51 protein-coding genes (1 of these 51 cut by a window edge) are annotated in these 57,547 nt (G+C 60.7%); 41 read left to right on the top strand and 10 right to left on the bottom strand.

Annotated elements, in window-relative coordinates; all coding sequences use genetic code 11:
* The 8 genes from BUB04_RS12085 to BUB04_RS12050 all read left to right on the top strand — a co-directional run.
* Positions 1-833, top strand: the 3' portion of a protein-coding gene (locus BUB04_RS12085; RefSeq protein WP_073039842.1) for an electron transfer flavoprotein subunit alpha/FixB family protein. The gene continues 154 nt to the left of window position 1, outside the view; only the last 833 of its 987 coding nucleotides appear in the window; its start codon lies beyond the left edge, outside the window; its stop codon occupies positions 831-833.
* Between the two features lie 777 nt (positions 834-1,610).
* Positions 1,611-3,302 carry a long-chain-fatty-acid--CoA ligase gene (locus BUB04_RS12080; RefSeq protein ID WP_073039840.1) on the top strand — a complete coding sequence of 564 codons (1,692 nt, stop codon included), beginning with the start codon at positions 1,611-1,613 and terminating at the stop codon, positions 3,300-3,302.
* A gap of 165 nt (positions 3,303-3,467) precedes the next feature.
* The gene (locus BUB04_RS12075; protein ID WP_073039838.1) at positions 3,468-4,133 is read left to right on the top strand and encodes a J domain-containing protein; all 666 of its coding nucleotides are present in this window, start codon (positions 3,468-3,470) and stop codon (positions 4,131-4,133) included.
* On the top strand, positions 4,130-4,834 hold the full coding sequence (locus tag BUB04_RS12070) for a DUF434 domain-containing protein (protein WP_178371979.1): 705 nt from the start codon (positions 4,130-4,132) through the stop codon (positions 4,832-4,834). The genes BUB04_RS12075 and BUB04_RS12070 overlap by 4 nt, the downstream gene beginning before the upstream one ends.
* A 99-nt stretch (positions 4,835-4,933) precedes the next feature.
* A complete protein-coding gene (locus BUB04_RS12065; protein WP_073039834.1) occupies positions 4,934-6,274 on the top strand; it encodes a DUF1015 domain-containing protein in 1,341 nt (446 codons plus the stop codon).
* 6 nt (positions 6,275-6,280) lie between these two features.
* Positions 6,281-7,084 (top strand): tRNA1(Val) (adenine(37)-N6)-methyltransferase, encoded by an 804-nt coding sequence (locus tag BUB04_RS12060; RefSeq protein ID WP_073039832.1) that lies wholly within the window; start codon positions 6,281-6,283, stop codon positions 7,082-7,084.
* A complete protein-coding gene (locus tag BUB04_RS12055; RefSeq protein ID WP_073039830.1) occupies positions 7,062-7,853 on the top strand; it encodes an SDR family oxidoreductase in 792 nt (263 codons plus the stop codon). The genes BUB04_RS12060 and BUB04_RS12055 overlap by 23 nt, the downstream gene beginning before the upstream one ends.
* Positions 7,854-7,866: 13 nt before the next feature.
* Complete coding sequence (locus BUB04_RS12050) at positions 7,867-8,862, top strand: beta-ketoacyl-ACP synthase III (protein ID WP_073039828.1); 996 nt, start codon at positions 7,867-7,869, stop codon at positions 8,860-8,862.
* 213 nt (positions 8,863-9,075) lie between these two features.
* Here the strand turns inward: BUB04_RS12050 and BUB04_RS12045 are convergent, their stop codons facing one another.
* From BUB04_RS12045 to BUB04_RS12035, 3 genes are all read right to left on the bottom strand, one after another.
* Positions 9,076-9,975 (bottom strand): thiamine pyrophosphate-dependent enzyme, encoded by a 900-nt coding sequence (locus BUB04_RS12045; protein ID WP_073039827.1) that lies wholly within the window; start codon positions 9,973-9,975, stop codon positions 9,076-9,078.
* A gap of 133 nt (positions 9,976-10,108) precedes the next feature.
* The gene (locus BUB04_RS12040) at positions 10,109-11,317 is read right to left on the bottom strand and encodes a transketolase C-terminal domain-containing protein (protein ID WP_073039825.1); all 1,209 of its coding nucleotides are present in this window, start codon (positions 11,315-11,317) and stop codon (positions 10,109-10,111) included.
* 249 nt (positions 11,318-11,566) lie between these two features.
* The gene (locus BUB04_RS12035; RefSeq protein ID WP_073039875.1) at positions 11,567-11,851 is read right to left on the bottom strand and encodes a PxxKW family cysteine-rich protein; all 285 of its coding nucleotides are present in this window, start codon (positions 11,849-11,851) and stop codon (positions 11,567-11,569) included.
* A gap of 212 nt (positions 11,852-12,063) precedes the next feature.
* Here BUB04_RS12035 and pilB point away from each other — a divergent pair, with 212 nt between their 5' ends.
* From pilB to lspA, 7 genes are all read left to right on the top strand, one after another.
* Positions 12,064-13,806, top strand: a complete 1,743-nt coding sequence (gene pilB, locus BUB04_RS12030; RefSeq protein ID WP_245795185.1) for a type IV-A pilus assembly ATPase PilB — start codon at positions 12,064-12,066, stop codon at positions 13,804-13,806.
* A gap of 10 nt (positions 13,807-13,816) precedes the next feature.
* Positions 13,817-15,034 carry a type II secretion system F family protein gene (locus BUB04_RS12025; protein WP_073039823.1) on the top strand — a complete coding sequence of 406 codons (1,218 nt, stop codon included), beginning with the start codon at positions 13,817-13,819 and terminating at the stop codon, positions 15,032-15,034.
* A gap of 197 nt (positions 15,035-15,231) precedes the next feature.
* Positions 15,232-16,953 carry an ATP-binding protein gene (locus tag BUB04_RS12020; RefSeq protein WP_073039821.1) on the top strand — a complete coding sequence of 574 codons (1,722 nt, stop codon included), beginning with the start codon at positions 15,232-15,234 and terminating at the stop codon, positions 16,951-16,953.
* A gap of 97 nt (positions 16,954-17,050) precedes the next feature.
* The gene (gene groES / locus BUB04_RS12015; protein WP_281246594.1) at positions 17,051-17,368 is read left to right on the top strand and encodes a co-chaperone GroES; all 318 of its coding nucleotides are present in this window, start codon (positions 17,051-17,053) and stop codon (positions 17,366-17,368) included.
* A gap of 44 nt (positions 17,369-17,412) precedes the next feature.
* The gene (gene groL / locus BUB04_RS12010; protein ID WP_073039817.1) at positions 17,413-19,044 is read left to right on the top strand and encodes a chaperonin GroEL; all 1,632 of its coding nucleotides are present in this window, start codon (positions 17,413-17,415) and stop codon (positions 19,042-19,044) included.
* 201 nt (positions 19,045-19,245) lie between these two features.
* Positions 19,246-22,038, top strand: a complete 2,793-nt coding sequence (ileS, locus tag BUB04_RS12005) for an isoleucine--tRNA ligase (RefSeq protein ID WP_073039815.1) — start codon at positions 19,246-19,248, stop codon at positions 22,036-22,038.
* 376 nt (positions 22,039-22,414) lie between these two features.
* Positions 22,415-22,942, top strand: coding sequence for a signal peptidase II (gene lspA / locus BUB04_RS12000; RefSeq protein ID WP_218588442.1), 528 nt, complete (start codon positions 22,415-22,417; stop codon positions 22,940-22,942).
* A gap of 99 nt (positions 22,943-23,041) precedes the next feature.
* On the opposite strand, the gene BUB04_RS11995 is transcribed toward lspA, so the two are convergent.
* Positions 23,042-23,740, bottom strand: a complete 699-nt coding sequence (locus BUB04_RS11995) for a hypothetical protein (RefSeq protein WP_073039813.1) — start codon at positions 23,738-23,740, stop codon at positions 23,042-23,044.
* Between the two features lie 458 nt (positions 23,741-24,198).
* Between BUB04_RS11995 and BUB04_RS20110 the strand changes: the two genes are divergently transcribed.
* The 8 genes from BUB04_RS20110 (at position 24,199) to BUB04_RS11955 (ending at position 31,233) form a co-directional block, all read left to right on the top strand.
* Positions 24,199-24,657 carry a type IV pilin protein gene (locus BUB04_RS20110; RefSeq protein ID WP_281246592.1) on the top strand — a complete coding sequence of 153 codons (459 nt, stop codon included), beginning with the start codon at positions 24,199-24,201 and terminating at the stop codon, positions 24,655-24,657.
* A 111-nt stretch (positions 24,658-24,768) separates the two neighbouring features.
* A complete protein-coding gene (locus BUB04_RS18800) occupies positions 24,769-27,165 on the top strand; it encodes a tetratricopeptide repeat protein (protein ID WP_178371978.1) in 2,397 nt (798 codons plus the stop codon).
* Between the two features lie 206 nt (positions 27,166-27,371).
* Positions 27,372-27,860 (top strand): type IV pilin protein, encoded by a 489-nt coding sequence (locus BUB04_RS20105; RefSeq protein ID WP_084076449.1) that lies wholly within the window; start codon positions 27,372-27,374, stop codon positions 27,858-27,860.
* Complete coding sequence (locus tag BUB04_RS11975) at positions 27,857-28,630, top strand: Ig-like domain-containing protein (protein ID WP_073039808.1); 774 nt, start codon at positions 27,857-27,859, stop codon at positions 28,628-28,630. The genes BUB04_RS20105 and BUB04_RS11975 overlap by 4 nt, the downstream gene beginning before the upstream one ends.
* The gene (locus tag BUB04_RS11970) at positions 28,627-29,112 is read left to right on the top strand and encodes a GspH/FimT family pseudopilin (RefSeq protein WP_073039806.1); all 486 of its coding nucleotides are present in this window, start codon (positions 28,627-28,629) and stop codon (positions 29,110-29,112) included. The genes BUB04_RS11975 and BUB04_RS11970 overlap by 4 nt, the downstream gene beginning before the upstream one ends.
* On the top strand, positions 29,060-29,527 hold the full coding sequence (locus BUB04_RS19370) for a prepilin-type N-terminal cleavage/methylation domain-containing protein (RefSeq protein WP_353743181.1): 468 nt from the start codon (positions 29,060-29,062) through the stop codon (positions 29,525-29,527). The genes BUB04_RS11970 and BUB04_RS19370 overlap by 53 nt, the downstream gene beginning before the upstream one ends.
* Positions 29,484-30,680, top strand: a complete 1,197-nt coding sequence (locus BUB04_RS11960) for a PilW family protein (RefSeq protein WP_492215218.1) — start codon at positions 29,484-29,486, stop codon at positions 30,678-30,680. Before BUB04_RS19370 ends, BUB04_RS11960 begins: the two co-directional genes overlap by 44 nt.
* 22 nt (positions 30,681-30,702) lie before the next feature.
* Entirely contained in the window at positions 30,703-31,233 is a 531-nt protein-coding gene (locus BUB04_RS11955; protein WP_143156464.1) for a hypothetical protein, read from the top strand.
* A gap of 393 nt (positions 31,234-31,626) precedes the next feature.
* Here the strand turns inward: BUB04_RS11955 and BUB04_RS11950 are convergent, their stop codons facing one another.
* The 3 genes from BUB04_RS11950 to BUB04_RS11940 all read right to left on the bottom strand — a co-directional run bounded on the left by BUB04_RS11950 (position 31,627) and on the right by BUB04_RS11940 (position 38,027).
* Entirely contained in the window at positions 31,627-32,409 is a 783-nt protein-coding gene (locus BUB04_RS11950; RefSeq protein ID WP_073039797.1) for a DsbC family protein, read from the bottom strand.
* Positions 32,410-32,528: 119 nt separating this feature from the next.
* Positions 32,529-37,655, bottom strand: coding sequence for a pilus assembly protein (locus BUB04_RS11945; RefSeq protein WP_073039795.1), 5,127 nt, complete (start codon positions 37,653-37,655; stop codon positions 32,529-32,531).
* A gap of 45 nt (positions 37,656-37,700) precedes the next feature.
* A complete protein-coding gene (locus BUB04_RS11940) occupies positions 37,701-38,027 on the bottom strand; it encodes a hypothetical protein (RefSeq protein WP_073039793.1) in 327 nt (108 codons plus the stop codon).
* A gap of 373 nt (positions 38,028-38,400) precedes the next feature.
* Between BUB04_RS11940 and BUB04_RS11935 the strand changes: the two genes are divergently transcribed.
* The 16 genes from BUB04_RS11935 to BUB04_RS11850 all read left to right on the top strand — a co-directional run bounded on the left by BUB04_RS11935 (position 38,401) and on the right by BUB04_RS11850 (position 54,248).
* Complete coding sequence (locus BUB04_RS11935) at positions 38,401-40,524, top strand: PAS domain-containing hybrid sensor histidine kinase/response regulator (protein WP_073039791.1); 2,124 nt, start codon at positions 38,401-38,403, stop codon at positions 40,522-40,524.
* A 531-nt stretch (positions 40,525-41,055) separates the two neighbouring features.
* Positions 41,056-41,505: a hypothetical protein gene (locus tag BUB04_RS11930; protein WP_143156463.1), complete on the top strand. Its 450-nt coding sequence runs from the start codon at positions 41,056-41,058 to the stop codon at positions 41,503-41,505.
* A gap of 15 nt (positions 41,506-41,520) precedes the next feature.
* Complete coding sequence (locus BUB04_RS11925; protein WP_073039787.1) at positions 41,521-41,919, top strand: flagellar protein FlaG; 399 nt, start codon at positions 41,521-41,523, stop codon at positions 41,917-41,919.
* 23 nt (positions 41,920-41,942) lie between these two features.
* Complete coding sequence (locus tag BUB04_RS11920) at positions 41,943-42,656, top strand: response regulator (protein WP_073039785.1); 714 nt, start codon at positions 41,943-41,945, stop codon at positions 42,654-42,656.
* A complete protein-coding gene (locus BUB04_RS11915; RefSeq protein WP_073039783.1) occupies positions 42,653-44,242 on the top strand; it encodes an HD domain-containing phosphohydrolase in 1,590 nt (529 codons plus the stop codon). The genes BUB04_RS11920 and BUB04_RS11915 overlap by 4 nt, the downstream gene beginning before the upstream one ends.
* The gene (locus BUB04_RS11910) at positions 44,230-44,844 is read left to right on the top strand and encodes a PilZ domain-containing protein (RefSeq protein ID WP_073039781.1); all 615 of its coding nucleotides are present in this window, start codon (positions 44,230-44,232) and stop codon (positions 44,842-44,844) included. The genes BUB04_RS11915 and BUB04_RS11910 overlap by 13 nt, the downstream gene beginning before the upstream one ends.
* 3 nt (positions 44,845-44,847) lie before the next feature.
* Entirely contained in the window at positions 44,848-45,672 is an 825-nt protein-coding gene (locus BUB04_RS11905) for a sensor histidine kinase (protein ID WP_073039779.1), read from the top strand.
* A 126-nt stretch (positions 45,673-45,798) separates the two neighbouring features.
* Positions 45,799-46,266: a hypothetical protein gene (locus BUB04_RS11900; RefSeq protein WP_073039777.1), complete on the top strand. Its 468-nt coding sequence runs from the start codon at positions 45,799-45,801 to the stop codon at positions 46,264-46,266.
* Positions 46,267-46,793: 527 nt separating this feature from the next.
* Positions 46,794-47,621, top strand: a complete 828-nt coding sequence (locus BUB04_RS11890) for a CheR family methyltransferase (RefSeq protein ID WP_073039773.1) — start codon at positions 46,794-46,796, stop codon at positions 47,619-47,621.
* A 38-nt stretch (positions 47,622-47,659) separates the two neighbouring features.
* Positions 47,660-48,142 (top strand): chemotaxis protein CheD, encoded by a 483-nt coding sequence (locus BUB04_RS11885; RefSeq protein ID WP_073039771.1) that lies wholly within the window; start codon positions 47,660-47,662, stop codon positions 48,140-48,142.
* A 20-nt stretch (positions 48,143-48,162) separates the two neighbouring features.
* Complete coding sequence (locus BUB04_RS11880; RefSeq protein ID WP_073039769.1) at positions 48,163-48,585, top strand: response regulator; 423 nt, start codon at positions 48,163-48,165, stop codon at positions 48,583-48,585.
* Positions 48,542-48,994 (top strand): chemotaxis protein CheX, encoded by a 453-nt coding sequence (locus BUB04_RS11875; RefSeq protein ID WP_084076446.1) that lies wholly within the window; start codon positions 48,542-48,544, stop codon positions 48,992-48,994. Before BUB04_RS11880 ends, BUB04_RS11875 begins: the two co-directional genes overlap by 44 nt.
* A gap of 116 nt (positions 48,995-49,110) precedes the next feature.
* A complete protein-coding gene (locus BUB04_RS11870) occupies positions 49,111-50,184 on the top strand; it encodes a protein-glutamate methylesterase/protein-glutamine glutaminase (RefSeq protein WP_073039765.1) in 1,074 nt (357 codons plus the stop codon).
* A gap of 89 nt (positions 50,185-50,273) precedes the next feature.
* A complete protein-coding gene (locus tag BUB04_RS11865; protein WP_073039871.1) occupies positions 50,274-50,642 on the top strand; it encodes a response regulator in 369 nt (122 codons plus the stop codon).
* 14 nt (positions 50,643-50,656) lie between these two features.
* Positions 50,657-52,873, top strand: coding sequence for a chemotaxis protein CheA (locus BUB04_RS11855; RefSeq protein ID WP_084076445.1), 2,217 nt, complete (start codon positions 50,657-50,659; stop codon positions 52,871-52,873).
* Positions 52,874-52,907: 34 nt separating this feature from the next.
* On the top strand, positions 52,908-54,248 hold the full coding sequence (locus BUB04_RS11850) for a protein phosphatase CheZ (protein WP_073039759.1): 1,341 nt from the start codon (positions 52,908-52,910) through the stop codon (positions 54,246-54,248).
* 149 nt (positions 54,249-54,397) lie between these two features.
* Here the strand turns inward: BUB04_RS11850 and BUB04_RS11845 are convergent, their stop codons facing one another.
* Both BUB04_RS11845 and BUB04_RS11840 read right to left on the bottom strand, forming a co-directional pair.
* On the bottom strand, positions 54,398-55,972 hold the full coding sequence (locus BUB04_RS11845) for a sensor domain-containing diguanylate cyclase (RefSeq protein WP_073039757.1): 1,575 nt from the start codon (positions 55,970-55,972) through the stop codon (positions 54,398-54,400).
* Positions 55,973-56,012: 40 nt separating this feature from the next.
* A complete protein-coding gene (locus tag BUB04_RS11840; protein WP_218588441.1) occupies positions 56,013-56,252 on the bottom strand; it encodes a hypothetical protein in 240 nt (79 codons plus the stop codon).
* Between the two features lie 219 nt (positions 56,253-56,471).
* On the opposite strand from BUB04_RS11840, the gene BUB04_RS11835 reads away from it, so the two are divergent.
* Both BUB04_RS11835 and flgM read left to right on the top strand, forming a co-directional pair.
* Positions 56,472-56,702, top strand: a complete 231-nt coding sequence (locus BUB04_RS11835; RefSeq protein ID WP_073039754.1) for a DVU0524 family FlgM-associated protein — start codon at positions 56,472-56,474, stop codon at positions 56,700-56,702.
* Positions 56,703-56,757: 55 nt separating this feature from the next.
* Complete coding sequence (gene flgM, locus BUB04_RS11830) at positions 56,758-57,057, top strand: flagellar biosynthesis anti-sigma factor FlgM (RefSeq protein WP_073039752.1); 300 nt, start codon at positions 56,758-56,760, stop codon at positions 57,055-57,057.
* Between the two features lie 301 nt (positions 57,058-57,358).
* Here the strand turns inward: flgM and BUB04_RS19365 are convergent.
* On the bottom strand, positions 57,359-57,547 hold a 189-nt coding region (locus tag BUB04_RS19365; protein WP_218588440.1), incomplete at its 5' end, for a hypothetical protein.

The following is a 57,547-nucleotide window of genomic DNA, read 5'->3' as shown; positions in this document are numbered from 1 at the left end:
CCCAACTGGGCTTCTACGGGGTGGACAAGGTCTTCGTGGCCGATGACCCGGCCCTGGAAAGCTACGTGGCGGAGACCTACGTGCCCGTCATCGCTTCCATCATTGAACAGGCCGATCCGGCGGCCGTGCTGCTCCCGGCGTCCGTGGACGGAAAGGACCTGAGCGCCCGCCTGGCGGCCCGCCTGGAAGCCGGCCTGGCGCAGGACTGCACGGAAGTGGTGGTGGAAGACGGAGCGCTCAAGGCCAAGCGGCCCATCTTCGCCGGCAAGTGCCTGGCCTGGTGCGAATGGGCGGAAGGGGCGTTGCCCATGATTTCGTGCCGTCCCAATGTGATGGACTGCCGCGATGCGGACGCCACCCGGCAGGCCGAAGTGGAAACGGTGCCCGTGGAGATTCCCGAGGCCAGATCCCGGGCCACCGGCGTGGACCTGGATACGTCCGGCAAAGTGGAGCTGACCGAGGCGGAAATCATCGTTTCCGGCGGTCGCGGCATGAAGGCGGCGGAAAATTTCGCTATTCTGGAGGAACTGGCCAAGGAACTGGGAGCGGCGGTGGGTGCGTCCCGCGCCGCGGTGGATGCCGGCTGGCGCCCCCATTCGGACCAGGTGGGCCAGACGGGCAAGGTGGTGAACCCCAACCTCTACATCGCCGTGGGCATTTCCGGGGCCATCCAGCACCTGGCCGGCATGGGATCTTCCAAGTACATCGTGGCCGTGAACAAGGATCCGGAAGCGCCCATCTTCACCAAGGCCGACTACGGCGTGGTGGAGGATCTCTTCAAGTTTGTCCCGGCCTTCACGGAAGAGGTCCGGAAGATGAAGAGCACCTGCTGAGAGCGGCCTGTTGCTGAAGGCCGCCCTCGTTCTCGATGAGGAGCTTGTTTGAAAGCGGGTTTCCTTTGGCCGCTGGCAGGAGGTTCGTATTCTGCCGGTTCCGTGGGACTTCCGTCCCGCGGAACCGGGTCTCTCGGGCCCATGAACTCCATCACGGGAATCCGTGACACGTTTCATTCCCAAACGAACACGCTCCTGCTTCCGACAGATTCGAGCCTAAACTGAGCGATTTTTTCTTCGAGTGTCTCTTGCACCGCGTGATTAGCGGGCGGGGATAAACCCCACCCCTACCCAAGGGGTCCGTGCCTTTTTGCAGGGGCGGGATTTACGCCCGCCCTTCAGGACCTGCCCATGAGAAAGAACCGTGCTCTCGGGTTGTTGCGCTGCCAGCATGATTTCGAAACAACATTTGCAGGAGGGGCGCAAGCCGCGATGAGGGTGGGCGGCCATTCAAGAGCCGCGCGGTCACGCAAAGAAAATCGCGCCTTCTGGCGCTCCCACAAAAGGCCCTTGCGCCGCCCCACTCTTTCATCCATGTGGGATGGCGCAAGGGGCGTCATGACTGTTAGGTAGAGAACACCGCGGATGCCTCCAAGCGATAACTGAAGTACCGTCTCATCCCGCTCCCACTCCCGCTCTTCCCGCCGGTGTTGCCCCATCCTTTTTCGCTTTACGTCGCTTTAAGTCTGGTTTTCTATATGTCGAGGGGTTGCGTGGTTCGCAACGAGGAGAAGGTGACAGAATCAACGCCTATGGAGCATGGCAAAGGAGGGAAGGATGGATCGCCCGTGGTACCGCCACTATCACCCCAAGGTTCCCCGCCAACTGGACTATCCGGATAAGCCGCTTCCGGTTCTTCTGGAACAGACCGTCGCCAAGTATCCCGGCAACGTGGCCACCTACTTCATGGGTGCCAAATTGACCTACAAGGCCCTCTGGGACCAGATCCTCCGCATGGCTTCCGCTCTGAGCGAGCTGGGCGTGAAAAAGGGGGACCGGGTGGCCATCATGCTTCCCAACTGCCCGCAGACGGTGGTGGCCTACTACGCCACCTTACATGTGGGCGCCGTGGCGGTGATGACCAATCCCATGTACGTGGAACGGGAGATGGAGCATCAATGGAACGACGCCGGAGCGGAGGTGGTGATCACCCTGGATCACCTCTACCCGAAGGTGGACAAGGCCGCGGCGGCCACCCGGGTGCGCAAGATCGTGGTGACCAGCCTGAGGGAATGCCTGCCGTTCCCGCTCAAGTGGCTCTATCCCCTCAAGGCCCGCAAGGATAAGCTCTTTACCGCGGTGCCCTACGACGACCGCCGGGTCTACAACTTCACCCGGATCCTTCGGGCGAGCGCCCCGTCCACCAGCCCTTGCCCGGCCACCCTGGAAGATCTGGCCCTGCTGCAGTACACCGGGGGTACCACGGGGGTCTCCAAGGGCGTGATGCTGACCCATGCCAATATCCTGGCCAACGTGATTCAGATCTGCGGCTGGCTTCCCGATCTGCAGTGGGGGAAGGAACGCGTGCTGGGCATTCTGCCCTTCTTTCACGTGTTCGGGATGACGGTGGCCATGAACCAACCCCTCTACAGCGGGGCCACCCTCATTCTGTTGCCCCGCTTCGAAATCGAAAGCCTGCTCAAGACGCTCCACAAGACCAAGCCCACGCTGTTTCCCGGCGTCCCCACCATCTACGTGGCCATCGTGAACCACCCCAAGATCAAGGAATACGATCTGTCTTCCATCCGCTACTGCGTCACGGGTTCGGCGCCCATGCCGGTGGAGATCCTCAAGAAATTTGAGGAGATCACGGGCGGGGTGATCATCGAGGGCTATGGTCTTTCGGAAGCGAGCCCGGTGACCCATGTGAATCCCATCGGCGGCCTGCGCAAGACGGGATCCATCGGAGTCCCGGTGTCCGATACGGACTGTCGCATCATCAGCCTGGAAGACGGCGTGAGCGAAGTGCCCATGGGCGAAGTGGGGGAACTGACGGTCAAGGGACCCCAGGTCATGCCGGGCTACTGGAACATGCCCGAGGAGACGGCCCAGACGCTCAGGGATGGATGGCTCTATACGGGCGACATCGCCAAGATGGACGAGGACGGCTTCGTCTTCATCGTGGACCGCAAGAAGGACATGATCATCGCGGGCGGCTACAACATCTATCCCCGGGAGATCGACGAGGTGCTCTACGCCCATCCCAAGGTCCTGGACGCGGTCACCGTGGGGGTTCCCGATCCGTACCGCGGGGAGACGGTGAAGGCGTTCGTGGTGCCCAAACCTGGCGAGACGGTGACCCCGGAGGAGATCATCGCGTTTTGCAAGTCGAAGCTGGCCGCCTACAAGGTTCCCAAGGCGGTGGAGATTCGCGAGTCTCTGCCCAAGACCATGGTGGGCAAGATCTTGCGAAAGGAATTGCGCGAAGAGGAGCTGAAAAAGTACCAGCAGTCCAAGGCTTCGTCCTGACGGCGTGGGGCTTTTTCGCGGGGTTTCTAGTCGTTCTCGAGCCGCGCTATAATAACAATACAAATCCATGACACCCCTTTTCTCGGGCGAGAGAAGGGGTGACGATTTTTGGACGCCCGGAAAAACGGGTGGTCGGCAGCACAAGTCAGAGACGAGGTGGCACGGATGGGACACAAGGATTATTACCGCATCCTCGGGGTCCCTCGGAGCGCCTCCGGTGAGGATATACGGCGGGCCTATCGTCGGCTTGCCCGCGAGCACCATCCGGACAGGAACGAGGGAAGCCCGGAATCGGAAGAACGACTGAAGGAAATCAACGAAGCCTACCGGGTGCTGGGAGATCCAGACCGCAAGAAGGACTACGACCGGTCCGTGGGCCGCAGCGTTCCCGTTCGCGTGGAAAGGGCGGAGGATGTTCCTTCCCGTGGAGCGGATCGGAAAGGGGTGGTCCGTCGGTCCGTCGACCCGTTCGACATCCTTTTCGAGATGCTGGGAGGGCGCTCCGCCGGCAGGGAGCAAGGGAACCGTCCGTGGGAGATTTCCCTTGGAAGAACCGTACCGGGAAAGCGTTCGGCGGGCAGGAAGGGGCCCCCCGTCGTGGTCGAGCTGGCACTCACGGAACGGGAAAGGCGGGAAGGCGTCGAAAGAGAGATCCGCTACCGGATCGGCGGACGTATGGAAAGGCTCATGATCAGAATTCCCCCCGGCCTACCGGTGGGTGGTACGATACGGATGGCCGGCCGCGGTGAGGATTCCCCTTGGGGCGGCCCGCCGGGGGATCTGGTCCTGGTGGTTGCCGATGCGGAGTCCGCACCTGAGAGGTGCCCGTGAACGAAGATTTTCGGGTCATCTATGAGGCGGCCGAGGATCTTTTTGCGCTCTTGAACAGGGGTTATCCCAGATCCTCGGCGATCACCTGGGTGGGAAACCGCTACGATCTGCCCCGGGCCGGCCGTGAACTCCTCGGCCGGGGCGTCTTTTCCCAGGAAGCCGCGCTTCGGCGCCGGGCCAAGAAGGTCCGGGGCGCCACATGGAGAAGCCGCCGGCTGGCGGTCGACGGCCACAACGTCCACATCACCGTGGAAAGCGCCCTGCTGGGCCGCCCTCTTGTGGCGGCCAACGACGGGGCCCTGCGCGATATCGCCGCGGTGTCCGCCCGTTTTCGCCCCGGGCCTGCGACGCAAAGGGCCGTGGAGGTCATCTGCCGAACCCTGCGGGATTTTCCGCCCCGCGAGATCGCCTTCTATTTCGATTCCCCCATGAGCCGCAGCGGCGAATTGGCCGGCATGTACGAAAGGCGACTCCAGGAAATGGGCTTGAACGGCTCGGCGCGGGCGGTGCCCGTACCGGAAAGGCACCTTTGTGGCCGGGATTGCGTGGCGGCATCCAGCGACCGCGCCGTCCTCGACGGCTGCGAGGCCTGGTTGGACCTGGGACGATGGGTGATCGACTACCATGGCCTCGCCTCTCCCGCCTTCGACTTTTCTCACCTGATCCACGGCCGCCACGGTCCTTTCTTGCCTCCGCCCTGAGCCTATGGTAGGGAGTCCCCTACCAATGCGGAAAACCTTATTCGACGAATATTAAACAAGTTTTGCTGTCGCGAATCCGTGTGAAAGGATGTTGCCTCCATGGCCGTTATCGCTCCATTTCGCGCGCTGCGCTACAATACCCGGCTCATTGCGGACCTGGGACAGGTGGTCATCCCGCCCTACGACGTGATCGGCGTCGAGGAACAGAAGCGTTTTCACCAGAAGCATCCCTTCAACATGATTCGGCTCGATTTGGGGGAGACCCTTCCTGGGGACGACGAGCACGAGAACGCCCATTCCCGGGCCGCCGCCTACCTGAAGGAATGGCTGGCCCAAGGGGTGTTGATCCGGGAAGCCGATCCGTGCATCTATCCCCACGAACTCGACTATGAGGTCTCGGGAGAGCGGAGAACCCGGAAGGGTTTTTTCGCCCTTCTGAGGCTGGAAGAGTTGTGCGGTGGCTGCGTCCGACCCCACGAGAAGACCTTCCAGGGGGTGAAGGACGAACGTCTCCGGCTCATGAAGGCCTGTAGCGCCCAGTTGAGTCCCATCTTTGCCCTTTACGCCGATCCGGAGGGGAGTCTGGATGAGATCACGGGCTCCGAGGCCCATCGTGTTCCGTGTGCTTCCTTTTCGGATCACAACGGCATGGGCCATCGGCTTTACAGGATCTCGGATGCCGACCGGGTTCGCCGGATAAAGGATTTCCTGGCCGACAAGGACATCTTCATCGCCGACGGACACCATCGCTACGAAACCGCCCTGACCTATAGGGACTGGATGAGGGCCCGTCACCCGGAGGCCCCTACCGATGCGTCCTTCCATTATGTACTGGTCTACCTCTCCTCCATGGACGACCCGGGGCTGACCATCCTGCCCACCCATCGGCTTCTTCCCCATGTGGACCCGGCGCTGGGAACGCGCCTGCTGGACAACCCGGCTCCCTACTTCCGGGTGGAGGCCTTCGATGGGACCGATGCGGGCGTGGAGCGCTGGCGCGGGGCCTTGGAGGATGCGGGCGCGCGACGGGAAACGGCCGTGGGCCTGGCCATACGCGGCCACGATCGCTTCTATCTCCTGCGCGGAAGGAAACAGGCGCTCCGGGATTTCCTGGCTCGGAAGGGATTTCCGGAGGTGCTTTGGGATCTGGACGTGATGGCGGTGGATCATGTCCTCCTTCGGGGCCTTCTGGGCCTGGACGAAGGATACCTGCACGATGCCGGCAACATCCGCTTCAGCCACGATGTGCAGGCTGCCCTGCAGGACGTGGCGGACGGCCGGGTGTCCCTGGCCTTCTTCCTCAATCCCACCCGCATCGACCAGGTCCGGGATGTGGCTAGTTCGGGAAACACCATGCCCCACAAAGCCACCTATTTCCACCCCAAGGTGATCAGCGGTCTGCTGATTCATCCCATCGACCCCGGCGAGGCCGTGGGGTGAGGTGCCATGGAACCGGACAAGGGATGGACCCGGGACAGCCTGTTCGACGGAAGGCTGATCCTGTGCCAGCCCCGGGAGGGCTACCGCTTTTCCATCGACGCCGTCCTCCTGGCGGGGCTGACTTCCGCACAGCCGCAGGAACGGGTTCTCGACCTGGGAACCGGCTGCGGCGTGGTGCTGCTCATCCTGGCGGTCCAGGGGAAGGGGTGCGCCTGGGAGGGCGTGGAGGTGCAGTCGGATCTGGCGGAACTTGCCAAGGCGAACGCGGAGCTCAACGGCCTAAAAGGGAAGGTGGTGATTCACCCCATGGACGTGCGTCACGTGCCGACCGCGTTCCCCGGGGGAACCTTCGATCTGGTGGTATCCAATCCCCCATACCGGAGGGCGCGTTCCGGGCGCGTCAACCCGAACCGTCAAAAGGCGGTCGCCCGTCATGAAGTGCTGGGAAAACTGGACGATTTCTGCCGCGGGGCTTCTCATGCGTTGCGGGACGGGGGCCGCCTGGCGATCATCTACCCGGCCGCACGGCTGGATGATCTGGTGGCGGCCGTGGTCCGGCACGGTTTTCGCCCGAAGAAGCTCACCATGATCCATTCCTGCGAGGGGGAACCGGCGCGCCTCGTCCACATGGAGTGCCGAAAGGGGGGCGGGCCGGAAGTGCTCGTGACGCCCCCGTTCTACATCTACGATTCGAAGGGCGGCTACACGGAGCAGATGGAGCGTCTGTACCGGTGGCCGCCGCAAGAGGAAACGGGTTTGAACCCCCTAGAGAAAAAGGAGCGCGTCTATGGACTTGGGACTCAAGGGTAAGGTGGCTTTTGTGGCCGGGGCCAGCCAGGGCCTGGGCAAGGCCGTTGCCATGGAGCTTTGCCGCGAAGGCGCCCGGGTGGCCATCTGCGGCCTGGACGATCCGGAGCTGCCCAAGGCGGTGGAGGAGATCCGTAAAGCCACGGGAGCCGAGGTCATCGGAGTTCCGGCGGACGTGACCGATTCTGACCAGGCCAAGGGGTTTGTCCGCAAGGGCCTGGAACACTTCGGTACGGTGGACATCCTGGTGAACAACGCCGGCGGGCCGCCCTCGCGCACCTTCCTGGAGGTGGATGACGATATGTGGTATTTCGGCATCCGCCTGAACCTCATGAGCACCATCCTGATGACCCGCGAAGCGGTGCCCGTCATGATGGAAAAGAAATGGGGGCGGATCATCAACATGACCTCCATCTCCGTCAAGCAGCCCATCGACGGCCTGATCTTGTCCAACACCGTACGGTCCGGCGTGGTGGGGCTGGCCAAGACGCTCTCCAACGAACTGGCTCCCTACAACATCACGGTGAACAACGTCTGCCCCGGCTACACCATGACGGAGCGGGTGCGGAGCCTGGCCGTGGCCACGGCTGAGAAGGAAGGAACCACGCCCGAGCAGATCATCGCCCGCTGGCAGTCCACGATTCCCATGGGGCGCCTGGGAACCCCCGAAGAATTCGCCGCCCTGGTCACCTTCCTGGCGTCCGAAAGGGCGGGTTACATCACGGGAGCCAGCATCCAGATAGACGGCGGCTGGTACAAGGGCGTCATGTGAAAGGAAGATCGAGATGAGACCACGACGAGCCAGAATCCGTTCCGTGGGGCGCTTTCTCCCGGAACGGAGGCTGACAAACCGGGATTTGGAAAAGATGGTGGACACGTCCGACGAATGGATCATGACCCGGACGGGAATCCGCGAACGGCGCATCCTGGACCCTGGGCTGGGCTGTTCCTATATGGCCATCCGGGCCGCCCGGGAGTGCCTGGACCGGGCCGGGGTCGAAGCCTCGGAAGTGGACGCCATCATCGTCGGGACGGTGACTCCGGACATGTTCTTCCCGTCCACCGCTTGCCTGGTGCAGAAGGGCATCGGGGCGGACAGGGCCTGGGGATTCGATCTCTCCGCGGGATGCTCCGGATTCGTCTTTTCGCTCACCACCGGCGTGCAGATGATCGAGTCCGGGCGCTACGACAAGGTCCTTGTGATCGGCGCGGATGTGATGAGCAGCATCATCGACTACACGGACCGGAACACCTGCGTGTTGTTCGGAGACGCCGCGGGGGCCGTGCTCCTGGAGCCCTGCGAAGAGGAGGGGTACGGGGTTCTGGACTTCATTCAGCGGGTGGACGGTGCCGGCGAGCCCTACCTGCACATGAAGGCGGGAGGGAGTCGCAAGCCGGCCAGTCACGAGACGGTGGAGGCCCGGGAACACTTCGTCTATCAGGAGGGCAAACGCGTCTTCAAGTTCGCCGTGACGGAAATGGCCGATGTTTCCGTAAAGATCTTGGAAAGAAACGGCCTGGAGGGAAAGGATGTGAAGCTTTTCATCCCCCACCAGGCGAACCTTCGGATCATCGAGGCCTGCGCTCAACGTATGGGAATGGAGATGGACCGTGTGGTGGTCAATATCGAGCGCTACGCCAACACCACGGGAGCCACCATTCCGCTGTGCCTCTATGAGGCGGTGGTGGAAAAAAACGCGCTGGAAAAGGGCGATTATCTGGTGATGTCGGCCTTCGGAGCGGGATTCACGTGGGGGAGTGTTCTGGTCCGCTGGATCTGACGGTGCTGTGTCGAACCGGGAATAATGCCTCCGTGAGGAAGGCCGGGACGGCGCTCGACAAGGCAAGAAGTGGGGAATCAGGGAGCTGTAGGGGCGAAGGATATTTCGCCCCTACAGCTCATGTGACCCTCAGAGTGCCATCGTGGTGTTCGAGGGCTTTTGTTTGAGGTACCCGGCACGGAGAGCCGGGGCCGATGGCCCAGCGCAGGAGATTCAAAGACCCGCCCGCTCCAGGAGCTGTTCCCAGCGCCGATCCACCCACTCTTGGAAGGCTTCCACCTGCTCCGGTGTCATCTTCTTGAACCGGGCCTGCCCCTCCAGGTACTCACTCACCGGGCGCTTTCTGCCCGTCTTGGCCATGTTCAGGCTCTTTCCCGTCAGCCGGAACCGGCCTTCTTCCACCTCGTAGAGAACCACTACGGCCGTTTCCACCGCCAGTCGCCCCATCTTCACGGTGTGGCGTGTGGGAAATCCCCAGCCGGCCGGGCAGGGCACCGCCAGATGGATGAATCGGGTGCCGCGGATGTCCTTGGCCTTAACGAACTTGTTGTAAAGATCCGCCGGGTACGAAGAGCACGTGGTGGCCAGATAGGCCGGATGGTGCGCCTCCATGATCTGGATGAAGTCCTTTTTGGGCTGTTCCTTGGGCCGCACCGGCGTGGTGGTGGTGACGGCGCCGGCCGGGGTGGCGCTGGATCGCTGAACCCCGGTGTTCATGTAGGCCTCGTTGTCGTAGCAGACGTAGATGAAATTGGTCTGGCGCTCGGCGGCGCCGCTGAGAGCTTGGATGCCCATGTCGAACGTGCCCCCGTCGCCGGCCATGGCGAGAACGGTGTAGTCTTCCCGGCCGGTGACCTTGAGGCCCGCCACGAGCCCGGAGGCGGAAGCGGCCGTGCTGCCGAAGGTGTTGTTCACGGAATTGATGGCCACCGGCGTCTTGGGATACATGCCGTGCAAGATGGTCAGGCAGCACGCCGGCAGGGTGACCACGGTCTTGGGGCCAAGCGCCTTCAGGATGTGGCGGTAGGCGATGGGCAGGCCGCAGCCGGCGCAAGTCCTCGTTCCGGGAAGGATGTATTCTCTATCGGGAAGGTCCATGATTGCCGTTGCCATGCGTCCATCCTTTTAAAATTTCGGCGGGTGCGACTTCCTTACACCTGAATAAGTGCCTTCTTTCTTAAGCCATCCCCTTGTTGGTTGCCGCCGGATCTGGAACAGCGCGGCCGGTCTTTCCGGGACCGTTCCGTCAGATCTCGTTGGAGAGCCAGATGGGGCTTTCGGGAACCTCTCCGGGGCCCGAAAAGGACAAGGCCCTGCGAGCCGCTTCGCACACGTCCGCGGGTTTCACGTCCTTGCCTCCCAGGCCGAGGATGAAGTTGACCGCCAGGGGCTGGGCCCCGTTGAGTCCGTAGAGGGCGGCTTTGACTTCCGAGGCCAGAGCTCCTTCGTGGCCGTAGCTCACGGCCTTTTCCAGAACCGCCATGATCTGCACGCCGGCCAACGCCTCCCTCAAGGCCCTCCTGGGAAACGGGCGAAAGATCCGGATTCCAACGACACCGGCGGGAATGCCTTCTTCGCGGAGCATGTCCACGGCTTCCGTGGCTTCACTGGCGAGAGATCCCATGGCGACGAAGACCAGCCGCGCATCTTCCGTTCGGTACCGGTAGAGGGGATCATCGTAGCTCCGCCCGAAGTGCTCCCCGAAGATCCGGCCCTCTTCCAGGAGGACGTCCAATGCGGATTCCAGGGCCTCCTGGAGCCGCCGCCTGAAGCCCATGTACCCGGGGCAGGGTCGGCCGTCCGCTCCCGGCAGCGGGTCCGTCAGCACCACCGGGTTGATATTCACCGGATTTTCGGGATCCAGAAGATAGGGGGGCTCAAACGGAGGGAGATAGGCGTCCACCTTCTCTTGGTCGGGGATCTCCACGGGCATCATGGTGTGGGACAACCGAAAGCCGTCGAAACAGACCATGACCGGCACCAGGACGCGTTCGGCCACCTTGTAGGCCAGGATGATCTGGTCCAGGACCTCCTGGTTGTTCATGCAGTAGAGCTGGATCCAGCCCGTATCGCGCTGGCTGATGGTGTCCTGCATGTCGTTCAGGATGGTCCAGGGAGCCCCCAGGCCACGGTTGGTCACGGGCATCACGATGGGCACCCGGGCTCCGGCCGCCCAGTGGAGCTGTTCATGCATGTAGGCCAACCCGTTGGCCGCCGTGGCCGTAAAGGCGCGGGCCCCTACCAGGGAGGCCGAGATGCACACACCCATGGCGCTGTGCTCGCTTTCCACCCGTACGAACTCGGCGTCCAGCTCGCCCCGTTCCACGTATTCCGAAAGCACTTCCGGAATCTTGGACTGGGGGGTGATGGGATAGGCCGCCACCACCTGGACCCGACACATCTTGGCGGCCAGGGCCGCCGTCTCGTTGCCTGTCAAGATCTTCGTCCGTGCCACGATGTCCGCTGTCCTTTCCGTTTCCGTGAGGCGTAAAACCGTGTTTGAGATGGACAAACCGCTGCCGAGGAAGCGTTTTACTCACATATCGACGAAGGCCCCTGAAGTCAATGGATTTGGGCGTTCCATCGGGGATGGATGGCGGGGGAGGGAGGCTTGAGGTCAAAAAAAAGTGAGAGCTTCCTCGCGGTGGGTTCCAGGAGGGGGGCTCTCACCTTGTGGCGCGTCGACCAAAAGCCAAATATGTCGCTATTTGCGCTTCGTGGCTCGCTTGGATGCCTTCAGCGGGTTGATCTTCGCCTGAGCGGTTGTGACCGGAGCCTTCACATGCGTTGCGAAGTTGCAGTGCCCCGTTTTCCACTTGATGCTCGGATTGGGATAGCTCATGCAAAAGCGACCTGCGGGAAACTCCACGATCCGCGCGCAACCTTCGCACTGCTCCACCACCTGGTGGCATTGACCCCCATTGTACCCACATCCGGACTTCGTCATGAAGGCGCAGTCGGCACCCGCCTTCAGCGTTTGGCAAACCATGATGACCACCTCCCATTTCTTTCTAGGTTCTCCAGTGAAAATCGCGGTAATACTACTCACGAAAAAGCCCATGTCAAGCGGTTTAAAACCTTGTTCGACGAAAAAAACCTCGTAAAGAGACTAAAGTTTTCCGGGATTTTGGCGATTCTCTTAAAGGGAGTTGCAATACCCCGAGCGGTGATGATGCCATTTGCCCTCTAAACGGATGCTCTATGACGACCATGAAGGAAACGGCGAGGGAACGCACCACGTCTTTGCGCAACAAGATCGGACAGTTGCTGGTGGATGGCGGTCTCATTCGGCCGGAGGATCTGGAATCGGCCCTCCAGGAGCAGAGCCGCAACGGCGAACGGCTGGGGGCCATTTTGATCCGGCAGGGTCTGATCGATGAAAGGATCCTTGCGGAATTTCTGGCCAAGCAATTCCGGGTCCCGGTGGTCAATCCCGCCGCGAAGCACATACCCAAGAAGGTCCTGGAGCTGGTTCCTCCCCAGGTGATCCACAAGTACCAGGTGGTGCCGCTGGGGTTGGTGGGCAACACCCTTCACCTGGCCACTTCCGATCCCGGAAATCTTTTCGTGATCGACGACGTTCGCTTCATCACCCAGAAAAACGTCCGGGTGCATGTGGCGCCGGAGGGTCTGATCCGACAGACCATCGAGCATCTCAACGCCGGCTCCCAGGAAAGCCTGGAAGAAGTCATGGGCATGATCCGGGAGGAGGCCGACGATGTGGATCTGGTTGAATCCTCGGATGAAATCGACCTGGGCAACCTGGAAAATGCCGCCGGAGAGGCCCCGGTGGTCAAACTGGTCAACCTGATCTTGTTGGACGCCATCCGCAAGAAGGCCAGTGATATTCATGTGGAATGTTACGAGAAAAAGATGCGGGTGCGCTACCGCATCGACGGGGTGCTCTACGAAGTGATGCACCCGCCTTTTCAGTTGCGAAACGCCATTATTTCAAGGCTCAAGATCATGAGCCGCCTGGATATCGCGGAAAGACGCCTTCCCCAGGACGGGCGCATCAAGCTGAAGGCCAAGGGCGGGGAGATGGAGTTTCGCGTTTCCGTCCTGCCCACCCTTTTCGGCGAGAAGGTGGTGCTGCGTCTTCTGGACAAGTCCAACCTCCAGCTGGACATGACCAAGCTGGGTTTCGAGCCCAAGCAATTGGACGCCTTCCGGGAGGCCATCTACCGGCCTTACGGCATGGTGCTGGTCACCGGGCCCACGGGAAGCGGCAAGACCACCACGCTCTACAGCGCGCTTTCGGAACTGAACAAGATCAGCCACAACATCTCCACGGCGGAAGACCCCGTGGAGTTCAGCCTTCCGGGCATCAACCAGGTGCAGGTCCATGAAGCCATCGGCCTCAACTTCGCTGCGGCGCTCCGGTCGTTCCTGCGCCAGGATCCGGACATCATCATGGTGGGCGAGATCCGCGATTTCGAAACGGCGGAGGTGGCCATCAAGGCCGCTCTCACGGGCCATTTGGTGCTGAGCACCCTGCACACCAACGACGCCCCCAGCACGGTCAACCGGCTGCTCAACATGGGCGTGGAACCGTTCCTGGTGGCTTCCGCCGTCAACCTGGTCCTGGCCCAGCGCCTGGCCCGAAAGGTGTGTCCGGAGTGCAAAGTGGAGGAGGAAATCCCGCCGGAGGCCCTCCTGGAGCTGGGGGTGAATGAAGAGGACGTGGGAACCTTCAAATGCTACCGGGGGCGGGGCTGCATGGCCTGCAGCAACACGGGCTACCGGGGCCGAATCGCCCTCTACGAGGTGATGACCATGACCGATGCCATCCGGGAGCTGGTTCTCGTGGGAGCGTCCGCGTCGGAGATCAAGGCGGAAGCCATGCGGGAGGGGATGCTGACCCTGCGCCAGAGCGGCATCAACAAACTCAAGGAAGGCATTACCTCCGTGGAAGAGGTCATTCGCGCAACCGTCAAGGACTAGGGAGAAGCTCATGCCCGAATTCATCTGGAAAGGCGTCAACCGAAAAGGGCTGAAGGTGAAGGGGGAGCTGGAGGCGGACAACATCACCATCGCCCGCCAGATCCTGGAACGCCAAGGGGTCACCCTCAAATCCCTCAAACCGAAGCCCAAGGACCTGCTGGAATACATCCCGGCGCTGCAGGAAAAGGTCGGGGAAAAGGATTTGGTCCTCTTCACCCGCCAGTTTTCCACCATGATCGATGCCGGTCTTCCCATCATTCAATGTCTGGAGATCCTGCGGGACCAGACGGAAAACAAGGCCTTCCGGAAGGTCTTGAAAGAAATCAAAAAAGATGTGGAAGAGGGGGCCACCTTCTCGGAGTCCTTGAGGAAACACCCCAAGGTCTTCGACCAGCTGTTCGTCAACCTGGTGGCCGCCGGCGAAGCGGGCGGCATCCTGGACGTGACGCTGACCCGCCTGGCCGCCTACTTGGAAAAGGTGGCGGCCCTGAAAAAGAAGGTCAAGGGGGCCATGACCTATCCGGCGATCGTCGTCTCCATCGCCGTCATCGTCATCGCCGTCATCCTTATTTACGTCATACCCGTCTTCGCCGGTCTGTTCCGGGATGCCGGTGCGGCGCTTCCGACCATGACCCAGGTGGTGATCAACATGAGCGACTTTACGAAGAGTTACTTCCATTGGATGATCCTCGGCGGAATCCTCCTAGCCGTCCTTTTCTCCCGATTCCGAAAGACCAAGAGGGGGCGTGACCTCACGGATCGCCTGGCGCTCCGGATTCCCGTCTTCGGCCTTTTGCTGAAAAAGGTGGCTCTGGCCCGTGTCACGCGAACCCTCGGAACCATGCTGGGTAGCGGTGTGCCCATCCTGGAGAGCATGGAGCTGGTGGCGGCCACGGCGGGCAACACGGTCATCGAGCGCGCCATCCGGGACGCTCAGAAGGCGGTGTCGGAAGGAAAGACGCTGGCAGAACCCCTGCAGGACTCCGGCATCTTCCCGCCCATGGTGATCCACATGGTGTCCGTGGGCGAGGCCACCGGAGCCCTGGACGCCATGCTGGCCAAGGTGGCGGACTTCTACGACGAGGAAGTGGATGCCACCGTGGAGGCCCTCACGTCCCTTCTGGAACCCATGCTCATCGTCTTTTTGGGCGTGACCATCGGCGGGTTGCTGGTGGCCATGTACATGCCCATCTTCCAACTGGCCGACGTGGTGTCCCGGGGGTCCTGAGCGCGGTCGGTCCCGTTTCCCGACGATCACGGCACTCCATCCGCCGCCGCAGGCACCATGAAAAAGAGGATCTTCCGGAAACAGGGAACAAGGCAGGGGTGAGAAATCTTTCGCCCTGCAGATCCCGTTTCTTGGATGGGTCATGTCTCATACAGGCTGGAAATTTTCTGAGCAGCCAGGGGGGCACCACAGGATCCATGACAAAGAATTCTTCCCAGGCCGGAGAACCTTCCGACGAAGTCCGGGAAAACGGGATCTTTCGTAAGGTCCAGGCGCACCTGGTCTTTCGTCTCCTGGCTGCGGTGTTCTTCCTTGTGGTCACCTTCCTTTTCCAGTTTCGTCTTCGGGGAAACCTGCTGGCGCCGCCCCTCACCCCCCTCTACCTCTTTTCAGCGATCCTCTTCCTGGTGACCGTCGTGGCGGCCGGGATCCTCCGGTTCATCAGGGCCGTGCGGCTCTTCGCCGCCGGACAGTTCCTCATCGATATCCTCGCCGTGACGATCCTGATCTTCCTTTCGGGAGGGGTGGAAAGCCCGTTCGGTTTCCTCTACATCCCCATCATCATCGCTGCCGCCGTCTTCTTCTACCAGCGGGGGGCCTTTCTGGCGGCGGCCGCCTCCAGCATGGCCTACGGGGCGCTTCTGGACCTCCAATACTTCGGCTGGATCCGCCCGCTTCATTTCCTTCCGGGAGGTTCAGTCCCCAGGGGCAGCGATCACTACTTCTACATCCTCATTGTTTCCATGGCGGCCTTCTTTCTGGTCGCCTTCTTGAGCGGACACCTGGCGTCCCAGTTCCGCCGATCCCTCCAAGAGGCCCGAGCGAGCAAAGAGGAGCTGGAATGGGTGGAAGACTCCTACCGGAACATGGTGGAGCGCATGGGGGCCGGGCTGCTGATCCTGGATGAAGCCGGCCTGGTGCAATTTGCCAACCCGACGGCCCACCTGCTCCTGGAAGCGGACCCCGGAGCCTTGGTCGGAAAGCCCCTCGAGCGGGTGGAGCCGCGGCTGCACGAGATTGTCCAGCGAGCACCCAAATCCCGCGCCGAGACTCGGGGGCGGACAACGGAAATGCCGCTCCCGCAGGAAGTGACGGTCCGCGACTCCGGCACCATCCGGCGCTCGCTTCTGGTGAGCCTCACCCGGTTCAAAGAAAAGCCCGAAACAGCACCCGGTGACAGAAGGATCGTGCTCCTCATGGACCAGACCCGCCTCAAAGCCATGGAAGAGCACGTTCGGCGCCTGGAACAACTGGCCTTTGCCGGAAAAATGGCCGGAGAGATCATCCACGAAATCAAGAACCCGCTGGCGGCGATAAGCGGCGTGGTGCAGATCCTGGAAAACGACGGGCCGGTGGACGAGTCGGCCCGGAGACTCAACCGGATTCTTCAAAGAGAAGTGGAGCGGATCAATAACTTGTTGACCCGCTACTTGTGGCTCGCCCGGGAGGCCCGTCAGGGGGAGAGTCCGCAGCCGGTTCTCCTTCGCGAGGCCGTCCAACAGGCCGTGGAAGCCTTGCAAGATTCCAAGCACCTGGGCGCTTCCCACCAGATCCACACGGAAGTAGATCCGGGAGCCGTCGCCAAGATGCCGCCCCGCCACCTGCACCAGATCCTGTGGCACCTGCTGGCCAACGCCGCCGAAGCCCTGCCTCAGGGAGGAAGCATTGGAATTCGGGCTTTCCCGGAGACCGCCACCGACGGCCGGAGGATCGTGGTGAACGTCTCGGACACCGGACCCGGAATCGATCCGGCCCATCGCTCCCGCATCTTTGAGCCCCATTTTACGACCAAGGACGGCCACATGGGGCTGGGCCTGAGCATCGTCTACCGGTTGGTGGAAGAGGCGGGAGGTCGCATCCGCTTGGATTCCGATCCCGACTTTTCCACCTCCTTCACCCTGATTCTGCCCGCCTTCTGAGTTTTCCCTCTTGCCAACGGGGTCCCACATGATTATATAGCACTCGTCTTGAGTGAGTGCTAATAGGGGTGCGCATGTTTTCTTCCGTTGCGCAACAATCCAATCGAAGAAAGGAGTCGAATCCATGAAACTCAAGCCCCTCAATGATCGTGTTGTGGTCAAGCGTCTGGAAGAGGAAGAACGGACCGCCGGCGGTATCATCATTCCCGACACGGCCAAGGAAAAGCCCATCCAGGGTGAAATCATCGCCGTCGGAAGCGGCAAGCTCATGGAAGACGGCACGCGCCGCCCGCTGGACGTGAAGGAAGGCGACCGGGTGTTGTTCAGCAAGTACGCCGGAACGGATGTGAAGGTGGAAGGCGAAGAGCTCCTCATCATGCGCGAAGACGACATCCTGGCCATTATCGAAAAGTAAACCGGTCCGAGCGAATCACCCAACCCTGAAGGAGGTTGTACCCCATGGCAAAGCAGCTGATCTACGACGTGAAGGCGCGCGAAGCCCTGTTGAAGGGCGTCAACACCCTGGCCGACGCGGTCAAGGTGACCCTGGGTCCCAAGGGTCGCAACGTGGTCATCGAAAAGGCCTTCGGCGGCCCCACCGTGACCAAGGACGGCGTGACCGTGGCCAAGGAAATCGAAGTGGAAGACAAATTCCAAAACATGGGCGCCCAGATGGTCAAGGAAGTGGCCAGCAAGACCAGCGACGTGGCCGGCGACGGCACCACCACGGCCACCATCCTGGCCCAGTCCATCTACTATGAGGGCTCCAAGCTGGTCACCGCCGGTGCCAACCCCATGGCCCTGAAGCGCGGCATCGAGAAGGCCGTGAAGGTGGTGGTGGATGAGCTGAAGAAGATCAGCAAGCCCACCAAGGATCAGAAGGAAATCGCCCAGGTCGGCACCATCTCCGCCAACAACGATGCCACCATCGGCAACATCATAGCTGAAGCCATGAACAAGGTGGGCAAGGAAGGCGTGATCACGGTGGAAGAGGCCAAGGGCATGGAGACCACCCTGGAAGTGGTGGAAGGCATGCAGTTCGACCGCGGCTACATCTCCCCTTACTTCGTCACCGACCCGGAAAAGATGGAAGTGGTCCTCAATGAACCCCTGATCCTGGTGCACGAAAAGAAGATCAGCGGCATGAAGGACCTTCTGCCCGTTCTGGAGCAGGTGGCCCGGATGAACCGTCCGCTCCTCATCATCGCCGAAGACGTGGAAGGCGAGGCCCTGGCCACGCTGGTGGTGAACAAACTCCGCGGCACCCTGCAGGTGTGCGCCGTGAAGGCCCCCGGTTTCGGTGACCGCCGCAAGGCCATGCTGGAAGACATCGCCATCCTCACCGGCGGCCAGGTGATCAGCGAGGAGAAGGGCATCAAGCTGGAAAGCGTGAGCATCAACGATCTCGGCAGTGCCAAGACGGTGCGCGTGGACAAGGACAACACCACCATCGTGGACGGTGCCGGTGACCGCAAGGCTCTGGAAGGCCGCGTGCGCCAGATCCGCACCCAGATCGAAGAAACCACCAGCGACTACGACCGCGAGAAACTCCAGGAACGCCTGGCGAAGCTCGTGGGCGGCGTGGCCGTCATCAGCGTGGGGGCCGCCACGGAAACCGAGATGAAGGAAAAGAAGGCCCGCGTGGAAGACGCCCTCAACGCCACCCGCGCCGCCGTGGAAGAGGGCATCGTGCCGGGCGGCGGTGTGGCCTACCTGCGCTGCCTGAAGGCCCTTGAGGATCTCAAGCTGGAAGGCGAAGAGCAGCACGGTGTCAACATCATTCGACGCGCCCTGGAAGAGCCGGCCCGTCAGATCGCCAACAATGCCGGCGAAGAAGGTTCCGTCATCGTCCAGAAGGTGAAGGCCGGCGAAGGCGCCTTCGGCTACAACGCGGAAACCGGCGAATTCTGCGATCTCTTCGAAGCCGGCGTCATCGACCCCACCAAGGTGACCCGTTCCGCGCTCCAGAACGCCGCCAGCGTCGCTTCGCTCATGCTCACCACCGAATGCATGGTGGCGGAACTGCCCAAGGAAGAAAAGGCCGAGATGCCGGGTGCCGGCATGGGCGGCGGCATGGGCGGTATGTACTAGGAAGGAAATGGCGCGTTTCCATGGCGCGTGTGGGAGGCCTCCCCGCCGGGGAGGCCTTTTTTTATGGAACGCTCACATCCATTGGAACCTTGACTTGGCGCGGCTCTGTGCTACAAGCATAGGTTCTTCACGGTTGACTCACGAAAAACCCTTAAAAGGCTTCAATGCATGGCGACTTCAGGAGGGACCGAGGGACGCACGATGGACTACAAAGATACGCTCAATCTTCCCAGGACGAAGTTTCCCATGAAGGCCAACCTGTCTCAGCGCGAACCGGAAATCCTGGCCAAATGGGAGCAGATGGACCTCTACAACACCCTTCGCCGTCAGTCCTCGGGGCGAACGCCTTACATTCTCCACGACGGCCCTCCCTACGCCAACGGTCACATTCACCTGGGAACGGCCCTCAACAAGATCCTCAAGGACATGATCGTCAAAAGCCGCCAGATGAGCGGCTTCGACGCCATCTACGTGCCGGGCTGGGACTGCCACGGGCTGCCCATCGAACACCAGGTGGACAAGGAACTGGGACCTAAGAAGAAGACCATGACCCAGGTGGAGATCCGCCGCCGCTGCCGCAAGTACGCGGAAAAATTCATCGACATCCAGCGAAACGAGTTCAAGCGGCTGGGGGTCCTGGGCGAATGGGACAATCCCTATCTCACCATGAGCTACGACTATGAGGCCACCATCGCCCGGGAGTTGGGGCGGTTCTTCGAGCGGGGGAGCGTGGTCCGGAGCAAGAAGCCCGTCTACTGGTGCTGCAGCTGCCGCACGGCTCTGGCCGAAGCCGAGGTGGAATACCACGACCATGTCTCGCCGTCCATCTACGTCAAGTTTCCCATGACCGACGAGAGTCGGGCGGCCTTTCCGGAGCTGGCTGGCAAGGACGTGTCCGTTCTCATCTGGACCACCACACCCTGGACCCTTCCCGCCAACCTGGCCATCACGGTCCACCCGGACTTCCGGTACGTGGCCGTGGAAGCCAGCGGCGAAGTCTGGATCCTTGCGGAGGGCCTGCTGGAAAATTGCATGCAGGCCTTCGGAATCGAGGATTACAGGATTCTTCGGCGATTCGACGGACCGGAACTCAAGGGCCTCAAGTGCCGCCATCCCTTTGTGGACCGCGAATCCGTCCTGGTTTTGGGAACCCACGTCACCCTGGACGCCGGCACCGGCTGCGTCCATACGGCCCCCGGCCACGGCCGCGAAGACTACGACATGGCCCTGGAATACGGTCTGGATGTCTATTCGCCGGTGGATGACGACGGCCGCTTCACGGAGGAGGTGCCGCTTTTCGCCGGTCGGTTCGTCTTCGACGCCAACAAGGACGTCAACGCCAAGCTCAAGGAACTGGACAAGCTCGTTCTGGAAAGGGAGATCACCCACAGCTATCCTCACTGCTGGCGCTGCAAGCAACCGGTGATCTTCCGGGCCACCGAGCAGTGGTTCATCTCCATGGAGATCAACGATCTCCGAAAGAAGGCGCTCCAGGCCATCGACCAGGTCCAGTGGGTGCCGTCCTGGGGCCGGGACCGCATCTACCAGATGATCGAAAACCGTCCCGACTGGTGCATCTCCAGGCAGCGGTCCTGGGGGGTGCCCATCACCGCCTTCCGGTGCCGAGCGTGCGGGGAGATCCTGGCTTCCCGGGAGGTATTCGACCGCGTGGTGGAACTTTTCGAAAAGGAAGGGGCCGATTGCTGGTTTGAGAGGCCGGTGGAAGACCTGCTGCCGGAAGGGGCGGCCTGCCCGGGGTGCGGAAGCCGGGACTTGGAAAAGGAGATGGACATCCTGGACGTGTGGTTCGATTCCGGGGTTTCCCACGCGGCGGTCCTGGAACGTCGGCCCTACCTGCGATCCCCGGCGGACCTCTACCTGGAGGGGAGCGACCAGCACCGCGGCTGGTTCCATTCGTCGCTCCTGGCGTCCGTGGGAACGCGGGACCGGGCGCCCTACAAGGCGGTGCTCACCCATGGATTCGTGGTGGACGGCCAGGGCTACAAGATGTCCAAATCCCTGGGCAACGTGATCGTTCCCGATGAAATCATCAAACAATACGGAGCCGAAATCCTGAGGCTTTGGGTGTCGGCGGAAGACTACCGGGACGACATCCGCATTTCCCAGGACATCCTCAAGCGGTTGAGCGAGGCCTACCGCAGGATCCGCAACACCTGGCGCTACCTCCTGGGGAACCTCTACGACTTCGATCCGGAACGGGATGCGGTCCCCGTGGAGAAGATGCCCGAACTGGACCGCTACGCCCTCCATGTTCTCCAGAAAATCATTGAAAAGGTGCGGCGTGCCTACGACCGGTTCGAGTTCCACCGCGTCTATCACACCGTTCACAACTACTGCGCCGTGGACCTGAGCGCCTTCTATCTGGATATCCTGAAGGATCGCCTCTACACGTCGCCGGCGGCGAGCCCGGAGCGCCGCGCGGCCCAGACGGTGCTCCATCGGATCACCACCACGCTCCTGCGCCTCATGGCCCCGATCCTTTCGTTTACGGCCGAGGAGGCGTGGTGGCACCTGCCTGGAAACCACGGCCCCTCCGTGCACATGGAGGGATTTCCGGAGGTGGACGAGGCCCTGCTGGATCCGGCGCTGGAAGAGCGGTGGGAGCGGATCCTGCGGCTCCGTGCCGACGTGAGCCGGGCCCTGGAGGCCGCGCGGCAGGCCAAAGTCATCGGCCACGCCCTGGATGCCCGGGTCCGGCTGTCTCTTCCCCATGGATGGAAGGCATTCTTCGCCGACGACGCGGAGCTTCTCCGCACGGTCTTCATCGTCTCCGACGTGCGGATGGAGGAAGGCGAGGACTGGCGGGAAGCCGTGGAGGGCCAGGAGGTGGAAGGTCTTCGGGTGCTGGTGGAGGCGGCCTCCGGGGAAAAGTGCCGGCGGTGCTGGGTGAAATCGGAGACCGTGGGAACCTTCGACGACCATCCCGGCGTGTGCGGGCGCTGCCACGCGGCCTTGCAGGCGTTGGCCGGGTGACGGAGGCGGCATCCGGGCGGCCTTTTTTCTGGGTTCACCGCAGAGACGCAGAGTTCGCAGAGACGGATAGGAGGTGCTGGCATGGGCCGCCCCGGCCGGAGCGGCCCATGCCAGGATCCGGCGCCTTCGGCGCGCGCATGCTGCCGCGCACAAGGCGCCCCCTCTTTGTGGTCGAACACATTCTTGGGCCGGACCAACAAAGCCGGAGGCGCGGCGAAAACCGCCACAGGGAGTGACCGGCCATTCCAAGGCGGCGGGGCGCCTCCCGGCTCATCGCGCCTTGCGGCGCTCCCACAGGCTGGCCAGCACCCGGGGGCAGGTTTTTCCATTGAGGCGGGGGGCGAGCTTGCCATGATCGCTAGAGTGAGTCTCATGCATGGACAACCATAGGATGAAAAAAGAGGGATCTTCGCCGGCCGGACGGGCGGTGGATTATGGCCTGCTGGGGGCCGTGGTGCTGACGGTTCTCGCCGTGGATCTTTTCACCAAGGAACTGGTCCTCCGGTTTCTTCCCCTTTACAGCCAACGGGAAATCATCCCCGGCTTTTTCAACCTGGTGCATGTTCGGAATACGGGGGTGGCTTTCAGCTTTTTTGCCGGAGCCGACGATCCCTGGCGCCCCAAGGTTTTGGCCGGGGTGGCCGTGGTGGCTCTGGGGGTCGTTTTTTTTCTTTATCGCCAGTGCCGTGCCGAAGAGCGAGCCAAGCGGCTGGCCTTGAGTCTCATTGCGGGAGGGGCCCTGGGGAACCTGGTGGACCGCCTTCGGTTCGGGGAGGTGGTGGATTTTCTGGATTTCTACCTGGGGCCGTACCATTGGCCGGCGTTCAACGTGGCCGACATGGCCGTCAGCGCCGGCGCGGGACTCCTTCTCTACACCCTGCTCCGCCACGGGCCGCCCCATTGAACGCCCATGAAAAAAGGCCCGGCGTCTCCCGCCCCGGGCCTCCCGCTTTGCCAACAATCCCTTATCCCTTATCCCCTAGCCCTTACCCCTTCCTAATCCTTAATCCTTCATTCCTTCCTTGCTCAGGTGGATGGTGACAAATTTCGGCACCCACTGACGCTCCTTCGGGTCCCACACGTATTGGCGCAGGACCAGGGCGTCCTTGTAGATCCGTTCCACCATGCCTTCCGGTGTGAGGGGTGTCCCCTCCTTGACGATGTAGCCCTTGCCGGCTGCATCCTCGATGAGGGCCCGGGAGCCCATGGCCCCCCACACGATGGCCTTGAGACCCCGTTCCACCTCCCCCAGGTTCATCTTCTGAAGGGGGGTGAGGGGCAGTCCGGAATTGGACAAAGGACTCGGCCTCTCCTCGAACTCCGGGAGAGATTCGGTGACGGTGGTCTCCGGGCTGATGAAGGGGACGAAGGGGTCCACCAGGCCCAGGGGGCGGTAGCGGAAATCGTCCGTCAGAAGGGCTTGAAGCATCTGCCTTCGAAGGGTCTGGGCCTGCTGCGGGCTGATCTCCGGCTCTTCGGAAAGTACGGAGGGACTTGGTTCCACCGGGGGAGGAGCCTGCGCGTCTCCTGGAGGCGCCTCCGGCGGCTGGGCCGCCGCGTGGGCAAAGGCGGGTGCCGCAAGAAGAATCGCCAGGAAAATGACAGCGCCCCACGAAACCCCGCCTCTTTTCGGGCGGGTGCCATGAGGGAAGATCCAGGAAAGGGCTCCGGCCCGGTCGGTTGGACGAATCCGCCTCATCATGTTGCCATCCCCATCTCTTGACTGAAGTCTCTTGACGTGCCCTCAACAACTTGTTTTACTCTACAGAAAAATCCATTGCGATCAAGAAAAAGCGCGCAAGACCACCGGTCTCTTTTCGACTATCGGCGGATCTGCAGGAAGACTTGAGCCTCGACACATTTTGTCCGGAAACTGACATATTTTGTCACCCCTCCCGCTGCGCCAACCTGTCCACCTCTGGTGCGGACCGGTCCTAACTGCTGGACATGTCACCGGTTGCATGATTTTTGGTGAGTGGCATACCGATTGCTTAAAGTCTTAGGCAATGGGATCCGATCATCATAGGTGATGGTTCTTCCCAAACATGCCGAGGAAAGGAGGGATGCGAAGGATTCGGCGGGAAACGATCCCCATGCGGGCAAGGGGGCGTTTGTGGTCCCCGAACATTACGTAGTCGTCCCAAGGAAGGAGGCAAATCCATGTTGATCAAGATGAAGGAAAGCAAAGGTTTCACCTTGGTGGAACTCATGATCGTGGTGGCCATCATCGGCATCCTGGCCGCCGTTGCCGTACCGTTCTATCAGCGGTATGTGAAGAAGTCCAGGCTCACAAGCCTTGTGATTCCCGGAGTCCATGCTATCGAGAATAGCATCACCACGTATTATAGTGTGCGAGGTACGGCGCCGGACCTCAGTGACAGCGATGTTCTTAATGCGATGGCGCGAGATGCGGATACCACATGTTTCGATGTGGAACAAGGCTCTTCGACGATTTCTCTTCAAATTACCATCGATGATGATGAAACTGCCGAAAAATGTCAACCTATTAAAGACCTGCAACCCGGCTCCTTCAGCGTCGTTGCAACGGTAACTGGCGATGGTAAGCTTGTTTGGACTTTCGATGGTGCACTTGCTGAAGAGTTGGGCCTTGCCGACTAATCGGTAGCCCATCGGCCAGTTTTTGGTTCACCTGTTCGGCCCCTTATCTGTATGACGAACCTAATCAGAGGGGTACTCTTATGGGGTACCCCTCGCTTTGATAAGGTTATCATGAAAAGGCTAAGTAGGAATGCCGTAATTTATTGTACTTTTTTGCTGATCCTATTGACCGCGTATTCGAATACGATAACCTCCCCCCCTGTCCTAGATGACTTTCATACCTTTGTGCGCAACTCCGATGTGCATTTTGAGGAACTTTCCAAGGATGTTTTGGACAATGTCTCTAAATCTTACTTTGGGATTGCGAGACTCATTCCCATGATTACCTTTGGGTTTGATTATTGGTTGGGCGGGGGTAGTATAAAAATATTTCACATGACAAATATAATTATACACGTGCTCTCCTGGCTTTCCTGCCTTTGGATGGTATATAGTCTAAGTTGGGCTAATAGCGTAAACCGAAGAAACCCCAACAGCGACGATGGGTTCTTGTTGTTTGCTTCGGCCGTTGCTTGTTTGTGGGCGGTGCACCCGGTTCAAACCAGCTCTGTTACCTATTTGGTTCAGCGGATGGCCTCCTTACAGGCTTTCTTCTTCATGGCCAGTTGTGCGGCCTTCCTGACTGCAAGAATGTTGTTGCGAATCGGAAGGAAGAGTTTTTCCTCTTTGTGGTTTGCAATATGTGGCATTTTCGGTCTGGGGGCCTTCTTATCCAAAGAAAACTCCGCCATGCTCCCCGTTATCTTGCTGGTGATAGAAATTTGCTTCTTTAACCCTGACCTTCCGGCTAGGGTTTATGCGAAAGCAAAACTTTGCGCAAAAAGACCATGTTTTCTGGCTCTATATGTTATTTGTGCCTTTTTGGTTGCGTGGGTCGCAAAGTCATTATGTGTATATTTTGCAGGGGGATACAGCGGACGACATTTCACTATGGCGGAGAGACTCCTCACCGAAGCCAGAGTTGTCATGGATTACATTGTGGCTGTCATTGTTCCAAATCCTGAATTTCTTTCTCTTGAACATGACGTCCCAATATCTTCTTCATTGTTGAATCCTCCTAGCACATCCCTATGTGCTCTTGCTATTCTTCTATCTCTATGCTTTGCTGTTTTGTTTTATCGGCGGAACTCTATTATTAGTTTTGGTATAGTATGGTTTTACTTAAATCTTATAATTGAATCGACAATTGTACCGCTTGAGCTTAAGTTCGACCATAGGATGTATCTTCCCTCGGTGGGTCTTATCTTGGCGATTGTTGAGGCAGCTCGCTTGCTTGTGTCCAAATGTGTGAAGAGGTATTCTGAGGAGGAAAAAGGCAAACTTGCCTGGGCGAGTGTGGCCGTTATCTGCTCGATTCTGTCTCTCTTGACGTTTTCCAGGAACGAAGATTGGCGGGACATTATCACGATTAATCAGGACGCTGTACAAAAGGCGCCGAATAATCCACGAGCCCACGCGAACTATTCTGTCGCGCTTGTAAAGGCGGGACGCTACGATGAAGCAATTTTGGAAGCCCAGAAAGCCATCGAGCTCGGGCGTCCAGGGTTCGAAGATCATTTTGTGGCGAGTACTACCATTTTGACAGCCTATATGCAACAAGAGGAGTGGGAACAAGGAATTGAAGAGGGAAGAAAACTTCTGGAAATTCAGCCTGATAAATTTGATGCTACTTCTCTGCCAATTTTTTATCTAAAGCTTGGGTATTGTTATCGAATTTTAAAGCAATATTCTGAGTCCTATCGCTTCATTAGAGAAGCGCTGGAGGTTATTAAGAAACACCCAAGGTTGTCGGTGGACAAAAAGTGGGTTTATGTGGAACTCGAGTCGCTATTGGAAGATATAAAGGATGTGCAAGAGGATATCGACGGGGACCGGTTTCCGGACCCCGGTCCCCTATCCATCGAGGCATGGATTGCTCAGAGACTTTATGAACTTAAGGATTTTGAAGGAGCCACGCTTTTCGCTCGGAAGGTTCCGGAAAACCCAACGGCTCAACGGGTGCTCCGCCAGATCGCCCTTTTTAGGGAACGGACCCAAGAACAGCAAAGGGGCTGGAGCTTCACTCGTAAATACCTGCAGCAACCGTGGAGTGTTTCGAACCTTTCGCTGGGAATAGCCTATGCTGTTCGCCGGTATGACCTGGAGCCGTTTTGCCCCCTGGGTCAATGGCTTTTAAGGGGGTTGTCGAAGCGGGATTCCTCTAAGTCTGATGTGCATCTTCTTCAAGGCTGGTATGCTTTTGAAAGAGGAGACTATGAGGGGGCGGTCGCCAGCGCCAAGAAAGCCATCGAGCTGGATCCGCAGTATGCCAAGGCCTGGATCGCGCTTGGATTTTTCGCCCAGAAGAAGGGCGATGTGGCCACCAGTCTGACGGCGTTCAGGCAGACCTTGGAGCTTTATCCGGGCTATCCCAAAAGGGATGTGTTGGAGGAACTCATGGCGCGGCTCGAGGCGAGCGCCGTGGCAACGCCGGAGGCGGACAAGGAGCCCGTGCAGGGGGCGGCCTGACAAGGATGTGGAGGGGGCGGAAAGTGCGGCCGGGGGTTTCGGCATCCGGAGAGCGCATAGATGCGTTTGATCGCTGGGGCTTCCGGAGCGGAGCAATCTTCATTTCAAGTTCTTCGTTCCATTTGACGATTATAGAATAAGACGACGGCCGAAGGCCGTCGACCTGATCCAATCCGGCGCGGGCAAAAAAGACGGGTGGGGAAAAGATGAAACGTTCTGCGTCTTCTTTCAGGTGTGGTGCCCTCCGAGAGGATCCAACCGGCTTTACGCTGGTGGAGCTCATGGTGACCGTGGCGATCCTTGCCATCCTGGGTTCCGTGGCGATTCCGGCGTACGTCAACTACGTGAACCGGGCCCGCCAAAGTGAGGCCATCCTGGCTCTCATGAATGTCAAGATGGACCAGGAGATGTTCTGGGACGAGAACAACCGCTATGCCGGGACCATCAGCTGCCTGGCTTCGTTCGGAAGCTCCTGCTCGGCGTCCACGGTGCGAACGACCGCCAGCGGGTACCAGGTCAAGGTGGATTCGGCGGGAGCCGTGACCTTTCGGGTGAGGGCGTCCAAGAAGCTCTACGACTACGCGGCCACGGACATCATCGAGTTGTACGTCACCGCGAACACGCCGGATGCGACGCCCCAGGTGCTCCATCCCGATGCCACCGCCTTTTCCGTCTTCAAATGGATTTTCGAATGATGGCAGCCGGAGGCCGTAAACACCGTAAAGCATGGGGCGCCGTCCTGGTAGGCGGTGCCTTTCTCGCCCTTTTGGCCTGTTCTGCGGGCGACGAGCCGCCCAAGGATCGTACAGACACGGTCTCCCGAGAAAAGGCCGGAGCGGTCGTGGGAGGCCGGGAAACGGGACCGGTGACGGATCGCTCGGCCGAGGGGGATGCCCGGGTTCGCGTGGGATCGGTTCGGATCGAGCCGGCGAATCCCGTAACGGGCGATGCCGTCCGGGCGGTGGTGGACCTGCACAATCCATTGGATCTGGAAACTAGTGTGCATTACCGATGGAAAATCAACGGGAAGCCCGTCGAGGCGGATGCGCAGAACCTGCCCGTGCCGGTGAAATACGGGGATCTGGTGAGTGTGGAAGTGGCGGTTTCCGTTCTCGGCGAGGTCCTTGATCCGGTGGTGGCCACCGTGATGGTGGGCAACGCGCCCCCTGTGCTCGAACTCGCTGAGGAGACCGTTCACGAGGGCGAGTATCTGGCATCCTTCAGCCTCAATGACCCCGAGGGGGATTCCCTGCGGTTCCGATTGCTGGAGGGGCCCGAAGGGATGCAAGTGGAGCCCGACGGAGCGAGCCTTCGCTGGCGGCCCGAAAAAGGTGCCCTAGGCGTCTACCGTATTGCCGTCGAGGCCGAGGACGGAGTCGGGAACAGGACGCAGTACACGTTCGACATGACGGTGTCCCCACCCCCCGAGGGAGAAGGAAGCGGGCCGACGGGAAAGACGCCATGAAGCCTTGCCAGAACCAAAAGGGGTTTACCCTTGTGGAGTTGATGGTGACCGTCGCGGTGGTGGCCATCCTGCTGAAACTCATCGGCTGGGGGCTGGGCGGAGCGACGGCCGAAGAGGATGTGCGAACCGCCGCCCGGCGCCTGGAGACGGTCATCCAGGAGGGCAAGGCCCTGGCCTACGAGAAGGGAGTGACCCACAGCCTGATCTTCAACCCCAACAAGAGGGAATACAAACTGTTCCGCGACGACAACGGGGACGGCCAGCGGGACCCGGGAGAACCCTGGATCCGCGTGGAAAGTCTGTCTTCGAGGGTGACGATCTCGAGCAACACGTTTCCCGTCAATGGAGCGGGGTGGCGGGTTTTGTCCATCGGAAACGACGGAAGACCCAACGGAACGCTGGGTACCGTCACCTTTCAGTCATCGGGCAATGTGTCGGCGACGGTTTCCGTCAATATCTTGGGGCGGGTCTATGTGCAATAGGAGCGTCTCGGGCGAACGGGGGCGGGCGTGCCTCCAAGGAGGGACCCGCGGGGGGTTCACGCTTGTGGAGGTCCTGGTCTCGCTGTTGGTCCTTGGGGTGGCCCTCATGGCGCTTTGGGGATTCCACTGGACGAGTCGCCAGGTGAATCTCAAGACCAAGCGGGAGGCTTCGGCCCTTGTGTTTGCCAATCAACAGCTGGAGACCTTTCGCAGCACGTTGGCCTCGGGCGGGACGGTGCCGGTGGGCACCACCACGGACGTCCTGCAGCAGGGTAACGTGACCTATACCCGCGTTACCAACGTCGCCCAGGATGGGACCTTCCCCTGGCGGCTGAATGTGACCGTGACGGTGCAGTGGGCGGAGCAAAGAGGTGGACAAGGCCAGACGGTACTTCGAACAATCCTGGTTCCGTAGCCGGGGGCGTGGAAGGGCGGAAGCGCGGCTCCGGACGGTGCCGCCGTCCTGCCGCCCCCGGGCCCCCCACCCCGGGGCGGGGATCGAAAGAACGGGCGCCGGCGGAACCTTTTGGGGGAGCGCCGGCATGACGCTGGTGGAGCTCATGGTTTCCATCGCCATCACAGGGGTGGTCATGGCGGCGGCGGTGGGCATCTTCACGGCTCAGCACCGGAATTACGCCCGAGACCGAAGCGAAAAGGAAGTGGCCCAGGATGCCGGCGACGTCTTGCGCCTTCTCCAGCGGGACCTCATGGAGGCGGGCTGGTCGGTCAATCCCACCATGGCCTTCTACATCCAGGACGGCGGAGCCAACGGTAGTGACCGGCTATACGTGAACGACGTGGACCTGCTCGATCCGGTCGCGGGAGCCGCCCGGCTGATGGATTCCCAGTGCGCCGCGTGCCTTTCCATTGTGTCGGGATCAGGGACCACCACCCTGACCGTGGCCGATCCGCTCAACGACGCGTCCTGTACGGACGATCTGGATATCGACGGGGACGGGGTGGATACGGATTCGTGCGGGGGCGACGGCCTGCCGGATGCGGACAGCGACGGGGACGGAGCGGACGTGGTGGGAGGCGTCTACCAGTTCGTGATCAGTGACTCCGGAACCAACAAGGTGGCGCGCGTCACTTCCACCTCGGGCCTGCAAGTCAACACGGCCGGCCCCCTTTCCGGCACCTTTCTGGCGCCCGCCCTTTATTATTGCGTGGATGACGGCAATGCGGATTGCCATCCAGCGGGTTCGCCGGAGGTGTTCGTCCTTCGCCGAAGCGATCGGTCCACCGGCGGGCGCCAAGTGGTCGCCGCCAACGTGGCGGGTCTCCAGGTGGCCTACCAGGACGATGCGGGAAACTGGTACGGCGCGGCCGGCTGCGCCGGTGTGGGCGTGGGGGGAGGCTTCTGCGAAATGTCGCCCTTCGATCCCAGCCGGATCCAGGTGCTGCGTGTGTCGGTCGTCCTGAGGAGCCCCACCCGGGATCGGGACCGCCTGAACGATCCCTCCTTCTGCCGGCCCGCCGTGGAGAATCGCACGGCCGGTGGAGCGGCGGCCGATTGCGGCTACCTGTACCGAACCTACACGGTGCTCATCCATCCTCGAAACACCTGAGCCTGGAAAGAGGAAGGGCCACATGGAGACAAGAGAGCCACGGACTCGGCAGAGCCGGTACGGAGGGGCGACATGGGCTGAGGAGGGCATGGCCATGGTGCTGGCCATCTGCATGGTGGCTCTTTTGAGCCTCCTGGGGGTGTGGCTCGTGGTCCAGAGCGGCAGCACCTACCGGATCACCCAGTCCGTGGAGCGCCACGACGTGACGTTCAACCTGGCGGAAGGGGCCTTGCAGCTCAGTTGGCGGTGCCTTACGGAACGCTCCAACGAGGAGATCCTCAGGGATCTCACGCCGAACCAGGATGTCACCCCCGCCCAGATCCCCTACATGCAACCCGACCAGAGCCTGGGAACGGGCCCGGGTACACTCACGCCCCAGATCACCTTTTTGGACGCAAGGACGGTTCCCGGCTGGGACATCAATAAGTTCCGCGGCTACTACTACCTGGCCCGGGGCCAGGGGGTGCAGCCGCTTCCGGATCAGCGGGGCGGAGACGCCCAGTCCCGTGTGGTGAGCTTCATCCGAAAGATCGGCCAGGTCCGCTCCCGGTAAGAAGAAGTCACCCGCCAGGAAGATCCCCTCCAAGCGTGTCCGATAATGGATCTCCGACCTACCAGGCCGGGAATATTCGTCCTCTTCGTAGCTGCGGGGCTTCAGCCCCGAGGAAATAGGCCGTTGCAGCCCATTGACATAACAGGCACCATGGCCGGTAGCCCATCCGACGTGCGGGAGATCTTCCGCAGCCCTGGAGGGCTCCGCTACGCGAAAAGCGGTCGTCCCTGGGGTCTTCAGGCAAGGTCCTCGGAGCGTATCCGGAAGATCCGCAGACCGGCATTCCCGCTGCCGCGGGGTCCATGACTTGCTGAAGCCCGACTCCCGCTGCCGCGGGGACGGCGAACGGACGTGGGAAGACGGGACCGGTCGTTTCCCGGCAGGATCCCTGGATTACCTGCCGCTTGCGCTTCGTTCCATGGCCCTCTCTACTCGGGTCACCAGCTCGTCGTTGCCCATCAATCCCGAATGAAAGGTTCCGTCCGGAAAGATGTAGGTGGGGGTTCCCGAGATCCCTTTGGATCTGAGAAACGCGGCGGTTTCATCCACCGTGCCGGCCCCTTCCGCGCATTGGTTTCCCGACGAGTAGCCCTGCTTGAATTCTTCCAGGCCCTTCTTGTCGCATAGGAGTGCAATGCACTGTTCGCGCGCTCCCTTGTGAGACGGCAGGGGAAAGAGGATATAGCGCGCACGCATGCGCCCCTGCCTGCCCAGCTCCTCCAGGCGCTCTTCGGCCTGTCGGCAATAGGGGCACTGGGGGTCCGTCACGATATAGACGTAATTGGATCCGGTGCCGCTCTCGAAGGCCGTCCAGCCCTTCAGCCTGTCCAGTTCCTCGGGCGTCAGGCGGTTCGCCTCTTCCGTCGCCGTTCGGGTGAGGTTGGCCCTGGCCTCCACGTCGATGACCTGACCGAGGATGAAGTACTTTCCCGATCTGTCCGAATAGAAGATCCTTTTCTGTCCCTGGAAGAGGACCTGCACCTGGCACAGCCCCGGGACGGGGCCGGGGGAAATCTCCTGGATGATCGTCCCTTGGGGGAATATCTTTTCCGCTCCCTGTTGGAGGGTGGTCCTGTCCGGGCAAGGGGAATCGGATGCCGGGACGGGATTGGGTGCGAAAGTGAGCAACAGGCCCGCCAGTACAACGAGGAGGGCGATACGGTTCGTTGCGTCCATGAAAGATCTCCTTTTCCGAAAGGTGGGTGGAAGGGGTGAAGGCGGCTCCGCCGGCCGATCCATGGCCCGGTCTTGAGCCGCCTTCGGAAATCGAGCTTGTTGTCGAGCTTATACTTTTCCTATTGCTGTTTCCAGCCCATGCGTTCCACCGGGTCCGGAAGATTGACGCGCAGCCGGTGGATGCGCCCGTTGCTTGTCTGGATGAAGATGTACTGGCCGGAAGAGTCCATGACGGGCCGGCTCGGCATGCCCTCCCCGATTTTCAAAACGTACGCCTTCACCTGCGTGCCGTCCTTCACGGTGGTGTATTGCCCGGCCCCCAGGTTCGCCGTGGTGGTGCTCACCTGCGTGAAGCCGGAGGTGCTGAAGGGGTCGGTGGACAAAGCCCCGCACTGGTAATCCACGGCGTAGAGGTAGGCGTCCCCGCCGGCCGCACAGGGATCGTCCTTCGGGACGAAACTGGTGAAGAAGACCACCCCGCCGGCGATGAGGGCCGAGTCCACCACCCGCTCTCCCGGGACGAAAAGATCCTGGACGCAGGTCCAGCAGGCCCCGGAACATGTGCTCTCGCAGCAATCCGGTGAACCGTCGCTTTCCACCCACTGGCAGCCGGATTCGAAGGACGAGGAACCGCACTGGAAGTCGGCGCTCACGGCCAGGCCGTCCACCGTGATCCCCCCGGAAAAGGCGGTGGGGCGCACGGTGCTATTCTTCAATCCATAGAAGGACATGGTGGCCGTGTCCGTGCGGTCGTCCTGGCCCCCGATGACGTTGTCGAACTTGCCCGTGCCGAAGAAAATCCGCAGGTACTTGTCGGGATCCAGGGTCGCCACCGGCATGACGGTGATGGGCTGACGGGACGATCGGTAGAGGTTGGTCCCGGAGGCCGGCTTGGTCTTCCACACCTCCATTTTGATTCCGGGGGATGAGGAGTCCAGGTTGAATTTCAGCCCGTAGAAATTTCCGTTCAGGTCTCCGAAATAGATGTGGTCCAGGACCCCGTCACTTCCGACGGTGCCGTTGGCGTTCCAGATGTCCAGCACCAGGGGGTCCCCCAATGCATAGGGGATGGTGTTGGCCCCCGAAGTCACCGTCGGCCACTGGGAGGACCACTGGTGGACGATCGTGGGCCACAGGTGTTGAAAGATGTTGATGCCTTTTTCGATGTCCAAGGCCACCAGGTAGGGTTTGAGCAGAGCGGTCTTTTCCGCCGAGGACAGCGAAGCCGGCAGTTCCACATCGGGCTGGAAGATCCTGGGGGTGGCGCCGAGGATGGCGAACCAGCCGCTCAGGGCGCCGGCGCCCCGGCAGGCCGTGGAAACGCCGGGGCTCCCCGCCTGCAGGGGCTCAACCCGGGTGTTGGTGTCGAAGCAGACGCCGCTGGGAACGTTCAGGTAGCCCACGTAGGGGATGGTCCATGAGACCGGCAAGGTGCGCGCCTGATCGTAGACGGTCTTGTCCAGAAACGGCGTGGCATCGGTGGTGCCGGAACCGCCGGTGAGCTTCAGCACCATGTTCCGGAGGATGGAATATTCCCACAAGACTTTGGGATTGTCCGGGTCGGTGACGTCCAGGGCGAAATAGACGTCCCCTCCTCCCCTTTCTCCACCCAGAAGGACGGTGCGCCATTCCCGGTCCCCGTCGCCGTCATGGTCGATAAAGACCTCCCAGGCGATGGGCGACAGATCCACCATGGTTCGGTGGGCGCATCCCGTTTGGTGTCCATAGTCCGCCCGTGCCAGTTCCTTGAGTTCTGGCAGGAGATTGCTGGGCACGTAGGCCCACAGCTCCTTGCCCACCTGGTCCTTACCGGTGCACGTGGCGCCGTCGCATTCGCTGTCCGGCTCATCGGGGTTGTAGATCCAATGGCTTTCGTCCGCCTCGCCGTCGCCGTCCGAGTCGGTATTGGGGCTGGAGTCGGCCCACCAGACACCGACGACGAAGGCATGGAGCATCCCGTCATTGGCGCCCACGTAGACGACCTTTTTCCGGGTTTTCTGGGCCTCCCGGTAACAGTAAAAGGAGGTGGCCCCGCAGCTGCTCGTGCAGTCCGAACAGGATCCGGCCAGGTTGGGATCCACGGAGCTGACCGACGGGGGCCCCACCACCACGGGAGTGGAGTAAACGATGTCTCCCAAGGACCACCCGTCGCGATCCCGGGCCGTCCCTTCCCAGGAGTTGTCCCAGTGGCCCCGGATCCATCGGATCAAGGCGTCGGCGTCGTCGTTGTCGGTGTCCGCATCTCCGTCGAAGTCCAGATTGTTGGCCAGGGCCGATCGAATGGACGCCGTGTTGGTCGCCAGGGAAGTGTAGAACGGGCGGCTGCATGTGGAGGTGCCGTCATCGAGCTTGGTCATGGTGCCGCTGAGCGATGTAAACAGGCACCGGGAGCCAGGGGAGGCGGTGGAAAGGATTTTCCCCGCATCCCAGCAGTTCCCGTCGGAAAAGCCGGGGTCCGAACAGAACTTTTCCAGGTTTTCTGTCTTTTGGAAGCTGTAGAGGGAGCCCATGCACTGGCCGGCGAACCATTCGCACCCCGCGTAGGATTCGCACACGCTCTGGCCCATACTGGTCATGGCCGCACAGCCTTCATAGGGCCAATAGGCCTCCAGGTGTCCCTTCCACGCGTAGGTGCTGGCGTCTTGTTCGTAGGTGGTGAAGGCTCCCCGGATGACCAGGTCCTGCCCCAAAACCTCCTGGGTCACCGTGGCCACGGCTCCGGCACTGCCCGCCTTGGAAAGGATGGCCACCATGGCCTTTTCCAGCTTCTGTTCCAGTTCCAGCGGGTTGGCCACAAAGAAGTAGTTGTCCGGGACTCCGTCGCCGTCCTTGTCCCACTCATTCTGAAGGTCCGGAATATCGTTGCCGTTGATGTCGTCGAAACCTCCCCACTTGGCGGCGAACCACAAGGGGTTTTTAAGGGTTCCCGCCGGGTTGCCGGAAACGGTGAAGGTCTTTTCCCAGACCAACGGGAGGTTACCCACCGTGGACGGCGTGTCGCCGTCGCTTGTGGCATCCTTGTCTCTTACCGGCAGGTAAACGCCGTCGGCGGTGGTCCCCGAGACGATGAATCCGAGGACCTGGTCGATGGATCCGGCGGCGTACTCGGACGTGAGTTTGACTTTCACCTGGGACGAGCCCACAGGCTCTATCTCGTAGATCACGATGGCGTCCATGTCATGGTCGGCGCCCTGCTCCACGTCCTCGAAATTCACTCGGAACTTGGCGTAGGTCAGGTTCCCGCCGGCGTCATAGGTGACGGTGTCCACGTAGAAATCGACGATCTGGTTGGAGGGGCAATAGGCGGTGGAGGTGCAGTTGGTGATGTGCAGCCCGTCGGTGTCCCGGGTGACGGTGCACTTGTCGGCGCAGGCGCCCTTCGTGCCGTGGCTTCCGCTGACCGATTTGCCGATGGGAACGAGACGTACATAGTTGTTCCCCACCTTCACGTTGATGTCGGGGATCGGTGAGGACATGGCCACCGCATAGGTGGTGACATCGGGAATGCCTTCCTGGGCGGTGATCTGGGATTTGCCGTAATAGGCCACAGCGGCGGAATAGAAGCTTCCCTGCTTGGTGGGTTCTTCGGGGCACAGCCCCCGAATGGAGCTCAGATTGGTGATGTTTTTCGCTGTGCAGATGAAGTCATACACGCTGCCGCTCTGGCCCACGAAGAAGTTGCCGCTGCTGAGCCCCTCGGCGGTTCCGATAACGTTCGCCAGGCTGCTCACGTTGAGGCCGGCCAGATCGCCGGTGAAGGATCCGAAGGCGCTGCCGGGAAGCTGGTCCGAGTCGTAGCTGGGGTTGATGTCGCTGAGAACAAGCAGGTTCGGCTTGGAACAATCGGGAAACAGGTCGAAGGGCACCAGGTTCTGGTTCCCTTTCTTGATGAACCAGTCCGGTTTGGAGAGATCGAGTCCGGCGTCGTCGTTGCCGCTGTAGGTAAAGGCGCTTGTGGGGGAGCCCTTGCCGGTGATGAAGCGAAGGGCCTCGTACATCATTTCGCCCACGGGGTTTCCCCACATCCGGCATTCGCCTTCCTGGAGGGCCCTTGCGGTGATCCAGCCGCACGTGCCTCCGTCGCTGGCCTGATAGGAATAATCGGAATATCGAAATCCGACCGGGCGCATGCGGTCCAGGGTGAGGATGATGTTCCCCTGCACGTTTTCCGAACTCTGGAAGCTTCCCGACTGGGAATTGATCTCATCCATCACCGTCCAGATGTTCTTTCTCAGAACGCCACCGCTCAGGTTCTTCTCGTAGGATCCGGTCAGCAGTCCCATGTAGAGGGGACTCTGGAAGACGCAGAGCCCTTCGCCGGTCCCGCAGTCGTTGTCCGCCTGGCAGGGTTTGTAGGTCTTGGAACAGACCTTGGAACCGTCTCCCTCGCCGTATTTTTGAAGGAGGCCCACGGGCTTCGGGGTGGTACCGCCGCCGGGGTAAAGCTTACAGTAGTCCTGCTCCAGGCCCTTGTCCCAATCGGTGCTGCAGACCTGGACCCTTACGGTGTAGTCCAGGATGTCGTTCCGTGTGCCCACCGGCCCCTGGCGGTATCCCCAGGGAGTTTCGGGTCCACTGCACACCGCGCGTTCCGTGGTGGCCCATTCCCAGACTCGGTGGGTGTCGTTGCGGGCGACGCGGATCACGTGGGGCTGGCCGGAGCCCAGGCTTGTGACGCAAAACAGATGGCGACGGCCGGAAGAGGGCGGGTCGAAAGGTGTGAGCTGACGGGTGTCGCTGCCCGCGTACTCCTTCCCCCAACTGTGGGAATCCTGGGGGATATAGACGCCTTCCAAAACCGTCTCGCTGGAGCTGTCCGAAGATCTCTGGCCCCCGTAGAGCACCCGTTTCAGAACATCCATCCGGGACATGGACAGCCAGTTGAGAAAATTGCCGCTCCATTCGCCGCTGCCGCCGCAGTACTTGGTGGCCGAATAGCGGGTGGGGATGAACTTGTCCTGCCCGGTGGTGCTGTAGGTGTAGCACTTGTAAGGGTCGAAATAGCCGTAGTAGTCGATGGAGTGTTTGTACCCCACATCCAGCAGGCCGTCTCCGTCCAGGTCTTGGGCGTCGTTGTAGGCCTCGTAATAGAGCTTATGATCCCGTTCCATGACCATCATGACCATGGGGGAGGCCCCGGCGGAGATGAAGGGCGGCGGATCGCACTCGCCGGCGAGGCCGACTCCCCCATGGAAAGTCGCAAGCAGACACAGGGCAAGGATGAGGGGATACGCACGTGCTTTCATGACAGGCCTCCCAAAGCAAGGAGTCGCGGGTTGCAGGATGGGTTTTCAATGATACCGTTCAATGAGGATCTGGTCGACGGATCCTTCCGGATTGATTCGAATGGTCACCTGATCCCGCACGCGAAGATCCTTGATCTCCCCGGGGTCTTCCTGAATGGCTCCCGAGACTCGAGACTGGATGAACACTTGGCAGTGGGGATGGATGGGAAACTCGTTCCCGTCGATGACCAGGGTTTGGGGTTCCAGGGCTTCCACTCTGCCGTTCAAGAACCGGTGTCCCTGAGCCGCGCAAGGCGGTGCCGTGAAAAGTCCCTGGACCAGGACGGCAAGGATCAGCAGAAATCCTACCGGAGCCGCGCCTTTTGCGATCATGGTGCCCTCCATCACCGTTGGGGTTGGTGTCGGCCGGGGCCGTGGCCTTCTGGGGTGCCATAGTCCCTCATATCCTTTATCGGCAGGCGGGTGGAAATGGATGAGCAAAAAGCGGAGTCCCCCCTGCCGATCGCGCCTGCGGGACTTTCCGGGGGATTTCGGGCCCTGTAGTCTTCAATGTTTACATGATCGATTTCTTGACACAAATATTTAACAGGCTAGATTACGAAATCTACTTGTATTGCATGAATGACGTGTTGAAAATGTATTTCGGTCACGAAGGGACTGACGTTGCATTGAAGCCTTGAGATAAAGAGCTTCTGGAAATAGGTTGGTGACCGCCTGACGGACAGGGACTTGCAAGGAGGGTAGGGTGAACCGAGCCGGCAGCGAGATCCTTCGGGTGGAGATGTCAAGCCTGAGGCGTCGGTACGAAGAGCTGGCGTCACTGCTTGAAGTTCTCCATCGCTTGAGCGGACTGGACAGGACCTTGATCTCCTCGTCTGATTTTTCGGAAAGGTTGGCCCGTATCTTGGTTGAGGAAACGCGCTTCAGGCTGTGCGCGGTCTTCGGTGCCGAAAGGGATGCGGGTGTTCCGAGGCTGTTGTCAAGCTTCGGCTTCCGTTCCCGTCCGGAAAATATAGACGGGCCGGAAGACCTTCTCCTGGAGCCCGGGACCGCCTTATATGAATTTGCACGAAGGGTGGTGCAGTTGAATCGCGTGCAATTCATGGAGGAGGTTCCCTTGGCGGGTTCCCTCCAGGGGCCGGGGGACGGTCTGGGGTCACGCCTTTGGAGCCTTGTGGGGTTTCCTTTGGCGGACTGGGGGGGCGCGGTGCTTGTGGATGCGGAAGGCGGATCGTTTTCCAGGGACCAGCGGCGCCACTGGGAGATATTTGCCGGCCTGGTGACGGGGATCTTGGCCGATCGGAACACGATACATCAGCTGGAGATGGATAGGGAGGAGCTTGGAAAGGCGCTGGAGGAGAGGGAGCGGGTTCTGCGCAGGGAGACGGGAGCCTCACTGGCGGCGGAGAACCTGATGGGCACGATCATGGCCCTGGTGCCCCAAGGCATGTGCTTTCTGGCCGACGACGGACGGATCTTGCGGGTCAACCAGAGGATGGCCAGGCTGCTCGATGTGCGCTCCGCGGAGCTCCTGGGGCAAAGTCCCGAGATCCTCTTCTCCCGGCCGAGAGATTTCGAGGCGCTGAAGTCGCGGGCCGACAGGGACGGATCGGCCCGGCTCTCCGACCTTGACATGGGCGGAGGGGGGATGGCCGGGTTTTCCGCCGATGTCTTCCTGGCCGACATCTCTCAGCTCCGCCATCCGTCCGTCAGATACATATTGATCGTCGAGGATATTTCCGAGAAAAAGGCTTTCTCCCGGCAGCTTGTTCGGACGGAGAAACTGGCCGCCTTGGGGACCATGGCGGGCGGGGTGGCCCATGACTTCAACAATATTTTGATGTCCATCCTGGGAAACACACAGCTGCTGGCCCAGGAGATCACGGCGGGCGGACGCGGCGCCGAGCGAAGGCTGCGAAGCATTGAACAGGCGGTCGGCGATGGAGCCCATATCGTTCGCCGCCTGCAGAAGTTTACGGAAAAGGAAAGCGACCACGGCCGGGGCGAGCAAAAGACGGATTTGCGGTGCGCCGTCATCGACGTCATCGAGCTGACCCGACCGCGTTGGAAGAACACCGTGGAAAGGGCGGGACACACGATAGAGATCCGCATGGACTTGGAAGACGGCATCCTGGGAGCCATCCATCCGGCCGATCTTCGGGAGGTGCTGACCAACCTGGTTTTCAATGCCGTGGACGCCATGCCTCAAGGCGGGCGGCTCTCTTTCAGGGCCTACCGGCAGGCCGACCGGGCGGTCCTGGAGGTCTCGGATACGGGGGTGGGAATGGATGCGGAAACCCGGGACCGCATCTTCGATCCTTTCTTTTCCACCAAGGGCGTGGGGAATTCGGGCCTTGGATTGAGTGTGTGCCGCAGTCTTATCCTCCGTACCGGTGGGGAGATGTTGGTGACGAGCGAACCGGGCAGGGGCACGACCTTTACGATCAAGCTTCCTGCCGCCGACGAAGAGGGTCCGGGCTGCGACCGGAGCCTGGGGCTGCGGCTGAAGACCACGGGCAAAAGCCTTCTGGTTGTGGATGACGAAAAGGAGATTCTGGAGCTGCTGCGCGACATGCTGCGCCTCATGGGGCATCGGGTCACCGCCACTCATGATCCGAGGCGCGCCTTGAGTTACCTGGAGACTGCCGCCTTTGACCTGGTCCTGACGGATCTGGGCATGCCCGAGGTGAGCGGCTGGGACGTGGCCAAGGCGGCCAAAGCCTCGAAAGACTCACTCCCGGTCATCCTGGTGACCGGATGGGGGGCCCAATACGAGGAACAAGATCTGAGCGACAAGGGAGTGGATCTTGTTCTTTCCAAGCCGCTGAGCTATCAGAAGCTCTTTGAGTCACTGAGCCTTTTCGCTTGAGAATCCGCGCCGCGGAACGGGTAGATGGACCGGAGGCCCGTACCTTCCCTTTCTTGCCCGATTCCCGTGGCGACTTGCAGACGGTCCCCAACGCTCGTCCCCCCTCCAGAATGGCGGCCGTTCGATCATCCTTTCCGCTACAGCTCGGCTCCGGCAGTTGGGGCCCACCACAACCGGTTTCCCATCGTCCCGCGGGTGAACTTTTCCGGATCGCCCTAAGGAGGCGGCTTTGCCGCCGGCTTCCCGGCCTGCCGAAATAAATCCTTCATGGGATTGCCTGCGGGCTCCGATTATAGAGTTGCAGGCTTTTCTCCTTGTATGGCGGTAATTAGGATCACGAGTTGGTTTGTTGGGGAGGCGAGGGTGTTTGGAGTTGCAAGGTGCCTGGTTTGGGTCCCGTTTCTGGTTGTGGCCGCCTGCGGTGGGTGTGCCTCGGTGTCCACAACCTCCAGGTCCGGTTCCGTGGAACTCGCCGCTCCTCGCGTGATTGCGTGGCAATGTCCCGCCCCGCACAGGCATCGGCGGGCCGCCGTGGCGGCCTTTGAGGTTCCGAAAGGGATGGAAAGGGCGGCCCTGGAGATGGCGCACGTCTATACGGCCATCTTGGCCGCCGAGGGAACGTTCGGGCAGGTGATGGTGCTGGCCGAAGGAGGCGGGCCGGCGGGGTCATCCGTCCCTGACGGGGTGGACTTGCTGGTTCGAGGCAAGGTGGAGCGGTTTGTTGCGGGCTCGGGGGCCCTCAGCGAACATGTGGATGTCCACGTATGGGTGAAGGACATGCGCACGGGGAGCGTCCTGTGGTGGATGGAACAGAGCGCCTTGTCGAAGCCCCGACGGGATCTGGATCTTTTCTGGAACGTGATCCCGGGAGGCGGGGCCGCTTCTTATCAGAGGCTCACTCATGCCCTGGCCCGTCAGTTTGCAGAGCTCTTGTCGGACAGGGAAGCAAAGCGGCGGGGGTGTTTGAACCTCGACCGATAGAAGGAGGTGGACGTCATGGAAACGAGGGTGGATGGCATCCAGTCGGTGGTGACGGAGCACTGGGTCAGGGAAGACCCAAAGTGGCGGAAGAGCGACCTCATCAAGCCCGTTGAGGGAGGAGGGAGCTCCCAGAAGCTTCAATTGAAACGAGAGGATATGGAGCGACCTTCGCAAGGCCTCAACGGTACGGACCGGGAGGAGCTGGAAGGGCTTGTCGGAGACGTGCAAAACTACCTTCAAGATCTTAACATTAAACTCAGCTTCAGGCTCCACGAGGAAACGGGGGACATGGTGGTTTCGGTCGTGAACAAGGAAACCGGCGAGGTGATCCGCCAGATACCCCCCGAGGAGTTGTTGGAACTTCGGGAGAAGCTGGAAGAGCTGACAGGGGTGCTCCTTAACGGCAAGGTCTAGGGGCCCCATCAACGGAAAGCGGGATGGATCCAGTGGAGGCTTTGCCTGTCAAAATTTTGATTGTCGATGATGATGATGTGTACCGGGATATCCTGCGGGATGCCATCGAGGACGAGGGGACCGACCTTTCGTTGGCCTCCACCGGAGAGGAAGCCCTGGAGCTCATTCGCGCTGAGCCCTTTGATATCCTGATCACCGATCTCAACATGCCCGGCATGGACGGGCTGACCCTCCTCAGGCAGGCCCGCCGGCATCTCCCGAACGTGCTCACCATCATCATCACCGGTTACGGTAGCTTGGAATCGGCCGTGGAAGCCATCCGGCAAGGAGCCTACGACTACATCCAAAAGCCCTTCCGTATCGATGAGGTGGCGGTGGCCACCCGCAATGCCATCGACAAGGTTCGCAGCATGCGAGAGCGGGCGATTCTTCTGGCTGAACTGGAGAAGGCCTACCACCGGCTCCGGGAGCTGGAGTCGAAGCGGACGACGGGAACGGAAGACCACGAACCCGGATCTGGAACGAGCGGTGAGACCCCGGGTTATGAGCGCTTCCTGGTGATGGGCCGCCAGCCCTTGCCCGTGGAACTCCTGGAAGGCGGCCTGTCCAGGATGGGACATGTCCTCTCGGAGTTGGAGCGCCTGAAGGACCTGCGTCGGGAAAAGGTGATCGACGAGGCGGAGTTTGAGCGACTGAAAAAGCTGGTCCTGCGACAGGTGACAGCGGCGGAAAGATGAACATCCTCATAATCGAAGACGATACGTTGCTTGGGGACGTCCTGCGGGACTATTTGGAGCAATTGGGCCATGAAGAGGTTCGGGTCTTCCCCAAGGGAGCGGACGCTCTGCTGGCGCTGGATGCCCATGGTTTCGACTGTGCTTTCATTGATCTGAACCTGCCCGATATGGACGGTGTGGAGCTGCTGGAGCGCCTCAAGCAGAAGGACCGGACCCTGCCCGTGATCATGATGAGCGGGTATCCAACCATGGAGTCCACCATACGGGCCATGCGCTTGGGCGCTTCGGACTTTCTCACCAAGCCCTTCACCATGCGGGATCTTGCCTTGGCCCTGGAGCGGGTTTTCAAGGAGAGAAACCTCCTGCTTGAGAACCTGAGCCTGAAGCTGGAGTGCCAGGCACAAGAGCAACTGAGGCATGTGAATCGCCAGCTGCAGCAGCGCATCGAGGAGAAGGAGAAACTTTTCCATGTCTCGCGCGTCATTGATGAGATTCGATCCAGCGACGACCTCTATGCCTCCATCGTGGAGTTGGCCTCGTCCCTGACCCTGTGCCGTCGAGTGGGTTTCTTCGTTTATCTGCCTGATCTCAAAAGAGTTGCCATGATCTCCGGGCTGGGTTTCGACAACGGCGGTCTGCCCAGAACTTTCCCCGTGGACCATGAGATCCTCACACGGTGCCTGCAAAAGGGCAGGACACCTGTGAGGGCTCCCCTGAGCTCCTTTGCGGCGACGGGCATCAGCGAAGACGCACAGGGCTTCGGGGTGTCCGAGACGGCACCGGCAGCCCCGGGAGAAAGCCGAGTGAAGGGGGTCTCTTCCCTGTGCCGACTTCTCGAGGAACCCTGCAGCCTGTGGCCCATGTGGATTCGAGGGGAGCTGTTCGGTTTCCTGGGGATTTTCCAGGTCCCGGCGGACGAGAGGGCCGGGGAAGGCCACAGCGCCCTCGTGGATTTTCTCATGACCAAGGCGGCCCTCGCCGTGGAGAATATGGCGCTTTACGAGAGCCTCATCACCAACTTCTATGGGATCTTGAGGTCCCTTGTGAGCGCCCTGGAGGCCAAGGACCCGTATACGGGAAAGCATTCCGAGCGGGTGACCCACTGGGCGGTGCGATTGGCCCGCGAGATGGCCGTGAATGGCACGCAAATTGATATTCTCAAGACGGTGGGCTACCTCCACGACATCGGCAAGATCGGGATGCCGGATGAGATCCTGAACAAGCCGTCCAGCCTCACTGCGGACGAGTATGAGATCGTCAAGAGGCACCCCGTGATAGGAGAGTCGATCATCAAGGATCTGGGCCTTGGCTTTGAGGAGCGGGCCATCATCCGCCATCATCACGAACGATGGGATGGGCGGGGGTATCCCGACGGACTGTCCGGGGAGGATATTCCGCTTTTGGCGCGAATCGTCGCCGTGGCGGATGCCTTCGATGCCATGACTTCGAGGCGGGCTTATCGGGATTCGCTGCCGCTGGAGAAGGCTGTTTCGGAGATTCGGGAAAACAGCGGCAAGCAATTTGACCCCCACGTGGTGCAAGCCTTTTTGGCGGTGATGGAGAAGGATTCAAAATGGAAGAGGTGAACAACCGTGAGTATCTGAGGGTCCGGATTCCGGAGTTGGCTGTCCTGTACAATGAGCTTCCGCAGGACCAGGAGCCTCCCTTTTTTCTGGGCTTCGGGCCGAGGGGCGAGTCCGCCGGCCTCCACGAGACGGACACGGATGATCCGTTTGCACGGGAGGTGATGGAAACCCTGGTGCGCCTTGAGTCCAAGATGGATCGGCTGCTCGGGTATTTGGAAAAACAAAGCGGTCTGCGCCCCAGCTATGCGTACCAGGGGCGGGTCGTGGACATCAGCGGCGGGGGACTTTCCTTCGCCACGGTGTCCCTGCATTCGGTGGGCAGCCACCTGGAGTTGTGCCTGCTGCCGCAGGTGGGGGACCCCAGGCCCATCTATGCCGTGGGAAAGATCTGCTGGATCGAGCCTGCGGCGGAATCCGGGGATCCTGCGGCTCATGTGGTGGGCGTGCAGTTTGTGGAGATTGACGAGGCGGACCGCCAGTCGATCATTCGTCTTGTTTTCCAGCTGCAGCGCAAATGGAAGGAAAGGGCCGGCGAGGCGCGGGGCGGGGATCCTTCGGGCCGAGATCTCCCAAGACGGGCCCATTCCTGCAAAGAGAATTAGACGATGGATTCCGGATTCAACATGGAACACCTGTTCCAGGCCTTTGCGGAGCTGGACCGGCCGGCTCATATGGGGCGGCTCGTGCGCGGCCTCATCCACAATATCAACGGCCCCCTGCAGAACATCTCCATGCTCCTGGAATTGATGGAAAGGAATCATTCCCGGATCGACGAGCTCGTGAGAGTGCTTCCGATCCCGGACCCCGCCGATTTGTCGCGCCTGCTCGATTCCCAGAAAGGACGTGTGGGCCGGCTTCTGGATCAGGTCCAGGTCTTTTCCGAGATGCTCCGCGATTTCATGACCCTGCACGAGATCGAGGCGAACGAATCGGAGATCGATGTGAACCTCATCCTGGAGAAGCTGGGACGGGTCTACAAGGCCGACCTCTTCTTTAAGCATCAGGTTGCATTACGAATGGAGCTCGCACCGCATGTGCCTCTGTTGCGCGTTCTGGGGCGCCATCTGATCCCGGCTCTCCATCATCTCATTCAAAATGCCCTGACCGCTCTTCGAACGGCTCCCGCCAAGGAAATCGTGTTGGCGTCCGAGGTGACCCGGGAGGGCGTGGCGGTCCGTGTGGAGGACAGCGGCTGCGGCCTGCCCGATGAGATGTCCGCCGAGGAACTGTTCAATCCGTTTGTCACCCGGTGGCCGGCCGAGGTCGTGGAGTGCGAGGCGGACCGGAAACACCTGGGGCTGGGGCTTTCCATCGTCCGGCACCTTCTGGCTCCTTACGGGGCGGAATCAAGGCTGGAAGCGAAGGGAACGGGAACCCGCGCCCTTTTGCTGCTGCCTGTGCCCGGAACATTCTGCCGCACCAGGGGGTAAATTCTTCCCGGGACGGGTGGGTGCGCACCGGCTGCGGCAAGGATTCCAAGGAGCTGAGAGGTTGGCAAACTATTTGCCTCGATTCAAAAGTGAGGCGCTACCCGAATATGCAGGAGGGACCGGAAGATGAAAGTGAGCGGACCGCACTCCAATGTGTCCGTCGGGCAAGAACCAAGAAAGACGGAATCGGCGCCCCTCGATGAGGCGGGGGCGTTCGGTCGAATCCTGGCCCAGGAGCTGGACCGGGAAACGGATGGGAAGACGGCTTCGGGAATCGAGCCGCCGTCTGTTGCGGGCCCTGCCGACCTGCTCTGCTCGGATCCGAAAGCCCCGGGGGAGCGGTCCGCGGAGGACAGAATCCAAAGAGTTTTGGAGGGGCTTGAAGGCCTCGTGGAGCAGCTGTCCGGGAACGCCGCGCGTTTGAAGGACGTGGGGCGCAGGCTTGAAGACCTGGGGGCCTCCGCCGAGGAGGCCTGGAAGGCGGCGCAGGAACTGGCTCCGGATCACCCCCTTCGCCGGATCGCCGAGGAAGCGCGGGTGGTGGCCTATGTGGAATCCATCAAGTGGGGCCGAGGGGACTACCTGGGGGCCTGAATCGGGATGGTACGCTGATGAAAGTCGGGAAGGGGCCCGCCGTGCGGGCCTTCTGTCTGTTGACGGTCTTTGTCTTTGCATCAATGGCGCCCTTGGGCGGGCGGCGGGAGAAGGAGATCGCCGGAGGCGTCCAGTGGGGAGGGCCCTCCGTTTGCTGGGCCGATGTGATCGAGGGCCAGGAGAGCATAATCCACAAGACACTGCCTCAAGGGCCACCCGGGGCCGAAGAGCACCTTCGTGAAGAAAGGAAGAAGGCCGAGTGGTCTTTGGAAATGCTCCGCCATCTTTGGATTGATCTGAATCCCCAACGGGGCGACGACCCCAAACCGCAGCCTCCGCCATCGCCTGCCCAAAACCCCTAGACCATTCCTTGCTCCCCTTTTCTCAGGCGCTCGGTCCAATTTTTCCTAAAGTCAGCCTCTCGAATATCCGATTTTCCTCATGGGAAAAGGCAGGGGAGCCAGTCCCCCCTGTATCCGCACACAAAATGATGGTGGGGATCCTCGAGATCCCGGAGGGATGCTTACGTGGAACGCCTTTCGGAGCGGTTGTTCCAGCAATTCAGTGCACTCGTCTACGAGGAATGCGGCATCAACCTCCATGAGGGGAAAAAGTCGCTCCTGGAAGCCCGGCTGGCCAAGCGCCTGCGAGCCACCGGCATGGCGTCGCCCAAGGAGTACTACAAGTACATCCTGTCTGAAGACGGGCGGGATGAGCTCATCCGCTTCTTCGACGCCGTTTCCACCAATCTCACGTACTTCTTCAGGGAACCCAAGCACTTTGATTTTCTCGTCACCAGGGCTTTGCCCGAAATGGTGCGCAGGAGCCGGGAGCAGGGTTCCTCCCGAATCCGGATCTGGAGCGCCGGATGTTCCACCGGGGAAGAACCCTATACGATCGCCATGAGCGTCCTGGAAAATCTGGATCAGCCCGACCGATGGGATTTTCGCATCCTGGCAACCGACATCTCCACCCGTGTGCTCCAGACCGCCCAGAGAGGGATTTACGACAAGGCCAAACTCCAGAACGTGCCTCCGGCCCTGCGCAGTCGGTACTTCATCCTGAGAAGGGGGGGAGCGGGTGAGAAGCTCTACGAGGTGGCGCCGCAGCTGAGGAAAGTGATCGCTTTTCGCCGATTGAACCTGAAGGACCCATACCCCTTTCGGGGGCCCTTCGACGTGATCTTCTGCCGCAACGTGATGATTTATTTCGACAAGAAGACCCAGGAGATGTTGATCAAGAAGATGGCGGAGTATCTGGTTTCCGGGGGGTATTTCTTTGTGGGCCATTCGGAAAGTCTGACCGGCCTCGATCACCCCCTCAAGTACATCAAACCGGCGGTCTATCAGAAGTAGGAAGCAGGCGGCTTCCCCCAAGACATGAGAGAGAGTCCATGAACAGAGTGGTTGTCGGCGTAGCGGACATGGCCGTGAGTAATCGACCCGAAGACACCATCATCACCTATTCCTTGGGATCTTGCATCGCCGTGGTCATCTACGACCCGAAGGTGAAAGTGGGGGGCATGCTGCACTACATGCTTCCCGAGTCATCAACGGATCCCTTAAAGGCGCGGACCAAGCCAGCCATGTTCGCCGATACGGGCATTCCCATGCTCTTCAAAGAAAGCTATAAGTTCGGGGCGACGAAAAAGAGCCTAATCGTCAAGGTGGTGGGGGGCGCCCAGATTCTGGACGAAAACGGCGTCTTCAATATCGGCAAGAAAAATTACATGATGCTTCGTAAAATCTTCTGGAAAAACAACATACTGATTGCGGCCGAACATGTGGGGGGCAACGTGAATCGCACCGTGCGCCTGGAGCTTGAGACCGGCCGGGTCGTTCTGAAGGTGTCCGGGCACGGGGAATTCGAGCTGTAGGATACAAGGAAGGGGGCGGTATGGCCTACAACGTGTTGATCGTTGATGACTCCAAGTCCATGCGCAACGTCATCAAAAAGGTGCTCAAGATTTCAGGCTTGGAGTTGGGGGAGATATTGGAGGCGGGAAACGGTCGGGAGGCCCTGGAGCGGCTCGGGGAGTCCTGGGTGGATCTGATCCTGAGCGATGTCCACATGCCGGAAATGGATGGCATCGAATTCCTGCGGACGTTGGCGGGCCACGAGGACTTCCGTGATGTGCCGGTGGTGCTCGTAACGACGGAGAGCAACGAGCAGCGGCTGGAGGAAGCCATGGCTTTGGGAGCCAAGGGGTACTTGCGAAAGCCGTTCCAACCTGAGGATGTGCGCTCTCTCGTGATGAAAATACTAGGAGTCGAGGATGAATGGGAACTGGCTGGAAGCGATGAAGGCTGCGATTTCTGAGGTGTTGGAGACCATGTACTTTACGGAGGTTTCCTTTCGTGACGTCACCCCGGGCGCGGAGGCGTTCGAGGGGTGGCGCGCGCGGATTGAAGTCAATCGAGCCGATGGGAACCAGGCCGTGACGCTGGCCCTTTGGCTGAGATCCGGTTTCGCCAAGGAGCTGGCGGGGAACCTCCTGGCCCTGGATGCCCAGGAAGTTCGACCGGAGGATGTCAAGGACGCCATGGGCGAACTGGCCAACATGGTGGCCGGGAGCTGGATCAACCAGTTGGGCCCCGATGCCTGGCGCTTGGGGCTTCCCGATGCCGGACCGGTGGAGTGCCCCGTTTCCGGTACCGACAACGCCTCCCAGATGTTCTCCTACGGCGAGCCGGTGGGGTTTGCGGCCGTGGACCCGACCGGTCCCTGACGGGATCTTCCGGCGACCGCCCGCCCCTCGTGACACCCCCTGGATGAGGAGGGGGCGTCGATGGCGGGTCTTCGGGAGCGACACTCAGTGGCACTTCGGTGTTTGGAGACGATCACATGAATCCCATCCGCGTACTGGTGGTGGACGACTCCGCCATTGTGAGAAAGATTTTCACCCAGGAACTGGGGAAGCATCCGGACATCCAGGTGGTGGGCACGGCGCCCGATCCCTATGTGGCCCGGGACAAGATCGCCAAGCTCAGGCCGGACGTCATCACGCTCGACGTGGAAATGCCCCGCATGGACGGGCTGACGTTTCTCAAGAAACTCATGAAATATCACCCCACGCCGGCCATCATCGTCAGTTCCCTTACACCCAAGAACAGCGAAATGGCGCTGGAGGCGTTGGAATACGGCGCGGTGGAGGTGCTGGCCAAGCCCGGGGGATCCTATACCGTGGGGGACATGAGCGTCCAACTGGTGGAAAAGATCCGGGCCGCCGCACGAGCCAAGGACTTCGCCTCCCGGCGTGTCCCTCCCGCGGCTCAAGCCGGAGACAGTCCCAGCCCCCGGCCTTCGCTGGCCCTGACCCGAACCACCCACAAGATCATTGCCCTCGGCGCATCCACCGGCGGCACGGAGGCCCTCAAGTACGTGCTCATGCAGATGCCTCCCAACAGCCCCGGGATCGTGGTGGTACAGCACATGCCTCCCAAATTCACAACCGCCTTCGCCAAGCGCCTGGACGGGTGTTGCCAGATAGAGGTGCGTGAGGCTCAGGACGGCGATACGGTGCGGCCGGGCTTGGCTCTCATCGCCCCCGGAAACCTGCACATGGTCTTCAAACGAAGCGGCGCCCGATACTTCGTGGAGATAAAGGACGGTCCTCTGGTGTGCCATCAAAGACCGGCGGTGGACGTCTTGTTCCATTCCGTGGCCCGTTATGCCGGCGCCAATGCGGTGGGTGTGATCATGACGGGCATGGGCCGGGACGGGGCCAAGGGGCTTTTGGAAATGCGCAAGGCCGGTGCGCGCACCATCGCACAGGACGAAGCCTCCTGCGTCGTTTTCGGCATGCCCAAGGAGGCCATCAAGATGGGGGCGGCGGAGTTTGTGGTGCCGCTTGATGCCATCCCGGAGACCCTTTGGAAGGTCCTGGAGGGGGGAACGGCTGAGCAAACCGTGGCCTGAGGCCTGCTCGATGCCTGCGGATCCCCACCACCGCCTCTCGATATTGTCAACGTACGACTGGAAGGAGTGGACTCGTGGCATACAAGGACATGAAAGTCTTGGTTGTGGACGATTTTGCTACGATGCGGCGCATCGTCAAGAACATCCTCAGGGAGCTGGATTTCAAGGAGATCTACGAGGCGGAAAACGGCGCCGCGGCGGTGAAGATCCTGGAGTCCCAGGAGGTGGACCTGATCGTTTCGGACTGGAACATGCCCAAGATGACGGGCTTGGAGTTGCTCAAGTGGGTCCGCGCCAACGATAAGACCAAGCACTTGCCGTTCCTCATGGTGACGGCGGAGGCCCAGAAGGAAAACGTGGTGGAGGCGGTCAAGGCGAAGGTGAGCAACTACATCGTCAAGCCCTTCACCGCGGCCGTGCTGGCGGAAAAGCTGGAAAAAATCTTGCCTCAAGACTAACGGTGGAGCCGAAAATGGCTGGTAGTGAAAACTCTTTGCACATAGCCCGGAGCCTCCTCGATCGATTGGCCAACGGGGTTGTCGCCGGACCGGACGATCTGATGGGCATAGGCGAATGCCTGAATATCCTGGAGGAGCTGGAGCAGGGCGATCAGGGTTTGCCGGAGTCGTGGCACGGTCCCATAGCGACCATCAAGGGCCTTTTCAATCGAATCATCCTGGAGGAGAGCAAGGATCCGGAGGCCGACTGGCTCCAGATTCAGTCCCTGTTGCGGCAATTGGCGGAGGGGGGAGTTGCCCCCGACCATGAGCGAGGCAAGGACCTCCCACCGCAAGGGGAGGAGCCGCCCGCCGGGGAGTCCCCCGGGGGCGTCCCAGGGCCTGGGGAAGAGATGCCGGAAGAAAGGGAGCCGGAAAAAGTTCATCTGGAAGATCCGGAACTCATCCGGGACTTCATCGAAGAGGCCAAGGAACACCTTGCTTCCATCGAGCTCAACATGATTTCCCTGGAAGCCGATCCTCGGGACCGGGAAGCCATCAATGCGGTGTTTCGCCCCTTCCACAGCATCAAGGGAGTGGCCGGCTTTCTCAATCTCAAGAGCATCCACGAGCTGAGCCATGAAGTGGAAAATCTTCTGGACGAGGCGCGCTCGGGGGCCATTGATGTCACGGAAGGGGTGATCGATATCGTCCTCCATGCCGTGGACATCCTCAAGGTTCTCTTGAGCGAGCTGGAGGCGGCCCTGGGCGACGGCCGGGCGGAACTTTCGGCCAATCTGGTGGGGGCTTTCCTCAAGAGATTACGGAGTTTCGACCCCCGGGAGGAGCGCCCCAGAGAACGGGAGAAGGTTCCCAAGGTCGGGGAAATTTTGGTGGAAAAGGGGGTCGCGGACCCCGACCGGGTGGAGACCGCCGCCCGGAGTGCGCGGGAAACCGGAAAGAAGATCGGCGAAGCCCTGGTGGAGCAGGGGGCGGCCTCGGCTCTGGACGTGGCCGGCGCTCTGCGGGAACAGCGCCGGATCAAGGAAGGCGCGGCGTCGGTGCGTGTCGACACCCAGAAGCTGGATAACCTGGTGGATATGGTCGGGGAGCTGGTGATCGCCCAGTCCATGGTGCTGCAGAATCCCGGTGTCCAGGCGATCAAGGATCAGAAGTTCCAGAAAGACTCCGTCCAGTTGCGAAGGATCACCGCTGAACTCCAACGGATTTCCATGTCCCTGCGCATGGTGCCCATCAAAAGCACCTTTCAGAAGCTCATACGACTCGTGCGGGATCTGTCGCGCAAGTCGGGCAAGAACGTGCGCCTGGAGATGCGCGGCGAGGAGACCGAAATCGATCGGAACATGGTCGAGGAAATCTACGAACCCCTGGTCCACATGGTCCGCAATGCCATCGACCACGGGATCGAGTCCCCCGATGAACGGGAACGGGTAGGCAAAGACCCTCAGGGAACCATCTACCTGACGGCCGACCAGAAGGGCGGAAACATCCTCATCGAGCTTCAGGACGACGGCAAAGGGCTCGATGCGGAAAGAATCCGGGAGAAGGCCATCGCCAAAGGGCTGATCTCGCCCGAGGACAACCTGGAAGAGCGCGCCATCTACGAGCTCATCTTCCATCCGGGCTTTTCCACCAAAGATGAAGTGACGGACGTCTCCGGGCGCGGGGTCGGGATGGACGTGGTGCGACGCAGCGTCGAGGAACTGCGTGGCAAGCTGGAGGTCTCCAGCGTGCCCGGGCATGGAACACGCTTTGAGCTCAAGCTGCCCCTGACCATGGCCATTATCGACGGCATGGTCATCTGCGTCGGTACGGAACGGTATGTCGTGCCCACCGTAGCGCTCAGGGAATCCCTGCGGCCCTCCAAGGACGCCTACCTCACGGTCCAGGGCTCCCAGGAGATGATCAAGGTGCGCAACCAGCTCATGCCCCTCATACGACTCCACGAGCTGTTCCATGTGGAGCCGCGCTTCCGCAATCCCTGGGACGCTCTCATCCTGGTGGTCAACGAGGATCAGAAATCGTATTGCCTGTTGGCCGACGAGATCATTGGACGCCAGGAGGTGGTCATCAAGAGTCTCGGCAGTGCGCTGCGCCATGTGAAGGGCATCTCGGGGGGTGCCATCCTGGGCGATGGAAAGGTGGCTCTGATTCTGGATGTGAAAGGCATTGTCAGTACATACGAAGAAGGTGGAGACAATGGTTTCGATAGGCAAAGAAGAGTGGCGTGAGCTGATCCGGTTGCTGAAAGATGCAGAGAAGTCAATGGTAACGTTGGGCGACGATGCCGAAGATGCCGATGCCTTGAATCAGTGCCGCGAGGCCCTCAAGACCTTCTCGACCACGGTGGCCATGCTGGGAATGGAAGATCTGTCCCAGGCCGGAGCGCGCCTGGAGTCCTTTTTCGATGAGCATGTCCTGGGTGGCAACGGGAGCATCCGTGGAGAAGAAGGCGCCGTTTTCAATTTCGCCCTGAACGCCCTCATGGAGTCCATGATGCGGACGGAAAAGGGACAGGGGGAGTCCGGCGGGGTGAACGTGGAAGAGGTCCTGTCCATCCTGGAAACGGCAAACGACGCGTCCGAAGCCCCAGGCGGCCAGGGCCAAGGACCGTCTGCGGAGGAAGCCCTCGACGAAGATGCCCTGATCGACGAGCTGGTGGGCTCTCCGGCTCCGGACACCCCGGCCCAGGATCCGGGCGGTGCGGAAGTGGAGAGAGCGCGCCTCCGAAACTTGGCGGCCCGTCTGGGGGCCAAGGTGGAGGTCAAGGTGGCAGAGACGGGCGAGGAAATCATCTGCCTGGAGGTTCCGGCGGAGAGCCAGGGCTGGAAAGACCTCTTGGCGGCGCAGTCCTCGCTCGACAACTGGGACACTCTCCGCCCCCGCCTGGCTGAAGAGCGGGAGCCAGCGGGAAAGGTGCTCGAGGACATCAAGGAGTTCATGCTGTGCATGTCCGAAGGCAACGTGGAGCGGGCCCAGGAGATCCTGCTCAGGCTCTCGGAAAGCTCCCATCCCGGCTTGTACAAGGAGATCGGGACCCTGGCCAGAGAGCTCCATGACTCGCTTCGGGACTTCGTGGGTGCCATGGATCCTGCGCTGCGCGAGATGGTGGAAGACAAGATTCCCGATTCGGGCAATCGCCTGGAGCACATCATCAAATTGACGGAAACGGCGGCCAACACCACCCTGGATCACGTGGAGGCGCTCCAGAAAAGGAACGAAGAGGATCAGTCGCGCCTCAAGGAGATGGAGACGGCACTGGACGGCCTGCACGCCATCGGTGACAACGCCCGGGAACGGCTGACCGAGGTCCGATCGGCTCTCGAACATCTGGCCGAGTCGGCTCGGCGGTCCCATGAAGACCTCATCCAGATCCTCACGGCCCAGGACTACCAGGACCTGACCGGCCAGATCATCATGAAGATCATCACGTTGCTGGAGGATCTGGAGGTGAAACTGGTCCAGCTCATCACGAAGTTCGGGGTCAAAGTGGAGAAAGCCAAAAAGGCGAGGGAGGAACTCTACGGCCCCGCCCACGAACAGGTGGAAGAGGCGCTCCACTCTCAGAGCGATGTGGACGCCCTGCTGGCGGAATTCGGCTTCTGAGAGGGGCCCCCGCTCGCCCCGTCAAGCCTTTCCAGCGGCTCGACGGGGGGCGGGAATCCAATACTTCCGCCAAGGTCTGGGTTTGCGCTCCCCGCCGGATCCGGGAGCGAGCTTCGCGGGAACCTGGGAATCGCAAATTCCGCGACGGGCTAAGCGAGGATGGCCTCCACTCGGTTACGCCCTTGCGCCTTTGCACGATAGAGGGCTCGATCGGCCCGTTCGAAGACATCGGTGGAGGTCTTATCGGATCCGCCCACCTGGGTCACTCCGATGCTGACTGTCAGAGGGATCTGTTTCCCCTTGTAGAGAAAGCGGGTCTTCTCCACTATTTTTCTGAGTTTCTCGGCAACCGCCAGGGCTTTCCCGCCGTCGGTGCCCGGCAGAATGACGGCGAACTCCTCCCCACCATAACGCGCAAGACAATCGGATCGCCTCAAGGCCAGCTTCATCCTCCTCGTGACTTCCTTCAGGCACTGATCACCGGTGGTGTGGCCGAACGAGTCGTTCACCTTTTTGAAATGATCCAGGTCGATGACCAACAGGGAGAAGTGCTGGCCGTAGCGCTGATATCGATACATTTCCTCCTGGATGCGCAGATCGAAGGCCCGGCGGTTGTAGACTCCCGTCAGGGCATCCTGCAGGGCCTGTTTTTCCAGGCGCCTGGTTCTTTCTTCCATCTGGGTCACTTCCTGTTTCATCCTTTGAAGGCTGCTCTGTAGGACTTCGCTATTCTCATCCGCTTTCCGGAAGCGGGTTTCGTCTTCCTTCTGCTTCTCCTTCAAGAACCGCTTGATGGCCGACATCTTGGCCTCCAGCGCGCTTTTCAGTTCCTCCAAGGTCCGCGAGAGATTGACCGAGGCGCTGATCTCCTCCATCTTCCCGTCCAGGAGCGTGTTGAAGTCTTGACTGGCCTGGTAGTTTTCCCGGGTGAGATTCACGGCGGATGAGAGCAGAACCTCCATTTCCAGGAGATCCTGGCCGATGTCCGAAAAAAACTTGGCCAGCTGGGCTCTTTCCCTGTTGAGAGCCCCGGAGAACCGTTCCGCCAGGGCCAGGGTGTCCCGGATCGCCTCGATCAGCGCATCGATGGAATCGCACTGGTGCAGTCGTTCACGGAGTCGGTTCCATTCTTCCAGATACTGGGCTCCCAAATCCACGTGGAACTGGCTGAGCAACCGGCCCAGCTGGTGTCTCAGCGTTTCCACATGCGGCCCGGTGACAGCCCCTTCGTCCTGCACGCCGCCCCGTGTCCGGGCGGTCGCTGAGGCTTCGGCAGGGCTGAGGCGCTTGAGGGTGCGAATCCGCTCCTCCACGGCCTGCCAGTCGGATTCGGAGATGAGAAGTTTCTTGATTTCATCGAGCGTTTCCACCTCTTGGGAGCCGGCGATCGGCCGAGCCCAGGAAAGGAGGAGATACAAGGAGTTTCGGGCCGCCTCTTCCATAAGGTTCTTCTGGTCTTTGAGCTCTAGGGTGTCCTTGAGCAGCTCATCCTTTTGGCGGCGCAGCCTCTCCACCTGGTTTCTCAGGGATTGCACCCGGGGTTCCGTTTCGACCGCGGAGGCCTGTTCAGCGAGTGTGCGAATCCTGGAGTCCTGGGCCAGTGTTTCCACCAGCCGCCGTCTTTCCGGACCGGCCTCCGGAAGGACTTGGTGAACGGCCTGAAGGACCGCCTCGGCAAGATCGTGAGCGAAAGACGGGGGTTGCGTCGTAGCGTGATTGCTCATAATCATCCTCTGTGTTTTCGGATGTCCCGGTGTGCTATGGTCAGCCCGTGCGCTTGTCGCGGAAGAGCTGGCAGGGGATTCCGGATGCGGCCAAGACACTGCGGCTGGGGTGCTGGCTCGTGCGCACCCCGTAAGCACGGCAACCGTAGGGGGCCTGCCGGTCCCAGGTGATGGAAAAATGAATGCAGCGGGGACAGTAGGCCCGGGTCCCGTGGCCGTCGGTCTTCTCGGACCGGATGTCGCTCATCAAAACGAATCCTCCATGCTTGTCCAGGGTCATGGTCTTGCGGCGCCTTGCCCGTGCAGACGGTTGGAAGCAGATATCGTGCCAGTGTTATGGTTGATCGGCCGCCACGAGGGGGTGCCCCCAAGGGTGGGGAAAGAGGTGCGTAGGGGCTTCGGCGTTCGGCCGGTGCCCCTGGTGAAGAGGAAAGTCGAACGTTTTTCTCAAGTTTTCGAGCCGGTCGTCCGATAATAGAGGTGAGGGAGACAGACAGTCATGGTCATCAGTGATTATCATGTTCAAGGGGTTCTGAGGACCTACACGCGGCAGCTGCAGAAGTCGCGTCTCGCCTCCAGTGTGGGGGGGGCGGACCGGTCCGGAAAACCACCCGAGGAGCGCGTCTCGATTTCCGAGGAGGCCCGGCGGCGCCTGATCCGGGACCGGGTCACGTCCCAAGTCCTGGAACAGGGCTTGACGGATGAGGCGCCACCGATGGAGAAGGCGTGAAAGCGTGCCGCAGATGTGACCGAATCGATCCATACCCGAAGGAAGGACGGACACCATGGACGTCAAGCGATTGTCAGCTTATGTGAACAGCTCGAACCAGGCGGTGGAAGGAAGCACCTTCCGTTCGCAGGAAAAGCCGCCGGTCGTGACCAACAAGCCGGACGGTCTCCAAGTGGAAGATCGGGTGGAACTCAGCAAAGAAGCGCTCGAGATGGCTCAAGCGAAGAAAGTCGTGATGGACAGGGAAGAGATTCGTACGGAGCGCGTGGATCAGTTGCGGCAAATGGTGGAAAACGGGTCTTATGCCGTCCAGGCGGACAAGATTGCCGCCAAAATGTTGGACGAGATCTTCTGATCGGAGCTGGCCGGCTGTCATAAAGATGACAGCCGGCCAGCTCGGTGCCTTGTCATATTATTGACGATTGCGGTGTTCCTCCCCGTAAGCCCCGGCCGGGATTCCGGCCGGGGCTTTTTGTGGCTTCAACGGTGGGAGGACGGATGGTTTCTGGACGAGAGGGGTTTGCTCCGGGGGCACATGGGGAAGCGGCGGAGGCACAGGGTGCGGACGGGGCCGCCCTTAGCCCAAGTTTGTCACTTTTGTGTGTAAGTTACTGATTTTGTTGTAGAGTGTTTTCAAATTCTACACTACAAATTTTTCATTCGATGGTGGTCAGCCTCCTTAATGGTCGTACCGGCAGCCCGAGAGCATTGTAAATTTTCACGTGAACCGGTTCCGGCTCGGACGTGTGTCGTATGTGAATGACCTGCCCTTTGTCATTGACCATGCTGGTGGTCACCCGCACCTGGCCACTCAGATGCGTTCGCAAGGTGGCCCAGTGGTGACG

It is taken from the genome of Desulfacinum infernum DSM 9756, assembly GCF_900129305.1.
GTDB lineage: Bacteria > Desulfobacterota > Syntrophobacteria > Syntrophobacterales > DSM-9756 > Desulfacinum > Desulfacinum infernum.
This window is presented reverse-complemented; position numbering and strand designations above follow the sequence as displayed.

What these genes read in the sequence shown, in the direction of transcription:
- BUB04_RS11970 (WP_073039806.1), top strand. Translation starts at nt 28,627, where the DNA reads ATGAAGCCTTGCCAGAACCAAAAGGGGTTTACCCTTGTGGAGTTGATG.
- BUB04_RS11995 (WP_073039813.1), bottom strand. Translation starts at nt 23,740, where the DNA reads ATGATGAGGCGGATTCGTCCAACCGACCGGGCCGGAGCCCTTTCCTGG.
- BUB04_RS12065 (WP_073039834.1), top strand. Translation starts at nt 4,934, where the DNA reads ATGGCCGTTATCGCTCCATTTCGCGCGCTGCGCTACAATACCCGGCTC.
- BUB04_RS20110 (WP_281246592.1), top strand. Translation starts at nt 24,199, where the DNA reads ATGTTGATCAAGATGAAGGAAAGCAAAGGTTTCACCTTGGTGGAACTC.
- BUB04_RS18800 (WP_178371978.1), top strand. Translation starts at nt 24,769, where the DNA reads ATGAAAAGGCTAAGTAGGAATGCCGTAATTTATTGTACTTTTTTGCTG.
- BUB04_RS19370 (WP_353743181.1), top strand. Translation starts at nt 29,060, where the DNA reads ATGTGTCGGCGACGGTTTCCGTCAATATCTTGGGGCGGGTCTATGTGC.
- BUB04_RS12025 (WP_073039823.1), top strand. Translation starts at nt 13,817, where the DNA reads ATGCCCGAATTCATCTGGAAAGGCGTCAACCGAAAAGGGCTGAAGGTG.
- BUB04_RS11910 (WP_073039781.1), top strand. Translation starts at nt 44,230, where the DNA reads ATGGAAGAGGTGAACAACCGTGAGTATCTGAGGGTCCGGATTCCGGAG.
- groL (WP_073039817.1), top strand. Translation starts at nt 17,413, where the DNA reads ATGGCAAAGCAGCTGATCTACGACGTGAAGGCGCGCGAAGCCCTGTTG.
- BUB04_RS11845 (WP_073039757.1), bottom strand. Translation starts at nt 55,972, where the DNA reads ATGAGCAATCACGCTACGACGCAACCCCCGTCTTTCGCTCACGATCTT.
- BUB04_RS12035 (WP_073039875.1), bottom strand. Translation starts at nt 11,851, where the DNA reads ATGGTTTGCCAAACGCTGAAGGCGGGTGCCGACTGCGCCTTCATGACG.
- BUB04_RS12045 (WP_073039827.1), bottom strand. Translation starts at nt 9,975, where the DNA reads ATGGCAACGGCAATCATGGACCTTCCCGATAGAGAATACATCCTTCCC.
- BUB04_RS11870 (WP_073039765.1), top strand. Translation starts at nt 49,111, where the DNA reads ATGAATCCCATCCGCGTACTGGTGGTGGACGACTCCGCCATTGTGAGA.
- BUB04_RS11955 (WP_143156464.1), top strand. Translation starts at nt 30,703, where the DNA reads ATGGAGACAAGAGAGCCACGGACTCGGCAGAGCCGGTACGGAGGGGCG.
- BUB04_RS11920 (WP_073039785.1), top strand. Translation starts at nt 41,943, where the DNA reads ATGGATCCAGTGGAGGCTTTGCCTGTCAAAATTTTGATTGTCGATGAT.
- BUB04_RS11835 (WP_073039754.1), top strand. Translation starts at nt 56,472, where the DNA reads ATGGTCATCAGTGATTATCATGTTCAAGGGGTTCTGAGGACCTACACG.
- BUB04_RS12050 (WP_073039828.1), top strand. Translation starts at nt 7,867, where the DNA reads ATGAGACCACGACGAGCCAGAATCCGTTCCGTGGGGCGCTTTCTCCCG.
- BUB04_RS11905 (WP_073039779.1), top strand. Translation starts at nt 44,848, where the DNA reads ATGGATTCCGGATTCAACATGGAACACCTGTTCCAGGCCTTTGCGGAG.
- lspA (WP_218588442.1), top strand. Translation starts at nt 22,415, where the DNA reads ATGGACAACCATAGGATGAAAAAAGAGGGATCTTCGCCGGCCGGACGG.
- BUB04_RS12060 (WP_073039832.1), top strand. Translation starts at nt 6,281, where the DNA reads ATGGAACCGGACAAGGGATGGACCCGGGACAGCCTGTTCGACGGAAGG.
- BUB04_RS12080 (WP_073039840.1), top strand. Translation starts at nt 1,611, where the DNA reads ATGGATCGCCCGTGGTACCGCCACTATCACCCCAAGGTTCCCCGCCAA.
- BUB04_RS12075 (WP_073039838.1), top strand. Translation starts at nt 3,468, where the DNA reads ATGGGACACAAGGATTATTACCGCATCCTCGGGGTCCCTCGGAGCGCC.
- BUB04_RS12020 (WP_073039821.1), top strand. Translation starts at nt 15,232, where the DNA reads ATGACAAAGAATTCTTCCCAGGCCGGAGAACCTTCCGACGAAGTCCGG.
- flgM (WP_073039752.1), top strand. Translation starts at nt 56,758, where the DNA reads ATGGACGTCAAGCGATTGTCAGCTTATGTGAACAGCTCGAACCAGGCG.
- BUB04_RS11900 (WP_073039777.1), top strand. Translation starts at nt 45,799, where the DNA reads ATGAAAGTGAGCGGACCGCACTCCAATGTGTCCGTCGGGCAAGAACCA.
- BUB04_RS11875 (WP_084076446.1), top strand. Translation starts at nt 48,542, where the DNA reads ATGAATGGGAACTGGCTGGAAGCGATGAAGGCTGCGATTTCTGAGGTG.
- BUB04_RS11885 (WP_073039771.1), top strand. Translation starts at nt 47,660, where the DNA reads ATGAACAGAGTGGTTGTCGGCGTAGCGGACATGGCCGTGAGTAATCGA.
- BUB04_RS11945 (WP_073039795.1), bottom strand. Translation starts at nt 37,655, where the DNA reads ATGAAAGCACGTGCGTATCCCCTCATCCTTGCCCTGTGTCTGCTTGCG.
- BUB04_RS11925 (WP_073039787.1), top strand. Translation starts at nt 41,521, where the DNA reads ATGGAAACGAGGGTGGATGGCATCCAGTCGGTGGTGACGGAGCACTGG.
- BUB04_RS11865 (WP_073039871.1), top strand. Translation starts at nt 50,274, where the DNA reads ATGAAAGTCTTGGTTGTGGACGATTTTGCTACGATGCGGCGCATCGTC.
- BUB04_RS11850 (WP_073039759.1), top strand. Translation starts at nt 52,908, where the DNA reads ATGGTAACGTTGGGCGACGATGCCGAAGATGCCGATGCCTTGAATCAG.
- BUB04_RS11855 (WP_084076445.1), top strand. Translation starts at nt 50,657, where the DNA reads ATGGCTGGTAGTGAAAACTCTTTGCACATAGCCCGGAGCCTCCTCGAT.
- BUB04_RS11880 (WP_073039769.1), top strand. Translation starts at nt 48,163, where the DNA reads ATGGCCTACAACGTGTTGATCGTTGATGACTCCAAGTCCATGCGCAAC.
- BUB04_RS11915 (WP_073039783.1), top strand. Translation starts at nt 42,653, where the DNA reads ATGAACATCCTCATAATCGAAGACGATACGTTGCTTGGGGACGTCCTG.
- BUB04_RS11840 (WP_218588441.1), bottom strand. Translation starts at nt 56,252, where the DNA reads ATGACCCTGGACAAGCATGGAGGATTCGTTTTGATGAGCGACATCCGG.
- BUB04_RS12055 (WP_073039830.1), top strand. Translation starts at nt 7,062, where the DNA reads ATGGACTTGGGACTCAAGGGTAAGGTGGCTTTTGTGGCCGGGGCCAGC.
- BUB04_RS11975 (WP_073039808.1), top strand. Translation starts at nt 27,857, where the DNA reads ATGATGGCAGCCGGAGGCCGTAAACACCGTAAAGCATGGGGCGCCGTC.
- BUB04_RS11940 (WP_073039793.1), bottom strand. Translation starts at nt 38,027, where the DNA reads ATGATCGCAAAAGGCGCGGCTCCGGTAGGATTTCTGCTGATCCTTGCC.
- BUB04_RS20105 (WP_084076449.1), top strand. Translation starts at nt 27,372, where the DNA reads ATGAAACGTTCTGCGTCTTCTTTCAGGTGTGGTGCCCTCCGAGAGGAT.
- ileS (WP_073039815.1), top strand. Translation starts at nt 19,246, where the DNA reads ATGGACTACAAAGATACGCTCAATCTTCCCAGGACGAAGTTTCCCATG.
- BUB04_RS11950 (WP_073039797.1), bottom strand. Translation starts at nt 32,409, where the DNA reads ATGGACGCAACGAACCGTATCGCCCTCCTCGTTGTACTGGCGGGCCTG.
- pilB (WP_245795185.1), top strand. Translation starts at nt 12,064, where the DNA reads ATGACGACCATGAAGGAAACGGCGAGGGAACGCACCACGTCTTTGCGC.